Raw genomic sequence first — 57,671 nt, 5'->3', positions numbered from 1 at the left:
TGCACGCCCGCCTGCCCGGTACGGAGACCCTGACCTCGGGGGCCCCACTCTTCATCGAGTCGCAGCAGGACCTCTCCCAGGGATATCCGGGAATCCCCGCGGGCGGGTTGAGCTCCTGGGCGTATCTGCCGCTGATCGCCTCCAGCCGCCCCGTCGGCACCTGCGTTCTCGGCTTCGACGACGCCCATCCGTTCACGGCGAAGGACCGAGGTGTTCTCACCGCGCTCGCCGGGCTGATCGCCCAGGCCCTGGAACGGGCGCGGCTCTACGACTCGGAGTTCGCCCTCGCGCGCGGCCTGCAGCAGGCGCTTCTGCCGCACCGTCTGCCGGTGGTCCCCGGCGTCCACGCCGCCGCCCGCTACCTGCCCGGCACCAGCGGAATGGACATCGGCGGCGACTGGTACGACATCATCCCCACCGGCAGCGGAGTGTCTCTCGTCATCGGGGACGTCGAGGGACACAGCATCGCCGCTGCGGCCACCATGGCTCAGCTGCGCAGCGCCGTACGGGCCTTCGCGGCGGTGGGCCATTCGCCCGGCGACGTGGTGGCGGGCGCCAACCGGACCCTCATCGACCTCGACGCCGGACTGCTCGCCAGCTGCTGCTACATCCGCCTCGAGCCCTCCGGCCACCGCGCGTACGCGGTCAGCGCCGGCCATCTTCCGCCACTGCTCCGCCGTCCCGACGGGACGACCGACGTCCTTGCCCTGGACGCTGGCCCACTCCTCGGCGTGGATCGCGCGAGCACCTATGAAGGAACCTGGATCGACCTCCCGCCGGGCTCTGTCCTCGCCCTCTACACGGACGGCCTGGTCGAGGAGCGCGGCACCGATATCGACGTGGGTATCGACCGGCTACGGGCATCCCTGGCCCACGCCCGTGCGGACTCGGTCGACGAACTCGCCGACCGGCTCCTGCACGACGCACGCATCTCCACATACCGCGCCGACGACATCGCGCTGCTGCTCACCGAGTACGGCCCCGTCACGGCGCCACGATGACGTCCGGGGGTGCCGAGGCTGCGGGCAGTCAGGCGCAGAAGCAGGGGCGGCTGAGACCTGCCGGTCAGAGCCAGTCCTTGCGCTTGAAGACGAGATAGAGCAGCGCGGAGACGATCACGATGGCGGTGGTGGAGGTAATGAATCCCGTCTGCTCGGCGAAGCCCGGGTAAGGAAGGTTCTGACCGTAGAAGCCGGTGATGGCAGTGGGCACGGCGATGATCGCGGCCCAGCTGGTCACCTTCTTCATGATCAGATTCATTCGATTGGACTGGACCGACAGATTCGTCTCCATCGCCGAGGCCACCATGTCCCGCACGGACTCGGTCCATTCGATGGCGCGCAGCACGTGGTCGTAGACGTCCTGGAAGTAGGGCACAAGAGGGTCGGTGACCAGGCCGGGGCGCATGAGCGAGTTGACCACCTCGCGCATGGGAATCACCACGCGGCGCAACCGCACGAGGGATTTACGCAGGGCGTACAGGCGACGGTGCACGGTCCGGATCTGGTGACGCCCTTCGGTGAAGAGCAGGTCCTCCAACTCCTCGATCCGGTCGTCGAGTTGCTGTGCCGCGGCGAAGTGACCGTCGACCACCTGATCCAGCAAGCCGTGCAGCAGGAATCCGACCCCGTGCCCGGACAGGCCCGGGCTCCGGTCCCAGCGGGCGACGACCTCGTCGATGGGGAAGCCGTCGTCATGGCGGATGGTGATCATCGCCTGGCCGGTGAGGAACACAGAGATCTCGCTGGTGGACAGGTCGGCGCTGTCCGGGGCGATCGAGACCGCGTGGGCACTGAGGAACTCGTGGGTGGGGTAGCGGTCGAGTTTCGGCCGCTGCGCCTGGTGCGCGGCGTCTTCCAGGGCCAGTTCATGGATCCCGAACTCATCGCCGACCATGGCGAATTCGTCCTGCCCTGGCCGGTACAGGTCCAGCCACAGCACCGACGACGGATCGGCGAGGTGCTCGGAGATGTCGTCGGCGGGAAAGTTCTCCAGGACCAGGGTGCCGTTGCGGTACAGCCGGGTGCGCGCCATGCGGCGAGCGTAGCCAGCGGACCCCGGAATTCTCGGTACGGATGACGGCTCGGGAAGGCGGACTCCGTCGGCGGTCGTGCTTGGAGGATCTCGCACTGACTGCACCGGTGGGTTCGGCTGCCCGGCTCCGGTCGGGGCGCCGCCGCCGGGCGCCCTGGTCGGGATGGGGGTGCGGCACTGCCCGGAAGCGACCGAGACCGTCGGTCCGGGCCGCTTCCGGGCAGTGCCGCATGGCCCTGCGGGGCCGTGGGGTGTCTCAGGTGCCGGGCTTGCGGCCGTAGACGAAGACGTCGTCGCCGTTGCGGAGCAGGCTCCAGTACTTGGCGGCGTCGCCCTTGGTCATGTTCACGCACCCGTGCGAGCCGGGCGGCGCCCAGACACTGATGCCGACCGAGTGGAAGGCCTGGCCGCCGTCGAAGAACTGGCTGTACGGCATCGGTACGTTGTACAGGCTGGACACATGGTCGATGTCGCGCCAGTAGATCTTCTTCAGGCCGGTGCGGGTCTCGTGCCCGACACGACCGGTGCGGACCGCGACCGGTCCGTACACCAGCTTGCTGCCGTCCTGGATCCAGCTGAGCTGGAGCGTCAGGTCGACGCAGGCGATGCGGCCCTTGTTCGTCGGGCACTTGCCGGCCTTGTTCGGGTTCTTCCCGACGGCCTTCTGCTTGTTCATGAGATCCATGACGCCCCAGGTGACGGGGCCCGCCAGCCCGGCGTTCGGGCTGATCGAGTGCTTCGTCTGGAAGGCCTGGATCGCCTTGCAGTCGGCGGCCGACTGCTTTCCGTCCACCGGGCGGCCGAGGAACTTCTCGACCTGCTTCTGGTACGCCCCGGTCTGCGTGGTGCACGAGGCTGCCTGAGCGGCCGTGCTCCCCATGGCCAGAGTGAGCGGGACCACCAGCGCGGTGATCCCGAGTGCGACGACTCCTCGTCGGCGTATGTCCCCCACGGCTGTCGACTCCTTGTGCGCGGCGCGGCATGGTGCGAGTTCCGCCTGGTAGACGGCGCAGGGGGCGCAGTAGTTGCACGGGGAAAGAAGACAGTTCCGTAACAGCCGGCACGCAGCCGCCGCGGGCCTCGTGGTCCGTGGTCCGTGGTCCGTGTTTCACTGTCCGGTCGTGGACGATCAGGAACTGCTCAGGGCCGCTCACTCCCTGATCCTGGGGGACACAAAGGAGCGGTCCGTACCGCCGCCCGACGGGTGGCCGGAGGGCACCTCTTGGGTGGAGCGGGTCGTCGCCGTCACGGGATGGGCGGCGGACCGGGCGTGTGCGGTCGACTGGACGTCGGTCGAGGAACGGCTCGGGACCGCCTGCCAGGTGACTACAAGCAGCTGGTGGAGCGGTTCGGGTACGGCGCCTTCGACGGCTACCTCGACCTGTTGCTGCCCGACGGCACACGCGGCTGCCTCGACCTCGTCGAGTTCAATGAGTGGTGGGCTCGGTGGGCTGTGGTGAACGGCGACAGTTCATGGGAGCCGTACCGGCTGTACCCGTCCCCGGGCGGGCTGCTGCAGTGCCTTCAGCTCGATCCGTACTTCTGCAGACCGGCCTGGACATCGTCGAAGTTCATCACCGGCATGAAGGTCACCTTGGCACCGAGCTCCTGGAAGAACGGTTCGGCGATGGAGGGGATGTCGGCCGCCTCCTTCAGGTCGAAGACGATGAACCCGGTGCGCTTCCCGTCCTGTGCCCCGAAGTACGCAGCCTCCGGCTTGACGCGGTCCAGCACCGACTTCATGGTCTGGGGCAACGTGTTGCCCGTGATCGCCTTGTTCGCCTTCTCGGTGTCCATCTCGGCGATCAGCAACATCCTCATGGCTCTTCACCTCTCGTCGGAGTCTCAGCACACTCGTGCCCACCTGCCGATCGTCGCGGTGATCTGGGGCCTTCGCATCCGGAGCGGGCCGAGGCGCCGTGGCGCCGACGGGTGAATCCTGGGATTCACGCTGGTCCCGCAGCCCGGCGCTGCGCCCGCATGCTCAGTAGCCATTGCTGTTCGGCGGGGTCGTGTTCGTGGGCGCACTGCCGCCCACGGTGATCTCCGTCTTCATGCCCAGGTCCTTGTGATCGTCCACAGGGCAGTAGATCTCGTAGGTGCCGGACTTCAGGGTCACCTTGAGCGTTGCGGAGGCTCCGGGAGCGAGGGTCTGGGTGCGGTGCTCTCCGGCGGGGCCTTCGACCTCGAGGGCGTGGTTGTGCTGGCCGTTGTTCTTGGCGACGAAGCTGTACGCGCCCGGCTTGAATGTCTTCTGTGACAGCGCGATGTGGAAGTCCGTCAGGTTCGCGTTCACCTGTGTCACTCCCGTTGCGGCGCTCTTCGCCGGGGGCGTGGAAGTCGTCGAGCCACCACCCCCGTTTCCGCCCCCACAGCCCGCGAGCACGCCGCCCGCCAGTGCTCCGGCTGCCAGTCCCAGCACCACGCGCTTGCGAGTGGGTGTCCTTCTCATGGCTCAGCCCTCCGTGGAAGTTCCGTGCAGCAGTGCATACGGATGAACCGTGCCCAGGGATTGGCGGCACCGCATACGGGGTCGGCCCCGTGAGCGGAATCCGTCGACAGGCGCGAGAGTGGCATGTGGGGTACCCCCGCGGATCGGAGGTTCCATGAGCGGCCGGGACACGCGGAGCCTGCACTGTCTGGTGACCGGCGCGACGGGGTACATCGGAGGCCGGCTGGTGCCCGAATTGCTGGACGCCGGGCACCGCGTACGGTGCATGGCCCGGTCTCCGGACAAGCTGCGCGACCACCCCTGGGCGGGACGCGCCGAGGTAATACGCGGTGATGTGACCGATCCGGATTCGGTCGGCGACGCGCTGCGCGGTATCGATGTCGCCTATTACCTTGTGCATGCCCTGCGGGCCGGACACGACTTCGAGGAAACCGACCGGAAGGCCGCCCAGGTGTTCGCCGAGCGGGCCCGCGCCGCGGGCGTCCGGCGCATCGTCTACCTGGGCGGGCTGACCCCGGCCGATGTGCCGGAACGCGAACTGTCACCCCATCTGCGGTCCCGCGCCGAGGTGGGCGAGATTTTCCTCCGCTCGGCTGTGCCGGCGACCGTGCTCCGCGCCGCGGTCATCATCGGCTCCGGTTCGGCGTCCTTCGAGATGCTGCGCTACCTCACCGAGCGGCTGCCGGTGATGGTCACCCCGAGCTGGGTCGGCACGCGCATCCAGCCGATCGCCGTCCGGGACGTGCTGCGGTATCTGGTGGGCAGTGCCCGGATGCCCGCCGAGGTAAACCGTGCGTTCGACGTCGGCGGGCCCGACGTCGTGACCTACGAGCAGATGATGCGGCGGTACGCGGTGGTGACCCGCCTGCCCCGCCGCTTCATCGTGCGCGTACCGATGCTGACGCCCCGTCTCTCCGGCCTGTGGATCGGCCTGATCACTCCCGTACCCGCCTCCCTCGCCCGGCCACTGGCCGAGTCGCTGCGCCACGAGGTCGTCTGCCACGAGCACGAGATCGCCCAGTACGTACCCGATCCGCCTGGTGCACCGATCGGCTTCGACCAGGCACTCGTCCTGGCCCTGCAGCGCGTACGCGACGCTCGGGTCACCACCCGCTGGTCCTCCGCCGCGCTGCCCGGCGCTCCGAGCGACCCCCTGCCCTCGGACCCGGACTGGGCCGGGGGCAGCCTCTACGTCGACCGCCGCGCGCTCGCCGTCGACGCCTCACCGAAGGCACTGTGGCAGGTCATCGAGGGGATCGGCGGTGACAACGGCTGGTACTCCTTCCCCCTCGCCTGGGCGGTACGAGGCTGGCTCGACCGGCTGGTCGGAGGCGTCGGCCTCCGCCGTGGCCGCAGGGACCCCGCACGGCTACGGGTGGGGGACTCGCTGGACTTCTGGCGCGTGGAGGAGATCGAACCGGGCCGACTGCTGCGGTTGCGTGCCGAGATGCGCCTGCCGGGGCTGGCCTGGCTGGAGATGTACTCCGACCCGGACGAGCAGGGCCGGGCCCGCTACCGGCAGCGGGCGCTGTTCCACCCGCACGGTCTGCTCGGGCATGTCTACTGGTGGAGCGTGTGGCCGTGCCATGCGGTGGTGTTCGGAGGCATGGCCCGCAACATCGCGCGGGCGGCCCTGCGCGAGGGAAGCCGCGGACCCGATGTGAATAGTGGGTGATCAGCCGCCGGCGCACTTCGCCGACTGACCCAAGACGCATGCGGGCAAGCACCTTCCCATCGGTGTCACCCGAAGGTCTGCGGGCCGACGGCGCACAGAAGTGCCAAGGCCTGGTGGTCGGGTGTGCCCGGCGCGGCGGTGTAGACGACCAGGCGGAGTGCCGAGCCCGTGGCCTCCAGTACGTCGCAGTTGAGCGTCAGCCGCCCCACCTCGGGGTGCTCGACTCTCTTGAGCTGCGACGTGCTCGCGGCGACGTCGGTCCGCGCCCAGAGTTCCGTGAAGCGGGGGCTGACCGACTGCAGTTCGCCGACGAGCCCCAGCAGGCAGGGGTCGGCGGGAAATCGCCCGAGGCTTGCGCGCAGGTCGGCGACGGCGTACTCCTCGAAGTCCCCGGCTTCAGCGGGTGTACGGATCACCCGCGAGGGCCGCCCGGTGAAGTGCCGGCGCAGGACGTTGCGCTCGCCGTCCTCGCCCGTCGCGTCGTCGCCGAGGAGTGTGATCGCCAGCGGGTTGGCCAGGACGACGTTCCAGGCGCGGTCGACGGCCAGCACCGCGGCATCGTTCAGCCGGTCGATGATCCGCTGCAGCCCTGGCGTGACGTGCGCGGACGCGACCCCGGGCGCGGGCGACGAGTGTCCCGCCAGCCGGTAGAGGTGGTCGCGTTCCTCCTCGGTCAGCCGCAGGGCACGTGCCAGGGGCCGAAGGACCGAGGTCGACGGCCGTCCCGCGCGGCCCTGTTCGATCCGGGCCAGGTACTCGACCGAGAGTCCGGCCAGGGTGGCGAGTTCCTGGCGCCGCAGCCCGGGCGCGCGCCGCCGCGGGCCGGTCGGCAGGCCGACTTCGGCGGGTGCCAGACGGTCGCGCCAGGCGCGCAGGCAGCTGCCCAGTTCGGCGTCGCTCATGACCTCATTGTGGCGGGTCCGCGGTCGCGGAGGGTCGCCCTGCGAGTACCAGGATCTTCCGGCCGGCGACCCGTCCCGTACTGGACCGGAGAGGCGGAGGGATACGTCGACCACCTGGTCAGCAGCTGCCGGAAGCCGGGTTCGCAATGGATTCAGTTGAATATCGTCATTGCAATGACTGATTTCGCGGACTGATGGCGCTACTGCTGCGATATCGGTAGCCTGGAGTGGTCGAGGCCGACCGCCCTCCGGCATGCCCATGCGCGACTTGGAAGAGGTCACGTGAACCAGAGCCCACTGCCGCCCACGCTGCCCGCGACCGATCGCACGCGTCACCGCCGGCTGCGGGAGCAGGGAAGCCTCGACCGCGCAGCCCTCAACGCGATCCTGGATGCCGGCTTCATGTGCCACCTCGGTGTGGTCGTCGACGGGCATCCCATGGTCGTCCCGACCGTCTACGGAACCGACGGGCAAAGCCTGTACTTCCATGGCTCGGCCGCCAGCAGGAGCCTCGTCGCCTCGCCGAACGCCACGATGTGCGTCACGGTCACGCACGTGGACGGCCTTGTCCTCGCCCGGTCGGTGTTCGAGCACGGCGTCAACTACCGCAGCGCGATGATCTACGGCACGCCCCGCCTCGTCACCGACCGCGAGGAGAAGCTCGCCGGTCTGCGCTGTCTGACCCGGCACGCCACTCCTGGCCAGTGGGAGTACGCACGTCGGCCCAACCGCAAGGAACTGGCGGCCACCGCCCTTCTCGCCCTGTCGCTGGAGGAAGCCTCCGTCAAGATCCGCACCGGTGGCCCCGACGACGGTGACGGACCCGACGCCGAACTCGGGATATGGGCCGGCGTCCTGCCCATGGTGACCTCCTTCGGCCGGCCGGAACCCGATCCGGCGCTCAAGGAGGGCATCACCGCGCCGCCCCACATCACCGCCCGCAGCGGCACCCGGGTCGGGTGACCGCGCCCGCCGCCGCTGTCCGTGTGGGCTTCTGACGGAAACCGCCGTCGCACCCGCGTGTTAAGTCCACGTTGAGTGGTGGGCCAGCGTGCTCCGGACGCTTGTGTCACGCGACGCCGCACATCGACGGCGCCGATGTGTGCGTTGAGGAGCATGGATGGAGCGCATTCCCGTGTGCATCCGCGCGGATGACCCGATTTCGCAGGTCGGAGTCGCTGGAGCACTCAGACCGCGGCCAGAGGTGCAGGTCCTTGCCGACACGGACATGAACCAGGCGCAGGTCGCCCTGGTCGTCACGGGTGCGGTGACCGACCACAGTCTCCGAGTCCTTCGATCGGTTTCACAATCGAGCGGTGCCCGACTGGTGATGGTCACCACGGACATCGATGAGTCCGACCTGGTGTCTGTGGCGGAGAGCGGGGTGGTCGGGGTGGTCCGGCGCGGCGAGGCCACCCCCGAACGGCTGGTCACGGTGATCCGGTCGGCCGCGGCGGGGGAGGGGGCCGTACCACCGGATCTGTTGGGCCGGCTGCTCGACCAGGTCGGCCGCGTGCAGCGTCAGGTACTGGGGCCACGCGGGCTGACCTTCAGCAGCCTCACGGAGCGGGAGGCCGGGGTGCTGCGGCTGGTCGCCGAGGGGTTCGACACCGCCGAGATCGCGACCAGGCTCGCCTACTCGCCGCGTACGGTGAAGCAGGTCCTCCACGACATCCAGAATCGCTTTCAACTCCGCAACCGTTGTCATGCCGTCGCCTACGCCATGCGTCAGGGCCTGATCTGACGGCCGCGCGTACGAGGACCTGCCGCGCCGACCTGGGGAAAGCCGCGGTTGTGTTCGGGTTGGCTCCGCCGTCGTCCGGGAACCGCTGTGGACAGTCCATGGCGGCGATTCCCCGGACGTCAAAACGCCGCTGCGCGCAGTGGCTAGTGTTTCCCCAAGTGCCGGACAGTTGCTGAGGCCAGAGCGTGCGACGGGGTGAACGCGGGTGGCGGGGTTAGGGAGTTGGCGGCAATGACAGGGAATCCGAGCCCGGGGCCCGGGGACCCTGGTGAGTCGAGGGCCGGCGCACCGACGGAACAGCCCGACGCCCAACTCATCGTGCGTGCTCGGGGCGGGGACGATGCGTCCTTCGTCGTTCTCTACGAGCGGCACTTCGAGTCAGCCTGTCGGCTGGCGCGTCTCTACGCGAACAGCCAGGCGGATGCGGAGGACATAGCCTCCGAGGGTTTCACCCAGGTGCTTGGTGCGATCCGCGCAGGTGGCGGCCCACGGCAGGCGTTCCGGCCGTATGTGCTGACCGTGGTGCGCCGGATCGCCGCCAGCGACGCGGCGCGGGGAAAGCGGGCCACGCCCACGCCGGAGATGGAGATCTACGCGCCGCTGCTCCCCTTCGAGGACCCGGTGCTGGCCGAACTGGAGGCTTCGCTGGTCGGGCGCGCGTTCGCCGCCCTGCCCGAGCGCTGGCAGGCCGTGCTGTGGCACACCGAGGTGGAGGGGGAAAGCCCCGCACAGGTGGCGCCACGGCTGGGGCTGTCCGCCAATGCCGCCGCCGCACTGGCCCTCCGGGCCCGCGAAGGACTGCGTAAGGAGTACCTGCAGGCGCACCTGTCCGAGCAGGAGATGGAGCGGGAGTGCCGCAAGTACGCCTCGAAATTGGGGGCCTATGTGCGTGGCTCCCTGGGGGCGCGGGATCGACGCCGCGTCGAGGAGCACCTCAAGGGGTGCGACCGCTGTGCCCGACTGCTGCTGGAACTTCGGGAGGTCTCCAGCAGCCTGCGCGGCATCCTGGCACCCATGATCCTGGGACCGGCGTTTGCGGGGTACTTCACCTCGCTGGCCGCGGCACCGTCGGACGGAACGTCGGACGCAACGACGGACGGAACGTCGGACGGAACGGGGCAGCCGATCGATCAACACGTTGACGGCGGGCTCCAGTTGAGGCCGCGAGGCGGCGAAGGTGCTGGGCAGGGCGCCGTTGTCGCTGCCATCTCGGTCGCTGCCGGCCTTGCCCTTTTCGCGATGGCTTCCTCGCTGTTCCTGTCTGCGGGACCAGCCTCGCGCCCCAGCACGGACAGCAGAGAGCCAGTCGCCACGTCCGCGCCTGCATTACCGGAGCCGGTGCCGCCCGGCCCCACGTCTCCCTCGCCGGTGGAGTCCGCGCCGAACGATCATCCGGTGCGGCCGGGTCCGAGCGGGGCGCCGGACACCTCCGTGGGCAGCTCCAACCCGTCACGCCCCGACGTGACCGCCTCGACTTCCCCCACCAAGCACCCCAGTGCCCCGAGCAGCCGCCCCAGTCCGGTGCCGAGCCCGGTGCCGAGCCCGGCGCCGAGCCCGGTCCCGAGCCCGGCTCCCAGTACGTTGCTGGCCAACGGCAGCTTCGAGTCGCCGTCCGCAGGCGCCCCGCTGACCGTCTACCACGCCGGTGACTCCATCGGGCGATGGCGGGTCGCCCAGAGCTCCGTAAATCTGGTCCGGTCGAACTACTCGCAGGCAGCGGACGGCAGCCAGTCCATCGACCTGAACGGCGATCTGCCCGCTCCCACCAACGGGGCGATCGCTCAGACCTTTCACACCACCACCGGCCAGAAGTACGCGCTCAGCTTCCACCTCGCCGGCAACCCCACGTGCACACCGGTGGTCAAGACCATGACGCTCAAGGTCGGCGCGGTCACGCGGGACTTCTCGTTCGACACCACCGGGCATTCCAACTCCGCCATGGGGTGGCGGCTGGAGACCGTCCGGTTCACCGCGACCGGTGACCGGACCACGCTGCGCCTGGCCAGCACCACCGACCCGAACAGCCAGTGCGGGCCGCAGATCGACAGCGTCAAGGTCGTCAGGGCGTAGGGCGCCACGCCGAAGTCGCGGCGACACCCGGCAGCTGGGCAAGGCCGGCCGCGGCCGCATGCCGTCAACAGTCATCGGGAAGGGTGGGTTCGTCGGTGTCGATGCCGAGTGAGGCGAGCATGGCGGTGTAGCGGCGCCGGGCCCGCTCGGCGGCGGCGGGTGCGCCGATGCGCTGGTGGGCCCGCACCAGCAGTTGCCACCCTGTGTCGTGGAAGGCGTCGATGACGAGGCACTTCTCTGCTGCCACCACCGCTTCCCGAGGGTTGCCGGCGGCGAGTTCCGCGGCGGCCAGTTCTGCGGCGGCGTTGGCCGCCTGATGCCGGTACATTTCCCGGTCCTGCTGAAGCCACTCGGCGGGGCCGTCCTCGGGCAGCAGTTCGCCGCTGTACTCGGCGAGCGCGTCCCGCAGGCCCCCCACGGCCGTGGTGGTGTCCCCGACCGCCCTCGCCCGCCGGCTCTGGGTCAGTGCGGTCTGGAAGGCGAGGGTGTCGAGGTAGGCGTCGGCCGGCAGATTGAGCAGGTAGGCGTCGCCGGTGCGGACCACCAGTTGGGGTCTGCGGCGTATGCGGTCCGGTTCCAGGAGGCCACGGAGGCTGGATATGGCCACCTGCAGGTTGGCCGTGGCCGACTCGGTAGGCGCCTCCGGCCAGAGGGCCTCGATCAGGGCCTCCCTGTGTACCGGACGGCCCGCACGCATGGTGAGCAGACGCATTGCGGCGCGGGCTCGCGGGCGGATCTTCATACAGTCGACGATCCGGTCACCGATGGTCATCCGGAATCCGCCGAAGCACCAGATCGCCAAACGGGGCGTGCGCTCGGCGCGGCGCACGGACGCGAGTGCCGGCCGTCGCTGGCTGATCGAGCTGATGGAGCCGGTCGGTCCGGTCGGTCCGGTCGAGTTGATCGAGCCGGTCGGTTCGGCGGCTGGTGATGTGCCAGTGGGGCCCGGCGCGGCCGCGCGACGCGCGCTTTGGCGGCGATCCTCGTCGAGGTTGGGGACAGCGACCGGCACGCGGCTCGAAGACGCGGTGACGTTCGCCGCGCTCGCGCGGTGCCTGATCCGGCGGGCGCCGGGTTCGATGGTCGTCGGCTGCTCGTGGGCCTCGAGCAGCGCGAGGAACGCCCGGGCCCGCGAGTGGATTGTTTCGGCGTCCAGCGTGGGACACCCGCGGGCCGAAGCGGCCAGGTTCTCGCCGAGCATTCTGGTGTCCTCGTCGGCTTCGTCGGCATCCTGAATCAGGCGCAGCGCCATCCCCAGTAATCGCAGCCCGACGTCGGCTGCGGACCCTTCGGCCGGCTCCCGGCCGGTGGCGCGGTGGTCGGGCGCATCACCGACGAGGTGGCCTCCGGGACCGACCGCCTCAGGCCTGCGCGCGTCGGCATCCTTCTCTGCTCGCTGGAGTGCATGACGGTTCGTATCCACGCCTATACAGAGGGACCAAGGGCCGCACTATGACGGGAGAACGCCAAAATTCTTCCGGTGCCGAGCAACTCCCGCCGTAGGAACCCACCGAGGCCGGGCGACCCCGTCGTACGGCGACTGCGAAAGCAGGGCCCGGTCGCTGACAACGGACGGGCGGCCGCCCTTTCGTGCGGCTCTGTCCGCCCCAACGACCGTTCCGATGGCCGCTGTGGAGGAGTGGTCGGGTGGCTGAGGATATGACGCGACGCTCGGTCGATGTGGTCCGGCGACCGCGAAGCAGAGGTGACCGAGCGACGGCTTCGCTTCGCTGCCACAACCCCGCGGCTCGTGATCCGACGTACCAGGAGTGACCCCAGAGCGCCGTCCTACTCCCCCAGAGGACGGCACGGTCTGCCCGCGAATGGAGCGGGCAGACCGGTCAGGCCGCACCGCCCCTCTCAGGTTCCGCCCGAACGGAGAGGGGCGGGGCGGTCCACCGACACTGATTCCAGGGCCTTCCCGGCGTAGTGGTCGGCCTCCTGGCAACCCGGCCCGGCACCGACAACTTCGGCAACCCCTACCTCCAACTGGCCGAGGTCGCACCGCAGAACTGACAGCAGCAAGGGCGGGAGCAGGAGCCGACAGCTCCTGCTCCCGCCATACCGACCCTGCCGCCTCGGCGACGGCTCTTTCCTCAGCCGATGCACACGCCGATCAGACACACGTGCGTCGGTGCCGTCGGATCGCCCGCCGACGTTGTCGGCAGAAGGTTCAGAGCCGGTGTGCCGGCGCCGGGGTCTTCGGCGGCAGCGGGCGCGGTCGTTCCCGGGGCTGGGGCCGAGGCTGGGGCGTCCGCGTTGCCAACCTGCGTCGCCCTGGCCGGCTCCGTTGTGGTGTGCGGCGTTGCCCTCGGAGTCGCGGTGTCCGGGCCCGTGGCGGCGGACTTCGGCTGCCCGTTCGTCGTCGCGGTGACAGGCGTGGCGGCGGTGGTGCTCCGCTGCCGGCCGGCCGTCGTGGGCGGACGAGTGCTGGGATGCCGCGAAACCGGGGTGTCCGGTTGCTCCGCCGAGTCGGTGGTCGCTGTCCTGGGAGTGGCCGCGATCACCGGCTCCGGCGGTGAGGCCGCGTGTGTGTGGCTGGTGGAAGGCCTGGTGGTCGGCAGAGCAGCAACGGTCAGACCGCCACCGACGATGGCAACGGCCGTTGCGGCCACGGCCCGACGCTTGTTCTTCTTCCAACGCGCCAGCTGCCGCCGCCGAGCCGCCCGGCCCTGCCCGGTGGGGGCGGTGCCTTCGTGGCCGCTGGACGAACCGGTACCCGATACATCCGCCATCGCGTCTCCGGATGCACCGCTGCCGATCGGTGCGGTGTCGGTGTGACGAGTGCCGGGGTAGGACGCCGGAGCGGGGACCTCCTCCGCGCGCCATGCCTGCCTCGTCGTTGCGGTAGAGGCGACGTCGCTGTGGCGGCGCGCGGAAGTCGGGGCAATGTCGGGAGCGTATGCGCCGCACCCTGGACACACGAGCGCCCCATTGAGATTCCGGCGGCACGAGGAGCAGTAGTCCATCTGCGATCTTTCTGTGCTGACTGCGCCGCCAGGGACGCCGGCGACCTGTTTCAAGTTCGCACGCGGGATCGAGCGGCCAGTAACGCTACTGGCACCCGCCGAAGGTGATGCGCAGCCCCTGTGATGCTGCTGCAAAGATCTACTGCCGGTTGTCCCTCGTACTCCCGGACATGTCGTCACGAATGCCGGGATGAGGGGCCGGGCTGGATTTTGTGCGACGTCAAGCACGTAATCCCTCATATCCGCTGGTCGAGCGGCACACACGGGATCCGGACGGGGCGCAGCCGGAAACGGACTCGGTCCCGGAATCACGAAGTTCGGGCCCTCCGAACCGAAGGGCTTCACCGATTGGTGTTGGTCGCCCAGACCGCCGAATTGTCACGCCCGTACAGACACATATTGCCGTCGTCCTGCACTGTCAGATAGGTGGGCCTGCCCCAGGTTCCGGATGCCCAGATCGGCTGGTGATTCGCGTTGTGGAGAACGAAGTTCCCGTCCGTCTGCAAGACCGCGCAATCGCCTCGCCGCCAGGCTCCGGGGGCCGCCCATACGGCGCTGCCGTCTCGGTACAGGACAAGGTTCCGGTCTGCCTGCAGACGGAGAACGGTTCGTCCGTCGTACGAGGTCCAAGCCTGGTTGACGCAGAGTTTCGATCCGGCGAGGAAGGTGGCATCGCGCCCCGTGCCCATGGCCGGGACGCTCGCGTGCTTCTTCGAAGTCTCCGTTTTGGGCAGAGGCCGTTTCTTCTGAACCGCCTCGCGACCGGGTGACGCGATCTGACGCCGGGTCGGGGAGGTACTCCCGTGTGCCCCGGCGGTCGGCACGCCTGCCTGGGACTTCGCACGGGTCGCTGCCGGACTCTGCGTGGGCGCCGCAGGGGCCGGTACGAACTCACCGGGATTCTGCACCTCCGCACCGTCCTGGAGTACTGTGGCCGCGGCCTCCGCGGCAACGGCCGAACCATGCGAGGCCGGGTCGGATCTCCCGGCCACCAGCATTAAGGGGACGGCCACCAGCAGCGCTCCGGCTATCGCGGCTCCCGCGAGTATGGGCTTGCTCGGGCCGCCGCCGGAGGACGAGGTGCTCGTCACGGTGGGCGGGCTCACGCCGCCGGCAGCGGCGACTTCACCACTGCCGTCGGGCTCGGCGGCACGCGCAGCGGGGCTCGACTCCTCATCGGGAACCGCTGAGACCGCACCTGTTGCGGCGGGAGCCGTTTCGGCCTCGGCGCCGGCCGTCCGGGGCGCTGCGGCACGCTTCGCCGAAGGGGCAGACACCGACTGCGTCGGAGCCGGTTCCGCGGCGGCCGCCACTCCCTCCGGCGGCGCTTCGCTGGATGCCCGACGCTCACTGTGAGCCATCTGCTTCTCCTCACCATGCGTTCACACATTTGCCTCGCGAACGACATCTCACGCCGGTGCACGAATTGAATGGCAGTCACTTTCGCCAGTCAGCCTCGGCGGGCCCATTGCATCGACCCCGCCGCATTCATGTCAAGCAATCCCTTGGCCTTCTCCGCTGGGTCGTTTCACTTCGGGCGGGAAAGGCAACTGGCTCTGCGTCAAACGGACGGCCATAGGTGGCGGGATGCCCCTATTAAGCGATGTAAGTGACCTATTTCCGGGGGGTGGGAACGGGCAGCAACCGGGCAGGGAATCGCGCTGTCCGGGTCCCAAGTCCGACCCTCAAAAACCCGGTCGGCGAGTGTCTCCAACTACCTTCATATGACGGTGACATACGGCGAACAGTGGCCGGCCCGGGGGCCGGCGGGGTCGCCCGCCGCCCCGACCGGGCGAGGGCGTTGCTCGCTGGGACCCTCATCGCGTACCTCTACCGTCCCAGCTCCGTGCCGGCCACTTTCGCCTCGTCCAGGATGTCTCGCTCCAGCCGCTCGACCGGCGCAACAGGGGAGGGAGCGGGACGGAGACAGGAGCCTCGTCCCCGGCGGTGAAACCGGGAGCGCGCGCGGCGAGCGGAGCGAGGCGCCTCGATCAGCTCGTGCGGGCCGCCCGGCGGAAGGGCGCCGACCGGCCTTCTGGTGCGAATCTGGTGCGCGACGCCTGGAGGGGTCTGGCACAACAACAAAGCCCCGGGCTCTTGGCCTGGGGCTTTCGTATGGAGCGGGTGACGGGAATCGAACCCGCGCTCTGAGCTTGGGAAGCTCATGTTCTACCATTAAACTACACCCGCGTGGCGGACCGGTGATCGGCACCGCACCGTCGCACACTGTACCCCATTGCTGGCCCCCGGTGTATTTCGCCGCGGGGCCTTCGTGCTGTCCGGGGCGTCGATCCGGGCACCGATCCAGCCGATCCCGAGCGCTCCGATGTGGCTGCGGGGCGCGGGAGTTGAGGCGTACCTTTGAGTCACGGAGTGCCGTGTGCGGCCCCGCCCCATACATCCCCTAATGTGGTCCTTCGTCCGGATTTCTTTGGGGAAGGGACCCGATGGACTTGATGGAGCGCACCGTCGTCCGCTGTGCCGAGGGGCACGTCTTCACTACCGCTTCGTTCCCGATGCAGCAGCTCGGCGCCGATCGGATCGGGCCCGGGCGGCTCATCCGGTGTCCGCGCTGTGCGCGGCTGCGGAATGTGGTGCCCGTGGAGTCCGCCAAGCGGTAACCGAGCGGCACGGGGCAGGGTGCGTGGGGCTGTCCGATTGGGGCGGGCCCGCGCGCTCTGCGTATCCTCGGGGCGTGCTTCTCTCAGACAAGGACATCCGGGCCGAGATCGACGCCGGGCGGGTACGTATCGACCCGTACGAAGAATCCATGGTGCAGCCATCGAGCATCGATGTGCGGCTCGACCGCTACTTCCGGGTGTTCGAGAACCACCGCTATCCGCACATCGACCCCGCCGTCGAGCAGTCGGATCTGACGCGGCTCGTCGAGCCCGACGGCGATGAGCCCTTCATCCTGCACCCCGGGGAGTTCGTGCTCGCCTCGACGTACGAGGTCATCACGCTGCCCGATGATCTGGCGTCGAGGCTGGAGGGGAAGAGCTCGCTGGGGCGGCTCGGGCTCGTCACGCACTCGACCGCCGGGTTCATCGACCCGGGGTTCTCGGGGCACGTCACGCTCGAGCTGTCGAATCTCGCGACGCTGCCCATCAAGCTGTGGCCGGGCATGAAGATCGGTCAGCTGTGCATGTTCCGGCTGAGCTCCCCGGCCGAATTCCCGTACGGGAGTGAGCGCTACGGCTCCCGCTACCAGGGACAGCGCGGGCCCACGGCCTCGCGCTCGTTCCAGAACTTCCATCGGACGCAGGTATGAGCCATGCCTGAGGTGCGCGAGAACCTGACGTACGAGAAGTTCGGCGGCGCGATCCGCGAGCTCGCGCAGGCCATCGCCGACGACGGGTACGAGCCCGATGTCGTGCTGTCGATCGCGCGCGGTGGCGTGTTTGTCGCGGGTGGTCTGGCCTATGCACTCGACTGTAAAAACATTCACCTTGTAAATATTGAATTTTACACAGGGGTCGGTCAGACGCTTGAAATGCCCGTTATGTTGGCCCCCGTCCCGAACGCGATCGACTTCTCGAACAAGAAGGTCCTGATTGCCGACGACGTCGCCGACACGGGGAAGACGCTCAAGCTTGTGTACGACTTCTGCCTCGACCACGTGGCTGAAGTACGGTCCGCGGTGATCTACGAGAAGTCGCAAAGCCTCGTGAAGTGCGAATACGTGTGGAAGCGCACGGATGACTGGATCAACTTCCCGTGGAGCGTGTTGCCTCCAGTACGAAAGGCGGGCGAGCCGATCACGCCCTCCAAGGAGGCGCTGTAGGCCCGGACGCCTACGCGTCCCTCCGGGTGGCTTTCGGGATCGTCAGCAGCATGACTGTGAGTGCCTGACCTGCGTGTTCGACGCCTCACGCACACGCCAGGCGGCGCGCTGGTCCACCGGGGTCCAGATCTTCAGCAGCTATGTCGCCGGTGCCGCTGCACGGCAACGGGGCCTCACGTCCGTAGCTGCGATGGCGGGCAATTAATCCCAGCATTGTCGGATTCCTGTGCGATCATTGCCGCATCTTTGTCATGTGCCGCACCAGACCCACGAGCGCGGCCATGTCCTTACCGTCCCGGGGGGAACGGAATGTCACGCCATCCGCGTGCGACGACCGCGAGACCAGCGCCGCGCACCGCACTCATGCTCACGCTGCCCATCCTTTTGTCCGTCCTGCTGTCCACGCTGCTCCCGGTGGGAGCAGCGTGGGCGCGGGACATCATGCCCACCGCCGCGGACGCCGCCGGCGACAACTGCGCCACGCTGCCGCTCAGCCCTTTCGGGGACCCGGGCAGCGCGGCCGGCAAGGCGACGATTCCCGGCGGCAGCAGCGCCTGCTTCGGCTTCAACGCCGAGAAGGCCGGGCTGCACCGCGTCGTGCTCGGCAAGGTCCACGCCCAGACCTACACCCAGGTCTTCGACGGCGCCACCCAACTGAACTGCAACCAAACCGATCGGAGCGACGCGGGCTGGTGCGATCTGCCCCGCGCCGGCGCCTACACCCTGAAGGTGGTCAATCAGGGGTGGCAGAACCTGATCGACACTCCTGTCGCCGTTGTGCCGCTGAACACCGCCGACCACTGTGCCGCGGAGGCCGGGACGGCGTGGGACGCCCCCGTCGTGAAGGGCTCCGCCCCCGGCCCGGTGGCGATCATGTGCCAGCCCTTCACCGGTGCAGCCGGTGAGCGCATCACCGTCGACCTCCGCACCGACAAGCACTCCAGCGACAGCCAGTACTGGATCACCGACGGGTCCGGTGCCCGGATCTGCCCGCGCTCCAACGACGACGGCAGCGAAGGCTGCGTCCTGCCGGGCGGCGGCCCTTACCGGATCCTCGCCCGCATCGGCGATGTGGAGGGCGGCTTCCCCGCCGCGTACACCCTGAAGATCCGCCGCCTCTCCGATCCGGTCGGCTGCACGCACGTCCCGCTCAACGCGTACGGCTCGGCGCCCACCACCGTGGATCCGTCCTTTGGCTGCAAGGTCTTCACCGCGCCCGCCGGCGGGCGCTACGACGTGTACGGAGTCCACGACGGGAGCCGCTCCCCGCTGAAGGTGTACGACCACACGGGCCGGACCGTCTGCACGTCGGGCGGCATCTGCACCCTGCCCTCCGCCGGTGACTATTCCGTACTCACCGACGACGCCACCCTGATCCTCGACCGGTCCGCCACCACCGGCTGCCAAGCAGTCGAACTCGGCACCCACCAGGGCACCCTGACCCACAGCGGCGAGGTGGACTGCCTGACCCTGCCGCTGTCCAAGGGCTCCGGTATGGCCGCGCTGAAGAGCGTGAGCGGCCAGATCCCGCGGATCGACGTCACCGTCGCCGACGCCACCGGCGCCCAGCTGTGCGACGTGACCACCCTCAACTGGGGCACCTGTGGGCTGAACGGCACCGCTCCGTTCCGTGTCCTGGTCTCCGCAGCCGACCAGAAGACGCCGACCGGCTCCTACCGCCTCGCCCTGTACCGCACGAGCGCGCCGAACGACTGCCAGGTGCTCCCGGCGGGCGACTTCACCTCCGACAGCGCCCACGCACGCTTGAGCACGGGCGACGGGGTGTTCTCGCACTGCCTGACCATTCCCGCCGGTGACCACAGCACGATGGAGAGCCTCCAGCTCCAGCCCGCCCCCGGTACGACGGCCAGGACGTACCTCTCGGTCGTGGACAAGTACAGCAGGCAGGTCTGCCGGGGCCCCGGCATCCGGCTCACCTGCAACCTCGTGCCGGGCGTCGCGCACACCGTCCTGGTCAACGGAAGCGACACAACCGGCACTTACACCCTGACCCGCCGGGACGTCACCTCCACCGCAAAGGGCTGCACCGCCAATCCCGCGACCCCGGTCGGCGGACCATCCACGGGCGGCACCATCTCCGGGGCGAACACGCTGCTCTGCCGCCAGGTCACCACCTCCGACGCCGAGGACACCCTGCACCTCGACGTCCGCGACGCGCTCGGCACCGCGAGCCTCGTGGCTTTCGGCGAGGACGGCAAGGTCGCCTGCAGCACCTACCCCAACAAGGCCTGCGCGGTTACCGGTTCCACCCACTACCAGGTCCTCGTCACCGTGCCGACGAGCCAGAAGGACGAAGACTCCTACCGCTTCGACGCCCTGCGCATCGCCACCGCGGCCGGCCCGGCCCGGGAGTGCACGGCCGTCCCCAACATCAGCTATGGGTACGGTCCGATCACCGGCACCCTGGACGAGCAGCACACTGCCGTCTGCGCGACACTGCCGACCGCGTACAGCGACCGCTTCAACGTGGCGATCAGTGACACCACGGGGGCCACCGACACCGCCGTGCCCGCGCTGTACGGCAAGAGCCTCGTCAACGGCTGCACACTGATGCGGCCCACCGGCTACGAATGCTCCGTCAACGAGCCGGAGACCAGGGCCGTCACCCCCGGCATCATGGTTCTGAGCCTGCCCAAGAAGGCCTCCCACACCTCCTACCGGGCGGAACTCATCTGCTCCTCCGTCATCTGCGGAACGCAGCGGGTCAGCGTCGATTGGGTGACCCCGACCACCGCCGAGAGCGGCACGAAGGCCACCGTGAGCGTGATCGGTACCGCGCTGCACAAGGACGACAAGGTGGTGCTCAGCCGGGTCGGCAGCAAGGTGGAGTCGACCACCGTGTCGGTGTCGGCCAACCGCAGGACCCTTACGGCCCTGCTGGACCTGACCGGGGCCGCCCCGGGCGACTGGAACCTCAGCGTCATCACCCACAACGAGGGGGAGTACGCACAGGGCACCTTCGCCGTCACCCCGCCCACGCTGACCAACACCGCGGCTCCCGCCATCCAGGGCACGGCTCAGGTCGGCGCCACCCTCACCGCGAACGCGGGCAGTTGGACGCCCACCCCGGCGTCGTACGGCTACCAGTGGAAGGCGGACGGCGAGGCCATCTCCGGGGCGACGGCGTCCACATACACGGTGCCCGCCCTGCTGCTCGGCAAGAAGCTGACCGTCACCGTCACCGCCCGCCTCCTCGGTGGAGAAACCGACGTCACCTCGGCGGACGTCACGGTCGCCAAGGGCGCCGCCCCCACGGCCATCACGGCCCCGAACATCAGCGGCGCGGCGAAGGTCGGCGCCAAGCTCGGCCTCACGCAGGGCACTTGGACTCCGGCCGCCACGTCGTACGGCTACCAGTGGAGGGCGGACGGCAAGCTGATCTCCGGGGCGACGGCGTCCACGTACACGGTGCCCGCCTCATTGCTCGGCAAGAAGCTGACCGTCACCGTCACCGCCCACCGCACGGGCCATGCCGACGGCACCGCTGCGACCGCCGCGGTCACGGTCGCCAAGGGCAGCGCCCCGAAGGCCACCAAGGCGCCCACGATCTCGGGCACCGCCAGGGCCGGCTACACGCTCAAGGCCGCCCAGGGCACCTGGACGCCCACCCCGTCCTCGTACGCCTACCAGTGGTACGCGGACGGCAAGGCGATCAAGGGCGCCACCGGGTCCTCGCTGAAACTGGCCTCCGCCCAGCGCGGAAGGAACATCACGGTCAAGGTGACCGCCCGTCGAACTGGGCACAGCGACGGCACCGCCACCAGCAAACCGACGGCGAAGGTCGCTCGCTGAGCACGTCTCACGGGGTGGGCCCCGCCGGTGTGGAGGCCTGACCTGCGGACGGATGGACATGAAAGAGGGCCCCACCACCCGGTGGGGCCCTCTTCTGCGTCCGTACCGCGCTAGATCGTGCCCAGCTTGATGATCGACAGCAGCGCAATCAGCTGGATCGACGACGCCGCCAGCGCCTTCGGCCACGGCAGGTCGTGCGACTTGCTCACCATCGAGGTGAACAGCGCACCCGCCGCCAGCCATGTCGCCCAGCCCAGGACCTGGACCAGGGAGTTCTCGCCGCCCAGGAACAGGGCGAAGACCAGGCGCGGGGCGTCCGTGATCGACATGATCAGCATCGACAGGCCGACCGTCGGCTGCCAGGCGCCGTCGCCGCCCAGCTGGCGGGCCAGGGTGTGGGTCACCGCGCCCAGGATCAGGCCGCCGACGACGAATGCGACCGCCGTGGTCAGGACGTACGGGATGGCCGCCGAGATCGTCGCGTTGATCGTCTCCTCGCGGGCCTTGTCGAAGCCGAAGAGCGCGAGCAGGCCGTAGAGGAACGTGACGATCAGCGCCGGGCCCCACACGGGGTAGTCGCGCATCTGCCAGAACGTCGGGCCCGGGCGCAGCACGATGCCGCTCAGCAGTTGCTTCCAGTGCAGGCGGGGGCCCGCGGGTGCGGCCGGGGCCGTGCCCGCGCGGTAGGTCGCGCCGTCGCCGTACGGGTCCTCGTTGATGCCGAACGCCTGGGTGTGGCCAGGGTTGTTGGCATACGGATCGACGTGCGGGGCAGGTCCGCCCTGGGGCTGCTGGTACGGGTCGCCGAAGTACTCCGGTTCGCCGTACGGGCCCTGGGGGCCCTGCTGGTGGTGCTGACCGCCGCCGGCCTGGGGCCACTGCGGCGGCTGCTGCTGTTGCGCGTACGGCGGCCCCGCATGGCCTCCCCCGCCTCTGTAGGGCGGCGGTGCCTGCTGCGGTTGCTGCTGCTGCGTGCGGTTGTCCCGGCCGCGTCCGATCCTGAATCCAGCCACGTAATCGAACGTACCTGGTCCCGGAGAGTGAGGGTGCCGGGGCGGGGAAACGCGGCCGCCTTTGCTGCCGACCTGTGACATCCCCTAGGGGGCCTGCCCGGGGGACCCTGAGGGGACGTCAGCGCAGAAAGACCGAGCTGCTGAAGGTGAGCAGTGGGCGGCTTGGTGCGGTGGCCGGGTACAGCGCCAGCACATCCGCGCGCTCGCCCCTGTGCGTACGAGTGACCAGGTCGGGGCGTTTGTCGCCGTCGAAGTCCGCGTACATCAGTACGTCCGTGGTGGGCGTCGTCTCACCCGACGGGAGCGCGGGCGCCGTCGGCGCCTGTACGGCGTCGAAGACATAGCGGCCGCCCGCGCGGCCGGGGCCGTCCGGGCCGCCCAGCAGCAGCTTGCCCTTGGCCGATGCGCCCGGCTTCGGGGTGCGGGCGGAGACCACCAGGTCGTCGTAGCCGTCGCCGTTCGCGTCGGGCTTCGGGGACGGGGCGGACAGGGCCGGGCCGCCGCCCGGGACGGGGGCCGTGGCGGCGCGCGGGGCGCCGTTGCGGGTGAAGGGGCCGCGCAGGAAGCTGACCCGGCCCGCGGACGCGGTGACGGCGAGGTCTGTCGAGCCGTCGCCGTCGAAGTCGCCGCAGACGGGGTGGTCGGGCCAGTCGTTGCCGTAGCGGGCCTTCTCGGGGATGCGCAGGACGACCGCCTTGCCGCCCAGGCCGGACGGGGAGCCGAAGAGCAGCTGGAGCGGTACGGGGGGCCGGCCGATGCCGTTGTACGGCGGGTCGGTGGCCACGATCAGCTCGGAGAAGCCGTCCTTGTCGAGGTCGCAGGCGGCCGCCGCGTCGAAGGCGGCGGGGAGGGTGCCGTCGACCGGGGCGGCATTGGCTCGAGGGGTGAGGAGGCGGCGTACGGCCGGGTCGAGGGCGCGGGGGCCGGCGGTGCCGTAGACGACGCCGATGCCCGCGTCGTCGCCGTGGGTGTCGCCGGGGGCCTTGACCAGGTCGTTCACCACGAGGTCGCGGTGGCCGTCGCCGTTGAAGTCGGCGGGCACGCGGCTGCCCCTGCCGACGGGGACGGGCAGGGCGGTGGCCCGGCCGGACAGTGGGGCGGTGTCGCCGTTCTTGGCGGCGGCGGGCCGGTCGTCGGGCGCGGGGTGGCTCGTGCAGCCCGCGAGCAGCACCGCGCAGGCGCCGGCCGCGCCGATCGCCACCGCTGCCGTCGCCCTCATCCGTATCCGCCCTGTCCGCCGTGTCCGCACTACCCGTCCCGTCCGTCTCGCCTGCGCTCGGTCTGCTCAGTCGCCCCTTGATGCTCGTTCGGCCGTCCCGGCAGGGCAATGGATCCGGCATGATCGCTGGCCAATGGTTATTCGCTGGGTAGTTGAGTGGGTTCGTTATGTGGCGGATGAGGGAAATCAGGGGATTGCCCTTCCGCGCTCTGCCCTGCCGAGCAGTGCACCCGTAGCTTCGTGGATGTCTTCACGGCACCGAGCCACAGACACGACGGATCGGGCATCAGCTCACCGGGGGAGAGCACTCCATGCGCGCTCCCTCTCCACCGGCGACACAGGAAAGCGGCCGGACCTGCCCCCGAGGCAGATCCGGCCGCTTCCGCGCTGGGTACGGACTACTTCACCGGCTCCGGTTCCGGCGCGTCCGCCGGCTCCTCGTCGTCCGCCGGGTCGGCCGGAGTCTTCACCGAGTCGAGCAGCAGCTGCGCGACGTCGACGACCTGCAGCGACTCCTTGGCCTTGCCGTCGTTCTTCTTGCCGTTCACGGAGTCCGTGAGCATGACGAGGCAGAACGGGCAGGCCGTCGAGACGATGTCGGGGTTGAGCGACAGGGCTTCGTCGACCCGCTCGGTGTTGATGCGCTTGCCGATCCGCTCCTCCATCCACATGCGCGCGCCACCGGCGCCGCAGCAGAAGCCCCGCTCCTTGTGGCGGTGCATCTCCTGCTGACGCAGACCGGGGACGGCCGACATGATCTCGCGCGGCGGCGTGTAGACCTTGTTGTGGCGGCCCAGGTAGCAGGGGTCGTGATACGTGATCAGACCCTCGACCGGCGTGACCGGGATCAGCTTGCCCTCGTCGATGAGGTGCTGCAGCAGCTGCGTGTGGTGGATGACCTCGAACTCGCCGCCCAGCTGCGGGTATTCGTTCGCGATCGTGTTGAAGCAGTGCGGACAGGTCGCGACGATCTTCTTCGCCGACTTCGGCTTCTTCGTGGACTCGTCCTCGTCGTCCTCGCCGAAGGCCATGTTCAGCATGGCCACGTTCTCCTGGCCGAGCTGCTGGAACAGCGGCTCGTTGCCCAGGCGCCGCGGCGAGTCACCGGTGCACTTCTCCTCGCCGCCCATGATCGCGAACTTCACGCCCGCGATGTGCAGCAGCTCCGCGAAGGCCTTGGTGGTCTTCTTGGCCCGGTCCTCCAGCGCGCCCGCGCAGCCGACCCAGTACAGGTAGTCGACCTCGGACAGGTCCTCGACGTCCTTGCCGACGATCGGGACCTCGAAGTCGACCTCCTTGGTCCACTCCACGCGCTGCTTCTTGGCCAGACCCCAGGGGTTGCCCTTCTTCTCCAGGTTCTTGAGCATCGTGCCCGCCTCGGACGGGAACGCGGACTCGATCATCACCTGGTAGCGGCGCATGTCGACGATGTGGTCGATGTGCTCGATGTCGACCGGGCACTGCTCCACGCAGGCACCGCAGGTGGTGCAGGACCACAGCACGTCCGGGTCGATGACCCCGTTCTCCTCCAGCGTCCCGATCAGCGGGCGCTCGGCCTCCGCGAGGGCCGCCGCCGGCACACCGGCCAGCTGCTCCTCGGACGCCTTCTCCTCGCCCTCCATCGTCTTGCCGCCGCCGGCCAGCAGATACGGGGCCTTGGCGTGCGCGTGGTCGCGCAGCGACATGATCAGCAGCTTGGGGGAGAGGGGCTTTCCGGTGTTCCAGGCCGGGCACTGCGACTGGCAGCGACCGCACTCCGTACACGTGGAGAAGTCGAGGATGCCCTTCCAGGAGAACTGCTCGACCTGGGAGACGCCGAAGACATCGTCCTCGCCCGGGTCCTCGAAGTCGATCTCCTTGCCGCCGGACGTCATCGGCTGGAGGGCGCCGAGTGCGGTCGAGCCGTCGGCGTTCCGCTTGAACCAGATGTTCGGGAAGCCGAGGAAGCGGTGCCAGGCCACACCCATGTTGGTGTTGAGCGAGACCGTGATCATCCAGATCAGCGAGGTGCCGATCTTGATCATCGCGGTGAAGTAGATCAGGGTCTGGAGAGTGGCGACGCTCAGGCCCTTGAAGGCCAGCACCAGCGGATACGAGACGAAGTACGCCGCCTCGTAGTGGTCCACGTGGTGGATCGCGCCCTCGAGCCCGCGCAGGGCGAGGATCGCGAGGCCGATGGTGAGGATGACGTACTCGACGAAGTACGCCTGCCAGGCCTTGGAGCCCGCGAAGCGCGACTTGCGGCCGGCCCGCGAGGGCAGGTTGAGCAGCCGGATCGCCATCAGGATGACGATGCCCACCACGGTCATCAGGCCGATGAACTCGATGTACATCTCGAACGGCAGGAAGCCGCCGATGACCGGCAGGGTCCAGTCGGCCTGGAAGAGCTGGCCGTACGCCTGCGCCAGCGTCGGAGGCAGGGTGAGGAAGCCGATCGCGACGAACCAGTGGGCAAAGCCCACGATCCCCCATCGGTTCATGCGGGTGTGGCCAAGGAATTCCTTGACCAGGGTGATCGTGCGTGCCTTCGGGTTGTCGGTGCGGCTGCCCGCGGGCACCGGCTGACCGAGCTTCACGAACCGGTAGATCTGCGCGACGGCTCGGGCGATGAGCGCAACGCCGACCACGGTCAGCACCAGCGACACGATGATCGCGGCGAGTTGCATTTCGGGCTCCTCGGGCCTGCGAGGGTGGGCAATCTGTCCAGACTACTAAGCGGTAACTTAGGTAGTCCGTGCTGAGAGTACCCACTTATTCCGCCGCACTGTAGCCGCGCAGCCGGTGATCTGTGTCGCTCAGGCAAGCCTGACCGGGCGGGGCGCCCGGCGTCCGGCCGCGGCCGTCGGGAGGGTGCGGGCCAGGATAAGAAGGTCCAGTCCCAGCCAGTGTTGCTCCACATAGTGCAGATCGAGTACTGCCATCTCCTCCCAGGGCAGCTCCGAACGGCCGCTGGTCTGCCACAGGCCGGTCATTCCGGGGCGTACGCCGAGCCGGGCGCGGCCCGCGAAGCCGGCTTCCTCGGGGTCCTCGGGCGGCAGCGGGCGAGGCCCCACGAGCGACATCTCGCCACGCACCACATTGATCAGCTGCGGCAGCTGGTCCAGGAAGTGGCGGCGCAGCAGCCGGCCGACGGGCGAGACCGGTGTCGTACGGAAGGTCAGCATTGCAAACCTGGATCCGCCGAGGCCGGTCCGCTCCCGGCGGGTCAGGAGCGAGCCCCGGGTGGTGGCCCCGACGGCGGCGGTGAGGGCGAGCAGCAGCGGGGACAGGAGCAGCAGCAGGATCAGACTGCCCGTCAGATCGACGGCTCGCTTTGCAGGCATGGACGCACGCCCTTCGTCGCGACCTTCGTCACGGCTGTCATTCGGTGACCGTTTTTTGCGGCTATGACTCTCCCAGACGGACGCCGCCGCCGGCCGGTGCGCCACGCGCGCGTACACAGGTTCGGCCCTGGTCCGGGGCGGGTTCCGGGGTCGAGGTGCAGGTAAGCGATGGATAAAAGTTGAGTGGGGTCGACTCAGCTCCGTTGACGCCCAGGGCTCGGTCGTGCATCCTTGAGCCAGATCCACTCAAGTCAGTCAGCTGGAGGAATTGAAATGGCACGTGCGGTCGGCATCGACCTGGGCACGACTAACTCCGTCGTCAGCGTTCTGGAGGGCGGCGAGCCCACCGTCATCACCAACGCCGAGGGTGCCAGGACCACGCCGTCCGTCGTCGCCTTCGCGAAGAACGGTGAGGTGCTGGTCGGCGAGGTTGCGAAGCGTCAGGCGGTCACCAACGTCGACAGGACCATCCGGTCGGTCAAGCGCCACATGGGCACCGACTGGAAGATCGAGCTCGACGGGAAGACCTTCAACCCGCAGCAGATGAGCGCCTTCATCCTGCAGAAGCTGAAGCGCGACGCGGAGTCCTACCTCGGCGAGAAGGTCACCGACGCGGTGATCACCGTCCCGGCGTACTTCAACGACTCCGAGCGCCAGGCCACCAAGGAGGCCGGTGAGATCGCCGGTCTGAACGTCCTGCGCATCGTCAACGAGCCGACTGCGGCAGCCCTGGCCTACGGCCTCGACAAGGACGACCAGACGATCCTCGTCTTCGACCTCGGTGGCGGCACCTTCGACGTCTCGCTGCTGGAGATCGGCGACGGCGTCGTCGAGGTGAAGGCCACCAACGGTGACAACCACCTCGGTGGTGACGACTGGGACCAGCGCGTCGTCGACTACCTGGTGAAGCAGTTCGCCAACGGGCACGGCGTGGACCTGTCCAAGGACAAGATGGCTCTCCAGCGTCTTCGTGAGGCTGCGGAGAAGGCGAAGATCGAGCTGTCGTCCTCGACCGAGACCACGATCAACCTGCCGTACATCACGGCCTCCGCCGAGGGCCCGCTGCACCTGGACGAGAAGCTCACGCGCGCCCAGTTCCAGCAGCTCACCGCGGACCTCCTGGAGCGCTGCAAGACCCCGTTCCACAACGTCATCAAGGACGCCGGCATCCAGCTGTCCGAGATCGACCACGTGGTCCTGGTCGGCGGCTCCACCCGTATGCCCGCGGTCGCCGAGCTCGTCAAGGAGCTGACCGGCGGCAAGGACGCCAACAAGGGTGTGAACCCCGACGAGGTCGTCGCCATCGGCGCCGCCCTCCAGGCCGGTGTCCTCAAGGGTGAGGTCAAGGACGTCCTGCTCCTCGACGTGACCCCGCTGTCCCTCGGTATCGAGACCAAGGGCGGCATCATGACCAAGCTGATCGAGCGCAACACCACGATCCCGACCAAGCGGTCCGAGATCTTCACCACGGCCGAGGACAACCAGCCGTCCGTGCAGATCCAGGTCTACCAGGGCGAGCGCGAGATCGCGGCGTACAACAAGAAGCTCGGGATGTTCGAGCTGACCGGTCTGCCGCCGGCCCCCCGCGGGGTCCCGCAGATCGAGGTCGCCTTCGACATCGACGCCAACGGCATCATGCACGTGACCGCGAAGGACCTGGGCACGGGCAAGGAGCAGAAGATGACCGTCACCGGCGGCTCCTCGCTGCCGAAGGACGAGGTCGACCGGATGCGCCAGGAGGCCGAGCAGTACGCGGACGAGGACCACCGCCGCCGTGAGGCCGCGGAGTCCCGCAACCAGGGCGAGCAGCTCGTCTACCAGACCGAGAAGTTCCTCAAGGACAACGAGGACAAGGTTCCCGGCGAGGTGAAGACCGAGGTCGAGACCGCGGTCGCCGAGCTGAAGGAGAAGCTCAAGGGCGAGGACACCGCCGAGATCCGCACCGCCACCGAGAAGCTCGCGGCGGTCAGCCAGAAGCTCGGCCAGGCGATGTACGCCAACGCCACGCCCGACGGCGCCGAGGCCCCGGCCGGCGAGCAGGCCCAGTCCGCGGACAACGCCGAGGACGTCGTGGACGCCGAGATCGTGGACGACGAGAAGGACGCGAAGGGCGGTGCAGCGTGACGGAGGAGACCCCGGGCTTCGAGGAGAAGCCCGACGTCCCCTCCGGCGCCACCTCTGACGACGCCGCCGAGTCCGCCGAGTCCTCCAAGAAGGAGGGCCCGGCGGCCCCGGGAGGGGACGCAGCCAAGCTCGCCGGTCTGACGGCTCAGCTGGACCAGATCCGTACGGCGCTCAACGAGCGCACGGCGGACCTCCAGCGGCTCCAGGCCGAGTACCAGAACTACCGCCGTCGGGTGGAGCGCGACCGGATCACGGTCAAGGAGATCGCCACGGCGAATCTGCTGACCGAGCTCCTGCCCGTGCTCGACGACATCGGCCGCGCCCGTGACCACGGGGAGCTGGTGGGCGGGTTCAAGTCGGTGGCCGAGTCCCTGGAGACCGCGGCCGCCAAGATGGGCCTGCAGCAGTTCGGCAAGGAGGGCGAGCCCTTCGACCCGACGATCCACGAAGCCCTGATGCACTCGTACGCACCGGATGTCACCGAGACCACGTGCGTCGCGGTCCTGCAGCCGGGGTATCGCATCGGCGAGCGGACCATCCGCCCCGCGCGGGTCGCGGTGGCCGAGCCCCAGCCGGGCGCGGCCCCGAAGGACGAGACGGCGAACGACGAGGAGAGCGGTGGCCCGGAGGAGGGTGCGTGACCTGGTTCCGCGCGGATGAGGGAGCGGCGTCCGGCGCGTGCAGATGCAAGGCGGAAGAGGGAGCCGACGCGGAGCGTCGGCGACCGACGACAACGCAGCAGATGTGCGTGCCGGGAGTCGCGAGCCCGCGCGGAGCCGGGGCAGGCACCCTACGGGCTGACGCAAGGATTGTCCGAGAGGAGGGACGTCGATGAGCACGAAGGACTTCGTCGAGAAGGACTACTACAAGGTCCTCGGCGTCCCCAAGGACGCCACCGAGGCCGAGATCAAGAAGGCGTACCGGAAGCTCGCCCGCGAGTTCCACCCGGACGCCAACAAGGGCGACGCCAAGGCCGAAGAGCGGTTCAAGGAGATCTCCGAGGCGAACGACATCCTCGGTGACCCCAAGCGGCGCAAGGAGTACGACGAGGCCCGCGCCCTCTTCGGCAACGGCGGCTTCCGCGGAGGTCCCGGCGGCCCGGGCGGGAGCTTCAACTTCGACCTGGGCGACCTCTTCGGGGGCGGCCAGGGCGGTACGCAGGGTGGCGCAGGCGGTTTCGGCGGCGGAATCGGCGATGTGTTCGGCGGACTGTTCAACCGAGGCGCCGGCCCGGGTACGCGTACCCAGCCGCGTCGCGGCCAGGACATCGAGTCCGAGGTGACGCTCAGCTTCACCGAGGCGATCGAAGGCGCCACGGTCCCGCTGCGGATGTCCAGCTCCGCGGCGTGCAAGGCCTGTTCGGGCACCGGCGACAGAAACGGTACGCCTCGGGTGTGCCCGACCTGTCTCGGCACCGGCCAGGTCTCGCGCGGCGGCAGCGGCTCCTTCTCGCTCACCGACCCGTGCGTGGACTGCAAGGGCCGCGGTCTGATCGCGCAGGACCCCTGCGAGGTCTGCAAGGGCAGCGGGCGCGCCCGCTCGTCCAGGACCATGCAGGTCCGCATCCCCGCGGGTGTCTCCGACAGCCAGCGGATCCGGCTGCGCGGCAAGGGCGCCCCGGGCGAACGGGGCGGCCCGGCGGGCGACTTGTATGTCGTCGTGCATGTCGACGCCCACCCCGTCTTCGGCCGCAAGGGCGACAATCTCACCGTCACCGTGCCCGTCACCTACGCGGAGGCGGCGCTCGGCGGCGAGGTGAAGGTGCCGACCCTGGGCGGTCCGCCGGTCACGCTGAAACTGCCGGCCGGGACGCCGAACGGCCGTACGATGCGAGCCCGCGGCAAGGGCGCGGTCCGCAAGGACGGCACCCGCGGGGACCTGCTGGTCACCGTCGAGGTCGCCGTACCCACGGAGCTCAGTGAGCAGGCGAAGGAAGCGCTGGAGGCCTACCGCGAAGCCACCGCGGCCGAGGACCCGCGGGCCGAGCTGTTCCAGGCCGCGAAGGGAGCATGAGATGGATGGCCGAACCGGACGCAGCCGCAATCCCTACGAACTGACCGAAGAGTCACCGGTGTACGTCATCTCGGTGGCGGCCCAGCTCTCGGGCCTGCATCCGCAGACCCTTCGGCAGTACGACCGGCTGGGTCTGGTCTCCCCCGACCGCACCGCGGGACGGGGCCGGCGCTATTCCGCGCGCGACATCGAACTGCTGCGCACCGTCCAGCAGTTGTCGCAGGACGAGGGCATCAACCTGGCCGGCATCAAGCGCATCATCGAGCTGGAGAACCAGGTCGCGGCGCTGCAGCAGCGGGTGGCGGAGCTGTCCTCGGCAGTCGAGGGAGCGGCGGCCGCGATGCAGCAGCGCGAGGCCCAGGTGCACGCGTCCTACCGGCGCGATCTGGTGCCGTACCAGGATGTGCAGCAGGCGAGCGCGCTGGTGGTCTGGCGGCCCAAGCGGCCTGAATAGGACAGGGATTGTGCGGCTGAGGGGACCGGAGGTGTTCTGCTTCGGCCCCTGATGTCCGCGCCTTGCCCGTCCCTTGTCCGTCCCTTGCCTGTCCCTTGTGCCTGTCCCTTGCGGGGATCGGTCAGCCTTCGGAGAGGATGAGGGCGATGAAGACCCCGCAGGCGATGATGCTGATGAGCCAGCTGTGGGTGTTCATCCACTCACGCACCACGGGCATGGCGCGCTCTGCCCTCCTGCCGAACAGCAGGCGGGCCAGCAGCGGCAGTGCCGCGATGAGGACCGTCAGCCCGATGAAGGCCAGCGCCTCGCCCAGGTTGGCGTGGTGCTGCTGCAGATGAATCCCGACGGTCAGCAGGACCACGAGGTCCGACGGCATCAGCAGAATCAGCAGCACGCCGACGGTGAACGCCTTCCTCGGCCCGGCCGTCATCAAGGACTTCAGCCACTTGGGCGGCTCGGCCGTCTCGCGTCCCACCCAGTTCTTCGCCGCTGCGAACACCAGCAGGCCGATGAGTACGTACTGGATGATGTGGCCGGCCGAGCCCTTGTCGGACGGATGGCCCGTGTCGACGGCTTTGCCCAGGAGCGCGGCGACACCCCGCATGATGGCCACCCCGGCCGTGGTCGCGAGGGCGATACCCGCAAGGAACGCCAGTGACGCCCGGACCGCTCTCGGCGCGGTGACGAAGATGATCGCCGACATGATCTGTGGCCCCACCATCATGGTGAAGGCGAGCGGAAGAATCCTCAGGTCCATGCTCGACCGCCGGTGCCGGTGCCGGTGCCGGTGCCGGTGCCGGTGCCGGGCCGTACGCCGGGCCGAGCGCAGGGCCGTACGCCGCCGCAGTCGGCGCGGGATCCTCTCCTCGGCTCGCCGGCACTCCCGGCGCAGCACCTCACCGCCCGCCCCTGACGCCGAGAGCGTCGCCGGTTCGCCCACGCTGCTCCCGCGCCATCGCACTCCTCCTGCCCGTCGGTCGTCCGGTGCGTGCACACCGGACAGGACCTCGTCCCTCAAGGCTGCCCAAGGGGTGAGAGATGTGCCATTTGAGCAGGGAGTGAACGAATTTCGGGGCGTCGCGTCCTTCTGGGTGACATGGACCCGCGGCAGCAGCCGCTGCCCCGGCGTGTCGGCGGACGCCGGGGCGGTGGAATCAGGTCGTCTGCGCGGAGCTCAGGACTCGTGCTCCAGAACCCCCGACTGGGCGATCAGATAGCCCAGTTGGGTCCGGCTGCCACTGCCCAGCGACGAGCCCAGCTTGGCGATATGGGCCCGGCAGGTGCGCACATTCATCCCCAGCCGGCGGGCGATGGCCTCGTCCACATGGCCCTCGACCAGGAGCTTGGCGATGGAGCGCTGGATGCCGGTGATGCCGTCCAGGTCCGGGCCGTACGAGATCGGCTCCTCCCACGGGATGCCGTGCAGCCAGAACTGCTCGAAGACGCCGACGAGATACTCGACGATGCCCTTGTGCCGCAACTCCAGGGCGGACAAACGGTCACTGCTCGCCGGAATGAACGCCACTTTCCGGTCGATGATGATCAGCCGGTCGATGATCTCCTCCAGCGTGCGCACCTCCACGCCGGACGGGCCGACCTTCTCCATGTAGGCCAGCGTTGCCGGGTGGTGGCGGGCCGTGTGCTGATAGAGCGTGCGCATCCGGACGCCGCGGTCGATCAGCGGCTCCACGCGGCGCAGCGCCTTCTCCAGGATGTGCGGCTGCCGCCCGCTCCCGGGCTGCACCGTGAGAAGCTCCTCGGTGCAGTCTGCGGTGACCTGGTCGAGGGTTGTGTTGATGCGGTTGAGGCCCTCGAGGACGGTAATCCCTTGTGGGACGGTGGAGTTCTGAGCGGTGAAAGCCATGAATGGCTCAAGTGCATCGGTCAGAGCGACAGTTCGTCGTCGACGCTCTTGGATCTCCCGCTCGATGGGGTGTATCAGCTGTGTCAGCGCAGTGGTTGGCGGGACAGGCCGGAGCCACTGAGCGTCGTCGGGATCCGGAAGCAGCAGGGCGAGATCGAAGAGGCAGGGTGTGGATTCTGCCTCTGACCGGGCTATTCGCCCGGTGCGCAGTGCGGTGATGTAAAGAATTTTCCCCGCCTCGCACAGCTCACCGTCTGCGTGAGGGTGTCCCGTTTCGCCCTCATTAGATGGCATATGCACCCCCTCAGGCTCCTGCATTACAGGAACATGATGCCTGCCGTCGCTGGTGCAAGCGTTCGGAGTGAGACATCGTCTTATGCGCGGGGGAGGAGGAATGATCAAAAGAGGTGGAGATCACCCATGTCTAGGACGCTACGTGCTCTTTGTGCTCTTGCCATAGCGGCGGCCGCGCTAGGTGCGGTGGCCTCCGGTGAGCCCTCCTGGGGGAGCTCTCCCGCCAACTCGGTGACGGCGACCCCTGGTGAGCCTTCGTGGGGCCTCGTTTCCGCGGATGGTGTTGCGGGAACGCCCGGTGAGCCTTCATGGGGTGTCGCTCCGGCTGACGCCGCGGGCACGCCCGGTGAGCCCTCCTGGGGTGCCGCTCCGGCCCGCCCGAGCGCATGACCGTTCCACCGGACGACCGGGTCTTCCGGCGCGAGATGGCTACGGCTTATCGATCGGGGTGGCATTTCATCGACCTCGTCACGGCAATCCCCCACCGTGGCGACTCGTTGATGGTCACCCTCTTCGGAGAGCCGATCGTCGTGGCGCGCGAGGAGGACGAAGACGTCCGCGCGTATCGGTGCCTTCGCCGGCCCCGAGGAGCACCGCAGCCCGTCCGCTGTGCCATCCGGTACGGCATGATTTTTGTCAATCTTGACCAGCGGGACCACCAGTTGGTCGAGCCCGACACCACCGCCACCCCCCGCAGTGCCTGAGCGGTTCCCCCGTCGTTGTAAATCGCTCAGGTGCTTCCCCCACACAGCGGCGCCATCGTGGACCTGAAACACGATGGCGCCGCTGTGCTGCCCGGGTACACAAGCCGCTTACGGCCGACCCGGTGCGGCAGCCGAGTACGGCTGCCCTCGTACGGGAGCCGAGTACGGCCCCGCTCTACGCCCGGCCCATTGCGCGGGTCAGTGTGATCTCGATGAGCACCCGGTCCGGGTTGGGCGCCGGGGTGCGCCCGTAGCGCTCCGCGTAGCGCCCCACCGCGTCCGCGATGAGCTCCGGCTCCGTACGCACCCTCGCGCGCCCCTCCAGGGTCGCCCAGCGGCCCTTGTCCACCTGGCAGACCGCGACCGCCGCCCCGTCCGGGCCCGCGGCCAGGATGTTGGCGACCTTGTGGCTGTGCTTGTTGGTGATGACGCGAGCGAAACCGCCCTCCGGGTCGTATGTGACACCGACGGCCACCACGTGGGGTGTGCCGTCCGCGCGAGGAGTCGTGAGGGTGCACATGTGGTACTCGCGCCAGAAGGCGAGGTAGGACGCGTCCGGGTGTCGCGGGTCGATGGCCATGTTGTGGAACCTACCGGCGGCGGCTGTCCGTCACGAGCTTGAGTGAAATAGACTCAACTTTGTGTACGTTGGATGAGTCATAGCAGTGTGGGTACTGCGGACGAGGAGGAGGGACCGCACGTGGACGCCGAGCTGACCAACAAGAGCAGTGACGCCATCAACGCCGCCAGCACCCGGGCGGTGGCCGCAGGACATCCCGACCTGACCCCTGCGCATCTGCTGCTCGCGCTTCTCGAGGGCGCGGACAACGAGAACATCACCGATCTGCTGGCCGCCGTCGAGGCCGACCAGGCCGCCGTACGGTCCGGGGCCGAGCGGGTACTGGCCGCGCAGCCCAGCGTGACCGGGTCCACGGTCGCGCCGCCACAGCCCAACCGGGAGCTGCTCACCGTCATCGCGGACGCCACCCAGCGGGCCAAGGAGCTCGGCGACGACTACATCTCCACCGAGCACCTCCTCATCGGCATCGCCGCCAAGGGCGGCCGGGCCGGCGAGGTGCTGGCCCAGCAGGGGGCCACGGCGAAGAAGCTGCTGGACGCTTTCGAGACGGTAAGGGGAGGACGCCGGGTGACCACTGCCGACCCCGAGGGGCAGTACAAGGCGCTGGAGAAGTTCGGTACGGACTTCACCGCCGCGGCCCGTGAGGGCAGGCTCGACCCGGTCATCGGCCGGGACCAGGAGATCCGCCGGGTCGTCCAGGTGCTCTCCCGTCGTACGAAGAACAACCCCGTGCTCATCGGCGAGCCCGGCGTCGGCAAGACCGCCGTCGTCGAGGGCCTGGCCCAGCGCATCGTCAAGGGCGATGTGCCCGAGTCGCTGAAGAACAAGCGGCTCGTCGCGCTCGACCTGGGCGCGATGGTCGCAGGTGCGAAGTACCGCGGTGAATTCGAGGAGCGGCTGAAGACCGTCCTCTCCGAGATCAAGGCGAGCAACGGCCAGATCATCACCTTCATCGACGAGCTGCACACCGTCGTGGGCGCGGGCGCCGGCGGCGACTCCGCGATGGACGCGGGCAACATGCTCAAGCCGATGCTGGCGCGCGGCGAGCTGCGCATGGTCGGTGCGACGACGCTCGACGAGTACCGCGAGCGGATCGAGAAGGACGCGGCGCTCGAGCGCCGCTTCCAGCAGGTGCTGGTCTCCGAGCCGAGCGTCGAGGACACGATCGCGATCCTGCGCGGCCTCAAGGGACGGTACGAAGCCCATCACAAGGTCCAGATCGCCGACAACGCGCTGGTCGCCGCGGCGAGCCTGTCCGACCGGTACATCACATCGCGCTTCCTGCCCGACAAGGCGATCGACCTCGTGGACGAGGCCGCGTCCCGGCTGCGGATGGAGATCGACTCCTCGCCGGTCGAGATCGACGAACTGCAGCGCGCTGTCGACCGGCTGAAGATGGAGGAGCTCGCGCTCAAGAGCGAGTCCGACCCCGGCTCCAAGCAGCGGCTGGAGAAGCTGCGCCGCGACCTCGCCGACAAGGAGGAGGAGCTGCGGGGCCTGACCGCCCGCTGGGAGAAGGAGAAGGAAGGTCTCAACCGCGTCGGTGAGCTGAAGGAGAAGCTCGACGAGCTGCGCGGCCAGGCGGAGCGTGCGCAGCGGGACGGCGACTTCGACACCGCGTCCAAGCTGCTGTACGGCGAGATCCCCACGCTGGAACGGGAGTTGGAGGAGGCCTCCGAGGCCGAGCAGGAAGCGGCCAGGGACACGATGGTCAAGGAGGAGGTCGGCCCCGACGATATCGCGGACGTGGTCGCCTCCTGGACGGGGATTCCGGCCGGGCGGCTGCTCGAGGGCGAGACGCAGAAGCTGCTGCGGATGGAGTCCGAGCTCGGCAAGCGGCTGATCGGCCAGAGCGAGGCGGTCGGGGCGGTGTCCGACGCGGTGCGCCGCACACGTGCGGGCATCGCGGACCCGGACCGTCCGACGGGCTCGTTCCTCTTCCTCGGCCCGACCGGTGTCGGCAAGACCGAACTGGCCAAGGCGCTCGCGGACTTCCTCTTCGACGACGAGCGGGCGATGGTCCGCATCGACATGTCCGAGTACGGCGAGAAGCACTCGGTGGCCCGGCTGGTCGGTGCGCCTCCCGGGTACGTCGGCTACGAGGAGGGCGGCCAGCTGACCGAGGCGGTGCGCCGGCGTCCGTACTCCGTGGTCCTCCTGGACGAAGTCGAGAAGGCCCATCCCGAAGTCTTCGACATCCTGCTGCAGGTGCTGGACGACGGGCGGCTGACGGACGGCCAGGGCCGGACGGTGGACTTCCGCAACACCATCCTGGTGCTGACGTCGAACCTGGGCAGCCAGTATCTGGTCGAGCCGCTCACCTCGGAGGAGGAGAAGAAGCAGCAGGTCCTCGAAGTGGTGCGGGCCTCCTTCAAGCCGGAGTTCCTCAACCGACTGGACGACCTGGTGGTCTTCTCGGCGCTGTCGAAGGACGAGCTGGCGCATATCGCGAAGCTCCAGATCGACCGCCTGGCGAAGCGGCTGGCTGAGCGCCGCCTCACGCTGGACGTCACCCCCGCGGCGCTGGAATGGCTGGCGGACGAGGGCAACGACCCGGCGTACGGAGCACGCCCCCTGCGCCGCCTGGTGCAGACGGCGATCGGCGACCGCCTGGCGAAGGAAATCCTGGCGGGCGAGGTCACGGACGGCGACACGGTACGGGTGGACCGCTTCGGCGACGACTTGATCGTGGGCCGGGGGTAGGCCCCGGACCCGGGCGCGGCGGTCGGGGTGCGCCGGTGCCGCGGGGCGCGGGCGGTCACGGTACGGGCCCGCGGGGCGCGCCGGTGCCGCGGGGCGGGGGTTTCGGGGGGTTCGCCCGCAAAGCCCACCACCGGCAGGGCGGGGTGCGGGAACAAGCCCGCCCGCACCCCCTCCGTCCCCCCCAACGGCCGGATCATGTCAGCCCGCAGCGGATCGCCGCCGTCAGGGCTTGCCAGCCCCCGCCCGCAATGGGAGAGGATGGCAGGAACCGTACGAAGGGAAATCCACGGTGACCATCGATCCGTCCTCGATTCCGAATTTCGGGGGCCAGCCCCAGCCTCAGGCCGCAGGACCGGCGGGCCCCGTCGTTCCCGACCAGGACCTGGTCAAGCAGCTCCTCGACCAGATGGAGCTGAAGTACGTCGTCGACGACGAGGGCGACCTCGCGGCGCCGTGGGAGGAATTCCGCACGTACTTCATGTTCCGCGGCGAGGACGACCAGCAGGTCTTCTCGGTGCGGACGTTCTACGACCGGCCGCACGCCGTCGAGGACCGGCCCAGGCTCCTTGACGCGATCGACGACTGGAACCGCCGCACCCTGTGGCCGAAGGTCTACACGCACCTCCACGACGAGGAGGAGGACGGTCCCGCCACCATCCGCCTCATCGGCGAGGCGCAGATGCTGATCGGCACGGGCGTCAGCCTCGAGCACTTCGTGTCGTCGACCGTCAGCTGGGTCCGCGCCGCGATCGAGTTCGACAAGTGGCTCGCGGAGCAGCTCGGCCTGGAGACCGCGGACGAGAAGCCGGACGAGAAGCCCGCCGACGACGCCTGAGCACCACAGCTAGAGCGCGATCGGGGACAGCGTCAGCAGATACGTCCCGTAGCCGAACGAAAGCCCGGCCAGCGCGGCGGTCACCACGACCGCCGCCCTCGGCCGGGCTTTTGCCACCGCGCAGGCCAGCGGCAGCAGCAGCGGGAAGGCCGGCAGCAGAAAGCGCGGCTTGGACTCGAAGAAGCCGGAGCCGCCGAGCGTGATCAGCACCAGCACCGCCGTGTAGACGAGCAGCGCCGCCGGTGGCCGCTCCAGCGCGAACAGGGCGAACAGCAGCACCGCCGCAACGACGATCAGCAGCGCGATCATCAGCGGGAACAGCGAGGGCCGCAGTACCAGCGCCCGTACCACTTTCAGCGCCCCGATCCCGAAGTCGAACCGCGAGGTCCAGCCGCGCTGCACGGCGAAATAGCCGCCCAGCGGATCGCCCGTACGGAAGCCGACCTGGAGCACATAGCCGCACCAGCCGAGCGGGGCCAGCACCGCGCCGGTCCAGATCCGAAGGTTGGCGCGGGCGCTCTCGCGCCGCCGGTACGCCGTGAACAGCTCGCACGCCGCCACCGCCAGCACCGCTGCGGCCACCGCGATCCCATTGGGCCGCGACAGACCGGCGAGAAAGGCCAGCACGCCCGCCCACACCCAGCGCCGGGTCAGCAGCGCGTACAGCGACCAGGCGGCGAAGGCCGTGAGCACGGGCTCGGTGTACGCCATGGACAGCACGATCGAATGCGGCAGCAGGCCCCACAGCAGGACCAGCACGGTCGCGGTGCGCCGCCCGTGCAGCCGTTCCACGACCGCGTAGATGCCCCACGCGGCCGCGCCCGCCGCGGTCCACGAGATGACGAGCCCGGCCGTTCCGCTCGTCACCGGCAGCACCGTCGTGCCGACGCGCACCAGCGCCGGGTAGAGCGGGAAGAACGCCAGATCGCTCTGAACCGTGCCGTCGGGCCAGTGGAGCGTGCGGCCGTAGCCGTGCTCGGCGATCAGCATGTACCAGTCGGAGTCCCAGGCGCGGGCGATGATCGCCCGCGGGGAGCGCCCGATGTGCCACGACCAGCCCGCCATCACCAGCAGCCCGGTCAGCCGTGCCACCGCGAACAGCCCCAGCGCGGGGGCGGCCCGCAGCAGCGCGGCGCGCCAGCGGGGGACGGGCCGGGCACTGGCCGCCGCGGCACGGTCGACAGTCTCGGCGGTCAGGGGGCACCTCCGGGTGCGCACACAAGTCGGTCAATCCGACCATGAGCGGCCGACGGCCCGCACGCGAGCGGTGACGAGCCGACAGGGCCGGGTTCCTACCCGTTCGGCTGAAAGTCCGTGTGTTGCGTGTGACAGCAGGGGCCTCGGCCGCTGCGAGTCCGTTCGTGCGCTCTGACATCGGTCCAGGCACGCCTGCATGCGCTGGACGGGTGGAGCACGAGCGCCGGACAGCGTGTTAGCGGTCCTGGAACCGGTCGTGCCTCCACGATCCTCGCGGCTGCTCGACATTCTCCGCGAAGGGATTGGTGCAATGACCGCCAGATACCAGGCACATCTCAGACGACGCTGGCGCATCGGGCTGTTGGCCCTGGCCATGGTGCTGCCCGTTGCCTGGACCGGTTCCGCGGGGGCGCAGGCGACGCCGGGCAACGGGGATCACGTGGTGTACCAGGAGTCGGTGCCCACGTCGGCAACGCCGGTCCTGACGAAGGACTTCAGGGCAGCCCCTCCCGTGACGTCGCAACAGCATCACGCCATGCAGGACGCGCTGATCAAGAGGCGCGTGAAACTGGCTGCCCAGGTGCCGCAGACAGACGGCGAACGAGGGGTGCCGCCCGCCACAGCGCCCACATCCCAGGTGGAGAACGTTTCGCCCCGGGCGAAGGGGCCTACCGGTCCGAACGGTCTCGTCATTGCGCGGAACAACCGGAACCCCCTCGCGTCCACCGATGAATGCGGTGTGGCAGCTTCACTCGCCGAGCCGTCCGCTGCGAACGACGGGCCGAACGTCTACTACACGGGCAACTTCGACCACCAGGAATTCTCCACGGACCGTGGGGCTACGTTCTCCTGTGCGGACCCTTACCCGGCGGGGCCGGCGGAAGCGCCGTTCACCTGCTGTGACACCCAAGTCATCTATGACCACGCGCGGGATGTCACGTTCCACAGCATGTTGTACCTGGACGACCGCTTCGCCCCCACCAACGGCATCGTGCGCGTCTTCGTGAGGCGGAACATTCCCTCACCGGACAACTGCTACTACGACATCGATTTCGATCCGTCCGCGACCGACGTGCTTCCTGACTACCCGCATCTGGGCCTGAGCAAGAAGTTCTTGTACGTCAGCGCCAACCGAGTTTCGGGGCCAAACTTCGACTGGCTGGGCTCGGAGATGAGACGGCTCAATCTCGACCAGCTTGCCGCGTGCAAGGTTGCTTCGGGGAGAACCATCAACATCACCAACGCAGGCGACCAGCGGATTCTGGTCCCTGGCAGCGGCGCCCAGAATGTCATGTACTTCTCCTGGGTCAACACCCCCACCCAGTGGCGCGTGTTCAGCTGGCCCGACAACTCGACGGCCGTCGGTTCGACGCTGCACGATGTCGGTGCCATGACCTTCGGCGACGCGGACTGCCGGGGCGGGGTGAACAACACCGATTGGGCGGACGAGGTCGCGGCGAACATCGTGGGATTCAATGTGCAGACGGCCATCACCAGGAACTCGGTTAACGTCTGGGCGCCCACGGACTCCGATGCCGGATACCCGCAGGCCCACATCGTCGGCGCCCAGTTCCACCTGGGGAACCGCCCGAACGACCTGAGGCTCGTCCAGGAACCTGTCATCGCCTTCGCCGACCAGTGCGCGGGCCTGCCGGCCGTCGGCGTCAACGATTCCGGAGACCAGGGCCTGGCCATCGCCCTCGGCGGCAGGGCAGGAGGCGGCGGGCCCGCCGTCACCACAGCGGTGGGGATCAAGGACAAGTACAACAAGGGGCCCGGGGGCTTCGTCTTCCGGAAGGTTGCCGAGGCCACGTACAACCCCGACGACGCCCGCTTCGGTGACTACTTCACCGTCAGCAGGAACTCGCCGTGCGGCAGGTTCTTCGACGCCACGGGCTACGGCTTGCTCGGCGGCACCGATACGGCGAACGTCAACGCGCGGTACGTCGAGTTCGGGCGCGGCGAGGTCTGCCGCTAGATCCCTCCTCGCACACACGATGCGGCCCCCGCCTTCGGGCGGGGGCCGCACTCCGTCGAGTCAGTGGTTCCGCAGCTCGGAGAGCCGTTTGATGGCTTCTTCCAGCACGTCGATCCGCTTGCAGAAGGCGAACCGCACGAACGGCGCTCCCTGCTCGCGGTGGTCGTAGAAGACCGCGTTCGGGATCGCCACCACCCCGCACCGCTCCGGCAGCGCGCGGCAGAAAGCGAAGCCGTCGTCCTCGCCCAGGGAGCGGATGTCGGTGGTGACGAAGTACGTACCGGCCGGGCGGTAGACCTCGAAACCGGCGTCTGCGAGACCCGCGCTCAGCAGATCGCGCTTGGCGCGCAGATCGTCGCGAAGACCGTCGAAGTACGCCTGCGGCAGCCGCAGCGCTTCCGCGACCGCGTACTGGAAAGGCCCCGCCGACACATAGGTCAGGAACTGCTTCGCCGAGCGGACCGCCGTCACCAGCTCGGGGGACGCCGTCACCCGGGTCAATCCCTGCTGATACACATCAAAGATCCCTGGTCAGGGGCTCCGGTGAAGGCTTGAACATGCTCACCAATAGGCCAGTGCTCCCCGTGGTGCCTATCGTGAGGGCCGAATCTCCTGGTTGGTGGACTCGGGAAAGCGGGATCGCATGAACACGGCGGGGACGGCTGACGCACGCGGCGTAGGGGGCTCGGCAGGCTGGAGCCCTGCGGCTCGGGTGCACGGCATGGGCACCTCGATCTTCACGGAGATGACGGAGCTGGCACGGAGCACCGGGGCCGTGAACCTCGGGCAAGGGGTGCCGGAGCTGGCCAGTCCACCCGTGCTGCTCAAGGATGTGGCGGATGCCGTGCTCGCCGGCAGCAACCAGTACCCCCCGGCTCATGGGTTCCCGGCCCTGCGCGAGGCTGTCGCCGCTCATCAGCTGCGACGGTACGGCCTCGACTACCAGCCTCAGGGCGAGGTGCTGGTCACCACGGGCGCGACGGAAGCGCTCGCTGCGGCCCTCCTGGCGCTGTGCGACCCCGGGGACGAGGTCATTGCCTTCGACCCCTGCTACGACGCGTACGCGGCGGATACCCGGCTTGCCGGGGCCCGTTTGGTCGCCGTCCCCCTGGTCCTCGACGGCGACGGTTTCGCCCTCGACGCTGACGCTCTGCGCGAGGCTGTTTCCCCCCGTACCCGGGTGCTGATCCTGAACACGCCGCACAACCCCACGGGCATGGTCTTCAAGGCCGAAGAGTTGGAAGCCATTGCTGATGTGTGCCGTGAGCACTCGCTGACGGTCATCACGGATGAGGTCTACGAACACCTCGTCTACAACGATGGCGCGCGCCATCTCCCCTTCGCTGCCCTGCCGGAGATGCGGGAGCGGACGGTGGTCATCTCCTCGGCGGGCAAGACGTTCAACACCACGGGCTGGAAGGTTGGTTGGGTCTGCGGGCCCGCACCGCTCGTTGCCGCGGTGGGCGCGGCTAAGCAGTTCCTGACGTACGCCTCGGGAACGCCGTATCAGGAGGCGCTGGCGCGGGCACTTGGCTCGGTGGAGGAGTGGGCGGCGGGTCTGCGGGACACTCTGCGTTTGAACCGGGACCTGCTGAGCGGCGGCCTGGCGGAAGCTGGGCTGCGGCCCTTCCGCGCGGATGCCGGCTACTTCGTGCAGGCGGATGTGCGGCCGTGGGGCTACTCGGACGGAGTGCAGTTCTGCCGGGACTTGCCGGAGCGCGCGGGCGTGGTGGCCATTCCCACATCGGCGTTCTACCTCAGCGCGAACGCTTCAGCCTGGCTGGTCCGCTTCTCGTTCTGCAAGCACGAGGACTCAATCCGCAAGGCCGTCGACCAAATGATCAACGCGCGCTGATTGCAACCCGTCCGGCAGTGGTTGAGTGCGCTGGCACGTCCCCATCCAGTGCGATTGGATCGGCGGGGACGGATGCGGAGAACACCGTTGAGAGCTGACAACACCACCAACCGAGCACGGACGACGCAAGCCTGCCCGAGTAGCCGGAAAGCGTACGGCCCCCTGATCATGCACGACCCCAAACCGGGCAGGACACCGGCCAAAGCCCTCCGCCGACCTCTGCGCCTGGACTGGCCCTCTCTATCGCTGGCCGCTGTTGTAGAACCACCGTTGCTAGCAGCGGGGACTACGAGTCGTTGTTGAGGCGTTTCAAGATCTCGTCGCGGCGCTCGAAGATCTGGCCGAGCAGGTTGAAGAGCTCGAGAGACAAGCGGTTGAATTTAGTCGACAGCGTCCGGAGATCGGTCGCCGTCAGGGCTTCGGTTTGGGGTGCCCGCCTGTACCTGCGGCTCCTCATCGTTATCAGCGCCTGCTCCACCCCTCCATTCTGCCCCCAGGCACCGTGTACGTATTGATTGCGAGCCTGAAATGCCACTTTGCACTCGCTGATCACGGTGCCGAGCTGCTCACACTGCGACCTGCGTAACCAAGGGTGGCCGTCAGCGAGGTGCTTGCAAAGCTCCAGCATCCGAGATACGTCTTCGCCAGCCATGATCAGGTCGCCTTGGGGGCTCTGAGTCAGAGTGCTGGTAACCAACCGCAGCATCATCTCGACGTGCCCAGCCTCGCGAATCATCAGTCCCAGGTCGTACAGGATTTGCTCTTCCCCGGGGGCAAGCTCTGGTTCGGCCATTCCGCGATGGTCTCAGCTATCAGGCCAGAGTGGGCAAGCTTCTCGGAGTACATCAGCGCCGTACCGCAACCCCAGCAACCGGCCCACTCCGCTACCGCCCCTCCGGGCTTCGTAGCGGCCGGTATGACCGTCGCTGCCCGATCCGGCTATAGCTACGCATCAGATGTTCCGCGTGCGACAACCACGCCAGTTCGGACGGGGAGTCACGGGGAACTGCGGTAGCTGGCAGGAGCAGCAACCAACATCCGCCGAAGTCATCATGCCGCAGGTCACAGCCCAACCCGCCCCACATCGCTTGTAAAGCGGTGGTCAGCCGCCTGGGCGCCGCCTATAGCAATCTTGGAAGCTCCCCCAGTGACGCCAAGCTCACGGACCTGGCGCGTACTTGTTGGCAAGGTGTTCCATCAGGTACACCATACGCAATAGCTGTTCGGTGAATATCAGCGTTCCCAGGGCTCGTTCCTTATCCGTGGCAGGAATTTCGTGAACAGCAATGTTCCCGTTCTTGCGAATTACTTCCACCCACGGTTTCATTGGCGGCGTTACGTATCCCTGATCGCCTAGATATGTGAGATAGAAGGCAAAAGACTTGCCCGCTTCAGCACCCTTGTCCACGGCGACGTGCATCAAGATCTTGCGACACATCACCTCGGCTGCCGTGTAGGCAGCCACTGAGGCGCATGCCCTGGCCTCCTGATAGGCCTGGCTGACGTCGCCAGGCAGACCGTCCACGTCGCCGCCCACCTTCGGGCCCGGGTACTGGATCTCACCGGAAAAGACGGTACCGCCGTTGCATGACGGGCACGTCGTCCAAGAGGTCATTTGCCCGGGGTGCATGGCAATCACGGCAGCGACAACATCGCGGGAGCAGTGCCCGCAGTTCATGCTGCGGTATGAGTTCGCATCGCTGACTCCCTTGCTGGTGTTCTGCGGGCCGTTGAAATGAACAATGTCGCCGTGTCCAGCCATGTCGGCAGGTTAGGCGATCCATCAGGCGGGATCCCTGAGAATCCACATACTCGGACCGTTTGTTGCGTGCAGGTCAAGTCGCTCGGGCTGAGCAGTGCCGCCGAGACGACCGGGCCGTCTGCGTCAGAAGGCCGGACTCCCAAGGGGCGACTCGATGCCGGTTGGGCCGCCTCATGCTCGTCTCGTCATCCGTGCCCGATACGGCGGTAAACCACGGTCAACAGCGGGCAACGACGAGAGGTTGAGAGCGTTCCGACTGAGGTGTTCGCCCAGGTCAAGTACTTGATAGCTACTAAATGACCGTTGGTGCCCAAGCTCAGAGCACACCGCAGGCCTTGACGCCCTTGGTCCGTCTTGATCGGCTGTTCCTATGTCCATGGACCCGAGCGAGTACGACAAGGCGGTGCCGATTGTGGCGGCCCATCTGGCGAAGGTCGAGCGGGCAGTCAGCCGGACCCGTACCTCTCACGCCGGGCAGCCGCATGTGACAGTCCGGCAGGCTCTCGTCGAAGCGCTGCGGGATGAAGATGCCCAACCTGTCGTACCCCAGGTCGTAGACGAGTTCGCCCGTCGGATCTCTGAGGACCCAGACATGCTTCCTTTCTGACATCCACACCTGACATCAACGACGGTGGACAGCAGCAGCCCGAGCGGCCTACGGCGACCTCGCGTCTCGCGATTCCGAGTGCCCCGGGACCACGCTGATCGAACTCCTAAAGCGGTGCTCACCGCTCGTGCCCGATCCGTGCCCGACAGGTCCATAAACCACCGTCAACAGCGGGTGTCAGGAAGAGTCCTAGGGTTAGTCCTGGCACCCGTGCACGGTCGTCAGGCCGCAGCCGAGGCCCCAAAGCGCGGTGATTCCCAAGCTGAGGTCACGGCCGCGCCCACGGCTTCATCGTGTGATCGAGGGGCGTCTATCAGTTCATGGACCGGCGTTGGGCGGTGGCCCTTGGGGCTGTCGGAGGTGTGCCACCCCGAGGACCTTGCCCCCAGCTCGGCATGACGAAAGCGCCCCCGCCCAGGAAGGAGAGCGCGACGCGGCGATGTAATCTGCACCTGCGCGCCCTTGGGGGGATCATGCATATTCGTACCGCCGTAGCCGGACTCGCGTTCGCCGGAGCGCTGTTGGTCGGCTGTAGCTCCACCGGCTCCAGCGACACCTCATCGAGCACATCTCCGAAGAGCACGAGCTCCGTGGACGCAGCCTCGGCCGAGAAGCCAGACGCATTGACCGCACAGCAGGCCGTGGCAGCGCTGGGGAAGTCGATCCCGGAGTTGAAGCTCGTCCGGGTCTATACCGAGGCCAACGACCCGAACCACCTGCTGGGGCGACCGGGTGGCTACACCAGCAAGGCCGCCTTCTCCGACAGCCGTGTCTCCTCCGCGGACGCCGAGGGTCTGGACAAGGACGCAATTGAGCGCGGCGGCAGCGTCGAAGTGTTCAAGGCCGAGGATGAGGCGAAGTCTCGGGCGAAGTACATCGAGACGATCGCCAAGTCCATGCCCAGCGCGACCGAGTACCACTACATCGTCGGCGGCATCCTCATCCGTGTGTCAAACCTGCTGACACCCACTCAGGCAAAGGACTACGAGGCGGGCGCCAAGAGCCTCTGACTTGCGAGCTACGAAGGACTCAAAGTGTGCTGTCCGATTTCCCCGCCATCGATCGCAATTGGCGGCTCTCTCGACAGATGAGTCTCAGTGACGGAGTTCTTTCATAGAGCACCCCGGTCTAATGCCTGACGGTTGATGTAATTCTTGCGGCAGTAGATCCCAGCGAGATCCACGGTTGACAGTGCTCTATTAATTAACGTGTGAAAGAAGTGCCGTGGCCGTGGTTGCGATCGTCGGTATAGGGAACGGCAACGTCAGCACCGGCACGGGAAGTGGCCAGGCACCCAGGCCGCAGAAGACAGGTACGTACCCGATCACGTTCGCGGACAACGGCCGGGCGGTGAAGCCTCGCCCGCAGAGGTCGGTGACATACCCGATCCGTTTCCCCAAGGTGGAGCGGAAGTCCGTGCCACGGCGGTCCGTGTCGTACCCGATCCGGTTCGAAACCACGCCAGATGATCCGTACCGCCTGGGACCTCGGTCACCCGCCGGAATTCGCCGAACTCAAGCTCTGGAAGTGGGCCCACTGCTCGGCTTCCGCGGACACTTCTCCACCAAATCCCGCCACTACTCCACCACCCTCGGCGCACTGCGCGACGTGCGCCGCACATGGCGGAGTGAACAAGCCCGCGCCCGTACCGGCCTCGTCGCCCCCGACGCGGACGCCACCCTCGTCACCGAATCGTCCTGGGCCTACCTCGCCTCCGGCTACTGGCCAGGCGAGGAACTCCTGGCCAACCAAACCCGCCACGACATGGCCCATGCCCGCGACCGGGGCGAACGTGTCAAGAAAGAAGGGGAGCTCTGGCTGTGACAACCGCCGCGCCAGAGAGAGCAGCGACAGCTTCCGTCTCTGACACCTCGCTCCGCCGTACTCACACCCGGGAGGCTGACGAGAAGTGGATGGCGGCCGTGCGCCGGGAGGCTGCCAAGTTTCCGACGCAGATTGGGCCGAGGAGCGCGGCACGTCTGGCGCAGCTCCTCTGCCCGTGAGCGAGGTTGAACTCAGTCCGGCGGATCCTGCGCCTTGGGCATCACCGGACCCCTTGCCGCACGTCACGGTGACTGACGACGGCGGATCGGACGGGATGTCAGAGGATTCCGGTGTCGTCCACGACCGTAGAGGAGCCGGATATCTGGACGACGAGCGTGCCGCGCTCCGACGTCCAATACGGTCAGGACGGATCACGCCGGTTGACCACTGAAAGCGATGGGCCCGGTACCTCGGGGGAGGTACCGGGCCCGGTGAGTTATACGTCAGCCGAGGGCGCGCAGGGTGTCCCAGGACCTTTCACCCACGAGGTAACGAGAGCCGTGGGTGGCTCGCTGGCCCGGGTAGAAGTACAGCGCTCCGTCGCTTCCGACAGCCCAGAAGTCGGGGATGGTGTCCCCGTTCGCGTCGGGGGTGCCGAGCAGGGTGGGGTAGCTGGCCCTGGCCCAGCCACGGGTTCCGTAGACCACGTCGTGACCCGTCGCCGAGGCGGCCTCCGTCGCGAACGACGCCAGGTCGACGCCGCCGCCGGACGCGCTCTTGCCCTGCCGGAGAAGCAGTCCGCGGTCGGGGTCCGCGGTGCGGAAGAGGAGGTCTGCCACGTTGTCCCCAGTGATGTCCCGGACGTTGACGAGGTCGTACGTGGTCCACTGCGTTCCTGTGGCCAGTAGGCGGGCGTCGGCGAAACGGCCGCCTGTGTAGCCGGTGAAGGCCCACAGCTGCTGGCCGGCCAGGGCAAGGGCGTCGGGCCGGCCGTCGCCGGTGATGTCCCCGGTGGCCACGAGCTGGGTGAGCGTCGATGGTGCGGGGGCGCCTGTCGGGAGCAGCACGTCGAGTCGGTGACTGACGTCGAAGCTGCCGTAGCCGTCGCCGGGATAGAGGTAGAGCTTGCCGTCGGGCATCCGGGCGAGGAGATCAGTGATGCCGTCGCCGGGTAGCCAGTCGGTGGAGTGACTGATCAGGGCGGACTTCCCTGTGGCGGGGTCCGTCCAGTAGCCGTCCTCGAGAGCGACGCCGTTGTTGTGTGCGCCGGGTGTGCTGATGTGCGGGTCGCCTCGGTTGTCTGCCGAGTAGGAGAGCAGGTTGCCGGTGCTGCTGGTGGCGAGGAGGTCTGGGAAGCCGTCTCCGGTGATGTCTCCGGGAAGGTCGAGGCCGGCCTTCGGTGTGACGTTGAAGGAGTAGGTGGTGCCGGCGGAAGCGTTCCCGGCTGAGTCAACGGCGCGTACATAGAGCGTGTTCGGGCCCGCGTGGGTGGGTGACACGTTGACGGTGGCGATGCCGCCGGCGCCGGGCGTCACCGGATTGCTGAAGCTGACGGAGTTCACTCCGTACTCGTACTTCTTGATGTCTGTCGAACTGCCGCTGGGCTTGAAGGTGACCGCGCCCGGGCTGCCGAACTTCAGCGTGCTCCATATGTTCCCGTCGTCGCCGGGGTCCGGGAAGTCCGTGGACTCGACGGTGGGACTGTTGGGCGCGTTCTGGTCGACGGAGAACTGGCACAGGCTGTTCGTTCCGGCAGGGCCCAAGGCGGATACAGCGTCTTCGGTGTCGATGGACCAAGCGGTCCATGTGTAGGTCTTGCCGTGGGTGAAGCTTGTCCAGGGGACGGAAACGTTGATGGTGCCACTGCTGTTGGGGGTGTAGTCGCCGTTGCGCACGGGATGTGCCGCGTCGTCGTTCGGCCAGATCTTGAGGTGGACGTGCTCCAGGTTGAGGTCTTTGTCGGAACCTGTTGCGGTGAAGGTCAGGTCGGTCTTGCCGACGGAGGGAATGACCTCACCAGTGGCACACACGCTGCCTGGGATGAGCTTCATCGATGACAGCAGTGGCTCGTTGGGCGGATGGTTATAGATCACGTCGATGTAGGGGGAGCTCTCGCCATTGGCCAGGAACTTCTTCCAGGCGTTGGTGTCCGACTCGTTGGCGGCGCGCAGCCCCATGGTGAGCTTGCCCCATTGGTTCTTCGCCGCCAGTTGTGCCTCGGGCTTGATGTCGAGCTTGACCCATCGGTCCGGGCATGTACCGGCCCGGTACCCGTAGCCGTTCGTGGCGCTGTTGATGACGTGGTCCCAGCCGGGCTGGTTGTTCCAGGTGTTGGTGCCGGAGATGGAGTTGGTGATCCACAGGTCGTACTGGCGTGAGGAGCAGCCCCAGGAGTAGGTCTGGTTTACATAGAACCAGGCTTCCTTGACGGTTGATCCGTGAGCCTTGGCGTCGAAGTCGAAGGTGAAAACGGAGCGCGACAGTCCACCGCTATCGGCTTCATAGCCGACGCGTGCTTCGTTGGTGCCGTCGTTGAAGTTCTGGCCGTTGTAGAAACTAGAGCTGGGGTACTTGGAGTAGAGGAGGGTCCAGTTGCGCTTGTGGCCCTTGAAGGACGGGTCGATGAAGACTGGGTAGACGGTGTCGGCGTCGTTCAGCAGGCGCTTGTCGACCTTCAGGCTGAGGGTGTTGTCCGTGGCGAGTGTCGCCTCCAGGACGCGGTCGTGGGTGCCGGGCTGGGGACCGGCCAGTCCGGGAAGGGTCAGGGTGGGGTGCTCGGTGGACGGTGACGGTATAGGTGCCGATGCAGATGCTGTAGCTGCGGGCTCCTCGCCGATGGTGGCCTTGACCTCGCCCGCGGAGTCCCAGAGATAAGGAGTCGGCGCGGTGGCGAACTCCTCGCCGTCTGCGTCCACCGCGCTGACCACGTGCGAGTCCGCGTTCATGCGGAATTTCAGGTCTGGTGAGGACAGGCGGTAGTTGAGGTCGTCGAGCAGGGGGTCTGCCGCAGCCTGCAGGTTGTGGACGATCAGCAGATGGGAGTAGCCGCTGTCGCGGGCGGTGAGGAGCAGATCGATACCGGGACGGATGTTCTCGTACAGGGCACGGGAGCCGTTGACGACAGGCGCGGGAAGCGGACCGGGCCAGCTCACGACGACGTCATGTCCGTCGGTGTGCAGGCTCACGAGCTGGCTCCAGCTCTCGTCGGCTTCCGAGCCATTGGCGATCGTCCCCACGACGAGCGTGGTGCGTGGCGTGTCGCGTGAGGCGCGCTTCGCCGCGGTACCTGTGCCGGCGCTGAACAAAAGGGGGTCGTTGACCGCCTTGGGGGCGTAGCCGCCCTTCACTCGCTGGAGGGTTGTGTCGATCTTCTTCCAGTCGTTGCCGACCTTGGCGCGGATCGTGTCGCTGTAGGTACGCGTGCGCAGTAGTCCGTCAGGTTGCGCCCACGTGGTGGTGTTGGCGGTGCGCTTGGCCGTGATCTCGACGTCCTTGCCGGACTTCTTCGCCTGCCGCGCAGCTTCGGCAACATCCACGGGCCCGCTCGCGGGGGCGTGGCGCTGGACGCGTGGAGAGTGCCGGGGACCCGCGGCGAGGTGAACCGCCAACGGAGTGGCGATGGCGATGGTCAGCAGCACACTCAGTGCGGCGACCGCACGTCGCTTGCGCCGTCGCCTCAATTCCCCTTCACGCAGCGGGGTTTCAGTGGCTTCAGCGATCTCAGCGCTCTCATTCGGCCCTACGGATTCCGTGGTTTCCGCGGCTTTGGAGGCGTCCATGGTTTCCCTCTCCCCCTCGGGCGCCTGGATGCTGAGCTGCCCTCGGAAATACCGGCGACCGGTGTCCGTTGCGCGGCTCCCGGAGTTCTCCCAACTCAAGGCACCCGCGCAGATTTGTGCGAGCAGAGCATGGCTCATCTTCACGGTTCCGTCACCCATGGCGAGCGGTGAGGTCGGGGGAACCCGATGGCCGGGCTCCGCGTCGTAAGGAGTGAAGACAGCAGGTCAGTTGAGGTCGTGCCCGTGAACCCAACCGGTAAAAAGGGGCTTTGAGGCATGTAACGGACCCTCATATCCGTGCACTGATCCATCTCGGAGATGATCTGCCGGATTTCCGGGTGTTGATCACGGCATCAAGGCATATCCGCCGCAATGCATTCGCAATTCCGCTTAACGGTGGAGCCGTAGCCTATGCCCCTGTGATTGATGTCACTCCTACCTTGCGCTGTGGATTTCTTGTGGGGATTGCACGCACAATCTGCTGGCTATTCGTCAATTCCCTGCGGCCCCACCTCCCGGTGCTCGCAGCGGTTGTGGGGGGTCCACATGTCATCGTCGGATTCGGCGATTCAGTTCCGTCTGCCCGGACGCAGGATGCGCCGTAACACCAGGCGCCATCGTGCAGCGCAGGGTGTCGGAATCGTTGTGTCCGCCGTCATGGCCATCACGCTTGTGCCGGGCGAGGCATGGGCACTGCCGCCCGCGGACCCTCGCAACGTCATCGCTCTGCCTGACCTCCAGCAGGACGAGGCCGCGAAGCTGGACGAGACCAAGGCCGCCGAGCTCGAGGGCTGGTCGGGTGCCCCGCTGGAGCCGCCCGCCGAGTACAACCCGACTGATGTGACGCCACCGGCGGGCCCTCACCAGGACGTGCTCCTGGGCAGCGCAGGCGATCAGCTGGTGCAGGCAGGTGATCTGCCGGTGAGCATCGGACAGGCGTCACCGACCGCGTCGGAGCCCAACCCGCCAGCTCCCAGCGGTACATGGGGTGTGGATGTCGAGCCGCGCGCCGATACCGAGACCGCCGAGGTAGCTGGGGCGATCATCACGCTGACGCCTCCGTCGACCGGTTCCACGCCAGTCGACGTCGAGCTGGACTACAGCAAGTTCGAGGATCTGTACGGCACCGAATGGTCCAGCCGCCTGGAACTGGTCCAGTTGCCCCAGTGCTTTTTGACCAGCCCCGAGCTGGCGGAGTGCACCACCGCGGTTGATGTGCCGAGCGACAACGACCCCTCCGGGGAGACGGTCCGCGCCACCGTAGATCCCGCTGCGAGCCAGGCGCAGGGCCTGACCCCGCAGGCAGGCGGGGGCCCGGTTGTCCTTGCGGCCACCGACTCCGCGGCCGGGGCGGGCGGTACGTACAAGGCGACCTCGCTGTCCCCGACAGGCACTTGGACCGCGGGAGGCAGCGGCGGCGGTTTCTCGTGGTCGTACCCGCTTTCTGTCCCGGCGCTCCCGGCCGGTCCCGCGCCGAAGGTCTCGTTCTCGTACTCTTCACAGGCGGTGGACGGCAAGACGTCGGTGGCGAACGGCCAGGCGTCGTGGATCGGTGACGGCTGGGACTACACCCCAGGATTCATCGAGCGCCGCTACCGCTCCTGCTCCGAGGACCGCAAGCTCGGCAATGGAGGGCCGCCGAACAACGACAACGCCACGGACAAGAAGAAGTCCGACCTGTGCTGGGCGAGCGACAACGTCGTGATGTCGCTCGGCGGCTCGTCCACCGAACTCGTCCACGACGAAGCCTCGGGCAAGTGGATCCCGGCCAACGACGACGGGGCCAAGGTCGAGTACAAGGCCAAGGACGGCACGAGCAAGGACGTGCAGACCGACAAGTACGACAACGAGTATTGGGTGATCACCACCCGGGACGGAACGAAGTACTGGTTCGGCCGAAATGACGTCGACGGCGCCGGCTCCCGGCCCGTCACCAACTCGGTCTTCACCGCCCCGGTCTTCGGCAACCACGTGGACGAACCGTGCCACGCATCGACGTACGCCGGCTCCTCCTGCACTCAGGCCTGGCGCTGGAACCTCGACTACGTCGAGGATCTGCACGGCAATGCGATGATCATCGACTGGGCCAAGGAGACTAACTACTACGCGGAGAACCAGAAGTACAAGTCCAAGGTCTCCTACGTCCGCGGTGGTTACCCGACCCAGATCCTCTACGGCCTGCGCGCCGGGGCTCTGACCGGCCCACCGGCCGGCAGGGTGCAATTCACCGTCGGTGAACGCTGCATCAAGGAAGGCGTCACAGACTGCACGGACGCCGAGTTCGAGTCGAAGAACTACGAGGACAAGCAGCCCTGGTGGGACACCCCTTCCACGCTGAACTGCAAGCAGACGGCGACCAACTGCTTCGTCACCTCGCCGACGTTCTGGACCCGCAAACGGCTCACCGCGGTGACCACGTACGGCCAGCGCACGCCGGGCTCGACCACGCTGTCCCTGGTCGACCGCTGGAACCTGCAGCAGTCCTTTCCCAAGCAGCGCACCGCCACTCACCCGCCGTTGTGGCTGGAGTCAATCACCCGCACCGGCTTCGGCACCACCAAGGACAGCGCCGGAGCCCAGGACAGTACCCCGCTGCCCGCTGTCGCGTTCCTCCCCAACGTCGTTGACATGCCGAACCGGGTCTCGACGGGTGCCAGTGACCAGACCCCGGACTTCGACCGGCTTCGCGTGGAGACCATCCGCACGGAGACGGGCGGAGAGATCTACGTCGACTACTCCGACCCCTGCCCGGTCGGCAGCACCCACCCGGCTCCCGCACAGAACACCACCCGCTGTTTCCCGGCGCGCTGGTCCCCGGACCCGGACCTGGAAACGCCGCCACTGGAGTGGTTCAACAAGTACGTCGTCGACAGGATCATCGAGAAGGACCGCGTCGCCCGGCAGCCCGACGTTGTGACCTCCTACGTCTACGAAGGCGATGCCGCCTGGGCCAAGGACACGGACGAGTTCTCCAAGGCGGAGCTGCGCACATACAACCAGTGGCGCGGCTACGCGAGCGTGGTCGTGAAGCACGGCGTAACAGCAAACACCGGAGCGACCGACGCCACCGAGCAATCCCAGACCCGTACCCGCTACTTCCGCGGCATGTCGGGCGACGCCGGCCGCGCCGCGATCACGGTCAAGGACTCGACGGGCACGGAGGATCTGGGCGAGGATCTGCCCGCCCACCAAGGTCGCGCCGCCGAGACCATCACGTACAGCAAGGCAGGCGGCAGCCTGATCACGCGCCAGTTGACCTGGCCGTACGCGAAGAAGACCGCGTCACGGGCGCGCGCGGGGCTGCCGGCCCTGGAGGCGTGGCGCACGGGCACGACTCGCACGGACTCCATCCAGACGATCAGCGGCGACAAGGAGCGCACCAGCCGCACGGTCAACACCTTCGACACCACCTACGGCCTGCCCATCACGAGCCACACCCTCACCCTTGCGCCGGACGCGTCGGGAACGCAGGTCGTCGGTAACCAGTCCTGTACCACGACCAGTTACGTCCACAACACGAGCGTGCACCTGATCGGTCTGCCCGCGCGGGTCCGTACGACCGTCGGCGACTGCGACCAGGCGGCGACGGCAACGGGCGACAAGGTCGTCTCCGACACCCGGACTTCGTACGACGCGCTGGACGCCTTCGCCACCCCACCGGTCAAAGGCCTGCCCTACCAGGTGGACACTGTCAATGGCGCCGGGACGGGCTGGATCACGTCGGCACGCACGACGTATGACGCGCTGGGCCGCGCCACCAAGGTCACCGACGCAGCAGACAACGCCACCACCACCGCCTACACACCCGCCACCGGACCCGCCTTCCAAGTCACGGTGACCAACGCGGCCGGTCACACCTCCACCACTGCGAGCGACCCGGCACGCGGGACGGTCCTGTCCGTCACCGACCCCAACGGTCGCAAACTGACGAGCAGTTACGACGACCTTGGCCGTGTCACGGGCGTCTGGACGGCCTCCCGCACACAAGGCACGGACAAAGCGTCGGCACTCTTCGAGTATCAGACCGAGGCCAGCAAGGCCCCGGCCGTTACCACGCGGACCCTGCGCGACAACGGCACGTACGAGGATTCGGTCGCGATCTACGACGGTCTGCTTCGCCCGCGCCAGACCCAGACGGAAGCGCTCGGCGGCGGCCGGATCGTCACCGACACGCTGTACAGCGCGAACGGAACCGTCCGGCAGACAAACAACGGCTACTACGCGAAGGACGAGCCGGACAAGGAAATCTTCGTCCCGGAGACGGTCTTCCAAATCCCGAACTCGACGGAGACGGCGTACGACGGCCTGGGCCGTGCGGTGCGCACGACGACGCTGCACAAGGACGTACCGCAGCACTCCGCCACGGCCCGGTACGAGGGCGACTGGACACTGAGCCGAACAGGCATGTCGCCGGATGGCACCACCCCGCTGTCGGGCAGCCGCGCGGTCAAGACGTGGACAGACGCTCTCGGCCGCACCTCAAAGGTCCAGCACTTCACGGCCACCGATCTCACGACGAAGACCGACACCTCGTACACCTACGACCCGCGCGGCAAGCTCGACCAGGTCACGGACGCCAAGGGCAACAACTGGACCTACACGTACGACGCGCGGGGCCGTCTGACAACGTCGACAGACCCGGACATGGGCAAGGCGTCCGTCGGCTACAACACTCTCGACCAGAAGGTCTGGTCGAAAGACGAGGCAGAACGCACCCAGCACACGGTGTATGACGTACTGGGCCGCCAGATCGAACTGCACGACGATTCGGCCTCGGGTCCACTGGTGGCGAAGTGGACGTACGACTCCTTGCCGGGCGGGAAGGGACACCCGGTCTCCTCGACGCGCTATAACAACGGCGCGGCGTTCACGAGGGAGGTCACCGGTTACGACGCCGAGTACCGTCCGACAGGCTCGAAGGTCACGATCCCGATCACAACAGGCACGACGGGCCTCGCGGGCACGTATGCGTACGCCAGCACGTACACGGAGACGGGCAAGCCCCAGACCACCACGTTGCCTGCCACCCCCGGCGGGCTCGCTTCCGAGGTGATTGTCAACCGCTACAACGGCGAGGGCTCCCCGATCACGACGTCGGGCCTGTCCTGGTACACCGCCGACACCATCTACAGCTCGTTCGGCGACGTGCTGCGCACAACAAGTGGTGAAGCGCCGCGCCGCGTGTGGACGACGAACACGTACGACGAGAACACCGGCCGTATCAACCAGTCGATCACGGACCGGGAGACGGCTGCCCCGAACCGGATCTCCGCTCTGAAGTACGGCTACGACACGGTTGGCAACGTCACCTCGATCACCGACACCCAGTCGCCCACGCGCACCGACCGGCAGTGCTTCGCCTACGACCCCATGGGCCGCCTGGTTCATGCCTGGACGGGCGCGAGTGCCGGATGCCCCGCAGCCTCCGGCACCCAGGGCGCGGGCCCCAACCGCAGCGAGGTGACATCCGGCCCCGACGGTGACGGCTACTGGCAGTCGTACGAGTTCGACGCGATCGGCAACCGCACGCGGATGACGGTCCACGACCTCACCGACGCGAACCTGGACGACGTCGACGACTACACCTACGGCAAGACGGTCACCGGAAACGGCACGCAGCCACCGTCCACGGCCCAGCCGCACACCCTCACTAGGCTCGACTCGACCGAAAAGACCCTGGGCTCGACGGTCACCTCGCTGTCGACCTATGCGTACGACACTGCGGGCAACACCACTCAGCGAGTACTGGGCGGCGATCCCCAGGCCCTGACCTGGGACCGCCGCAACAAGCTGACCTCGGTCGACAACGACAACAACGGCACGGCCGACGTCACCTACCTCTACGACGCGGACGGCAACCGCCTCATCGAGGACAACGGCACAACCCGCACCCTCTTCCTCGGCGAAGCCGAGATCACGGTGAACACCGCCGGCCAGGCGATCGAGGCCCAGCGCTACTACACCCACCCCGGCGCCCCGACCACGGTCCGCTCCACCGGTGGCAAAACCACGGGCCACAAGCTCACGGTACTGCTCGCCGACCACCACAACACCGTCACGAGCGCGATCGAGCAGACGGCCAACCAGGCCATCAAGCGCCGCAAGTACGACCCGTACGGTAACCCTCGCGGGACGGAACCGGCCGACTGGCCGGGCCGCC

General features: G+C 68.1%; 40 protein-coding genes, 1 tRNA gene and 1 pseudogene (2 of these 42 only partly in view). 22 read left to right on the top strand and 20 right to left on the bottom strand.

Going from position 1 to position 57,671, the window contains the following annotated elements:
• On the top strand, positions 1-1,001 hold the 3' portion of the coding sequence (locus tag OG729_RS18720) for a SpoIIE family protein phosphatase (RefSeq protein WP_405807182.1). The gene continues 1,552 nt to the left of window position 1, outside the view; 1,001 of the gene's 2,553 nt are visible here — the last part of the coding sequence; the start codon falls outside the window, past its left edge; the stop codon is at positions 999-1,001.
• Positions 1,002-1,065: 64 nt separating this feature from the next.
• Here OG729_RS18720 and OG729_RS18715 read toward each other — a convergent pair whose 3' ends face one another.
• From OG729_RS18715 to OG729_RS18700, 4 genes are all read right to left on the bottom strand, one after another.
• A complete protein-coding gene (locus tag OG729_RS18715) occupies positions 1,066-2,034 on the bottom strand; it encodes a magnesium transporter CorA family protein (protein ID WP_360877311.1) in 969 nt (322 codons plus the stop codon).
• Positions 2,035-2,290: 256 nt separating this feature from the next.
• Positions 2,291-2,986, bottom strand: a complete 696-nt coding sequence (locus OG729_RS18710) for a L,D-transpeptidase (RefSeq protein WP_405807181.1) — start codon at positions 2,984-2,986, stop codon at positions 2,291-2,293.
• 572 nt (positions 2,987-3,558) lie between these two features.
• Positions 3,559-3,855: a DUF3303 family protein gene (locus tag OG729_RS18705; protein WP_360877304.1), complete on the bottom strand. Its 297-nt coding sequence runs from the start codon at positions 3,853-3,855 to the stop codon at positions 3,559-3,561.
• Positions 3,856-4,018: 163 nt separating this feature from the next.
• Positions 4,019-4,486 (bottom strand): plastocyanin/azurin family copper-binding protein, encoded by a 468-nt coding sequence (locus OG729_RS18700; RefSeq protein WP_360877300.1) that lies wholly within the window; start codon positions 4,484-4,486, stop codon positions 4,019-4,021.
• Between the two features lie 154 nt (positions 4,487-4,640).
• Between OG729_RS18700 and OG729_RS18695 the strand changes: the two genes are divergently transcribed.
• Positions 4,641-6,161 carry an SDR family oxidoreductase gene (locus OG729_RS18695; protein WP_405807178.1) on the top strand — a complete coding sequence of 507 codons (1,521 nt, stop codon included), beginning with the start codon at positions 4,641-4,643 and terminating at the stop codon, positions 6,159-6,161.
• A 65-nt stretch (positions 6,162-6,226) separates the two neighbouring features.
• On the opposite strand, the gene OG729_RS18690 is transcribed toward OG729_RS18695, so the two are convergent.
• A complete protein-coding gene (locus tag OG729_RS18690) occupies positions 6,227-7,063 on the bottom strand; it encodes a helix-turn-helix transcriptional regulator (RefSeq protein ID WP_405807177.1) in 837 nt (278 codons plus the stop codon).
• A gap of 282 nt (positions 7,064-7,345) precedes the next feature.
• On the opposite strand from OG729_RS18690, the gene OG729_RS18685 reads away from it, so the two are divergent.
• From OG729_RS18685 to OG729_RS18675, 3 genes are all read left to right on the top strand, one after another.
• The gene (locus OG729_RS18685; RefSeq protein WP_405807175.1) at positions 7,346-8,026 is read left to right on the top strand and encodes a pyridoxamine 5'-phosphate oxidase family protein; all 681 of its coding nucleotides are present in this window, start codon (positions 7,346-7,348) and stop codon (positions 8,024-8,026) included.
• Between the two features lie 157 nt (positions 8,027-8,183).
• On the top strand, positions 8,184-8,807 hold the full coding sequence (locus tag OG729_RS18680; protein WP_360877288.1) for a response regulator transcription factor: 624 nt from the start codon (positions 8,184-8,186) through the stop codon (positions 8,805-8,807).
• Positions 8,808-9,038: 231 nt separating this feature from the next.
• Positions 9,039-10,877: a choice-of-anchor C family protein gene (locus OG729_RS18675; protein WP_405807173.1), complete on the top strand. Its 1,839-nt coding sequence runs from the start codon at positions 9,039-9,041 to the stop codon at positions 10,875-10,877.
• A 64-nt stretch (positions 10,878-10,941) separates the two neighbouring features.
• Here OG729_RS18675 and OG729_RS18670 read toward each other — a convergent pair whose 3' ends face one another.
• The 3 genes from OG729_RS18670 to OG729_RS18660 all read right to left on the bottom strand — a co-directional run bounded on the left by OG729_RS18670 (position 10,942) and on the right by OG729_RS18660 (position 16,036).
• Complete coding sequence (locus tag OG729_RS18670) at positions 10,942-12,300, bottom strand: BTAD domain-containing putative transcriptional regulator (protein WP_405807172.1); 1,359 nt, start codon at positions 12,298-12,300, stop codon at positions 10,942-10,944.
• Positions 12,301-12,973: 673 nt separating this feature from the next.
• Complete coding sequence (locus OG729_RS18665; RefSeq protein WP_405807171.1) at positions 12,974-13,612, bottom strand: hypothetical protein; 639 nt, start codon at positions 13,610-13,612, stop codon at positions 12,974-12,976.
• 2,350 nt (positions 13,613-15,962) lie between these two features.
• Positions 15,963-16,036, bottom strand: a tRNA-Gly gene (locus tag OG729_RS18660).
• Between the two features lie 257 nt (positions 16,037-16,293).
• Here OG729_RS18660 and OG729_RS18655 point away from each other — a divergent pair.
• The 4 genes from OG729_RS18655 (at position 16,294) to OG729_RS18640 (ending at position 21,443) form a co-directional block, all read left to right on the top strand.
• Positions 16,294-16,467 (top strand): hypothetical protein, encoded by a 174-nt coding sequence (locus tag OG729_RS18655; protein WP_360877273.1) that lies wholly within the window; start codon positions 16,294-16,296, stop codon positions 16,465-16,467.
• A gap of 74 nt (positions 16,468-16,541) precedes the next feature.
• Positions 16,542-17,117, top strand: a complete 576-nt coding sequence (gene dcd, locus OG729_RS18650; protein ID WP_360877269.1) for a dCTP deaminase — start codon at positions 16,542-16,544, stop codon at positions 17,115-17,117.
• Between the two features lie 3 nt (positions 17,118-17,120).
• Positions 17,121-17,630 carry a phosphoribosyltransferase gene (locus OG729_RS18645; RefSeq protein ID WP_405807170.1) on the top strand — a complete coding sequence of 170 codons (510 nt, stop codon included), beginning with the start codon at positions 17,121-17,123 and terminating at the stop codon, positions 17,628-17,630.
• A gap of 363 nt (positions 17,631-17,993) precedes the next feature.
• Entirely contained in the window at positions 17,994-21,443 is a 3,450-nt protein-coding gene (locus tag OG729_RS18640; RefSeq protein ID WP_405807169.1) for a hypothetical protein, read from the top strand.
• Between the two features lie 110 nt (positions 21,444-21,553).
• Here the strand turns inward: OG729_RS18640 and OG729_RS18635 are convergent, their stop codons facing one another.
• The 4 genes from OG729_RS18635 to OG729_RS18620 form a co-directional block, all read right to left on the bottom strand.
• Complete coding sequence (locus tag OG729_RS18635) at positions 21,554-22,456, bottom strand: Yip1 family protein (protein ID WP_360877260.1); 903 nt, start codon at positions 22,454-22,456, stop codon at positions 21,554-21,556.
• A 118-nt stretch (positions 22,457-22,574) separates the two neighbouring features.
• On the bottom strand, positions 22,575-23,675 hold the full coding sequence (locus OG729_RS18630; protein WP_405807168.1) for an FG-GAP repeat domain-containing protein: 1,101 nt from the start codon (positions 23,673-23,675) through the stop codon (positions 22,575-22,577).
• 398 nt (positions 23,676-24,073) lie between these two features.
• Positions 24,074-26,341 (bottom strand): (Fe-S)-binding protein, encoded by a 2,268-nt coding sequence (locus OG729_RS18625; RefSeq protein ID WP_360877254.1) that lies wholly within the window; start codon positions 26,339-26,341, stop codon positions 24,074-24,076.
• A 129-nt stretch (positions 26,342-26,470) separates the two neighbouring features.
• On the bottom strand, positions 26,471-26,998 hold the full coding sequence (locus OG729_RS18620; RefSeq protein WP_405807167.1) for a sugar transferase: 528 nt from the start codon (positions 26,996-26,998) through the stop codon (positions 26,471-26,473).
• A gap of 273 nt (positions 26,999-27,271) precedes the next feature.
• On the opposite strand from OG729_RS18620, the gene dnaK reads away from it, so the two are divergent.
• From dnaK to OG729_RS18600, 4 genes are all read left to right on the top strand, one after another.
• Positions 27,272-29,122, top strand: a complete 1,851-nt coding sequence (gene dnaK / locus OG729_RS18615; RefSeq protein ID WP_360877248.1) for a molecular chaperone DnaK — start codon at positions 27,272-27,274, stop codon at positions 29,120-29,122.
• On the top strand, positions 29,119-29,763 hold the full coding sequence (grpE, locus tag OG729_RS18610) for a nucleotide exchange factor GrpE (protein WP_360877244.1): 645 nt from the start codon (positions 29,119-29,121) through the stop codon (positions 29,761-29,763). Before dnaK ends, grpE begins: the two co-directional genes overlap by 4 nt.
• 190 nt (positions 29,764-29,953) lie before the next feature.
• Entirely contained in the window at positions 29,954-31,135 is a 1,182-nt protein-coding gene (dnaJ, locus tag OG729_RS18605) for a molecular chaperone DnaJ (RefSeq protein ID WP_360877241.1), read from the top strand.
• Between the two features lies 1 nt (position 31,136).
• On the top strand, positions 31,137-31,589 hold the full coding sequence (locus OG729_RS18600; protein ID WP_360877238.1) for a heat shock protein transcriptional repressor HspR: 453 nt from the start codon (positions 31,137-31,139) through the stop codon (positions 31,587-31,589).
• 121 nt (positions 31,590-31,710) lie between these two features.
• Here OG729_RS18600 and OG729_RS18595 read toward each other — a convergent pair whose 3' ends face one another.
• Both OG729_RS18595 and OG729_RS18590 read right to left on the bottom strand, forming a co-directional pair.
• A complete protein-coding gene (locus tag OG729_RS18595) occupies positions 31,711-32,529 on the bottom strand; it encodes a GAP family protein (RefSeq protein WP_405807164.1) in 819 nt (272 codons plus the stop codon).
• A gap of 234 nt (positions 32,530-32,763) precedes the next feature.
• Entirely contained in the window at positions 32,764-33,747 is a 984-nt protein-coding gene (locus OG729_RS18590) for a helix-turn-helix transcriptional regulator (RefSeq protein ID WP_360877232.1), read from the bottom strand.
• Positions 33,748-34,133: 386 nt separating this feature from the next.
• Between OG729_RS18590 and OG729_RS18585 the strand changes: the two genes are divergently transcribed.
• Positions 34,134-34,451 carry a (2Fe-2S)-binding protein gene (locus OG729_RS18585; protein WP_327325022.1) on the top strand — a complete coding sequence of 106 codons (318 nt, stop codon included), beginning with the start codon at positions 34,134-34,136 and terminating at the stop codon, positions 34,449-34,451.
• 175 nt (positions 34,452-34,626) lie between these two features.
• Here OG729_RS18585 and OG729_RS18580 read toward each other — a convergent pair whose 3' ends face one another.
• Positions 34,627-35,031 carry a pyridoxamine 5'-phosphate oxidase family protein gene (locus OG729_RS18580; protein WP_405807162.1) on the bottom strand — a complete coding sequence of 135 codons (405 nt, stop codon included), beginning with the start codon at positions 35,029-35,031 and terminating at the stop codon, positions 34,627-34,629.
• A 120-nt stretch (positions 35,032-35,151) separates the two neighbouring features.
• Here OG729_RS18580 and clpB point away from each other — a divergent pair, with 120 nt between their 5' ends.
• A complete protein-coding gene (gene clpB / locus OG729_RS18575) occupies positions 35,152-37,734 on the top strand; it encodes an ATP-dependent chaperone ClpB (protein WP_405811184.1) in 2,583 nt (860 codons plus the stop codon).
• Positions 37,735-38,023: 289 nt separating this feature from the next.
• A complete protein-coding gene (locus tag OG729_RS18570) occupies positions 38,024-38,569 on the top strand; it encodes a YbjN domain-containing protein (protein ID WP_360877221.1) in 546 nt (181 codons plus the stop codon).
• 9 nt (positions 38,570-38,578) lie between these two features.
• Here OG729_RS18570 and OG729_RS18565 read toward each other — a convergent pair whose 3' ends face one another.
• The gene (locus OG729_RS18565) at positions 38,579-39,766 is read right to left on the bottom strand and encodes a mannosyltransferase family protein (protein WP_405811182.1); all 1,188 of its coding nucleotides are present in this window, start codon (positions 39,764-39,766) and stop codon (positions 38,579-38,581) included.
• A gap of 310 nt (positions 39,767-40,076) precedes the next feature.
• Between OG729_RS18565 and OG729_RS18560 the strand changes: the two genes are divergently transcribed.
• Complete coding sequence (locus OG729_RS18560) at positions 40,077-41,744, top strand: hypothetical protein (RefSeq protein WP_405807159.1); 1,668 nt, start codon at positions 40,077-40,079, stop codon at positions 41,742-41,744.
• Between the two features lie 60 nt (positions 41,745-41,804).
• On the opposite strand, the pseudogene OG729_RS18555 reads toward OG729_RS18560, so the two are convergent.
• Positions 41,805-42,236, bottom strand: a pseudogene (locus OG729_RS18555) (aminotransferase class I/II-fold pyridoxal phosphate-dependent enzyme); the annotation flags it as partial.
• 229 nt (positions 42,237-42,465) lie between these two features.
• Here OG729_RS18555 and OG729_RS18550 point away from each other — a divergent pair.
• On the top strand, positions 42,466-43,599 hold the full coding sequence (locus OG729_RS18550) for an aminotransferase class I/II-fold pyridoxal phosphate-dependent enzyme (protein ID WP_405807158.1): 1,134 nt from the start codon (positions 42,466-42,468) through the stop codon (positions 43,597-43,599).
• A 286-nt stretch (positions 43,600-43,885) separates the two neighbouring features.
• Here OG729_RS18550 and OG729_RS18545 read toward each other — a convergent pair whose 3' ends face one another.
• Both OG729_RS18545 and OG729_RS18540 read right to left on the bottom strand, forming a co-directional pair.
• Entirely contained in the window at positions 43,886-44,392 is a 507-nt protein-coding gene (locus tag OG729_RS18545; RefSeq protein WP_405807156.1) for a hypothetical protein, read from the bottom strand.
• Positions 44,393-44,758: 366 nt separating this feature from the next.
• Entirely contained in the window at positions 44,759-45,361 is a 603-nt protein-coding gene (locus OG729_RS18540; protein WP_405807154.1) for a DUF4145 domain-containing protein, read from the bottom strand.
• Positions 45,362-45,731: 370 nt separating this feature from the next.
• Between OG729_RS18540 and OG729_RS18535 the strand changes: the two genes are divergently transcribed.
• The 3 genes from OG729_RS18535 (at position 45,732) to OG729_RS18525 (ending at position 47,792) form a co-directional block, all read left to right on the top strand.
• Positions 45,732-45,968 carry a hypothetical protein gene (locus tag OG729_RS18535; protein WP_405807152.1) on the top strand — a complete coding sequence of 79 codons (237 nt, stop codon included), beginning with the start codon at positions 45,732-45,734 and terminating at the stop codon, positions 45,966-45,968.
• 473 nt (positions 45,969-46,441) lie between these two features.
• On the top strand, positions 46,442-46,978 hold the full coding sequence (locus OG729_RS18530) for a hypothetical protein (protein WP_405807151.1): 537 nt from the start codon (positions 46,442-46,444) through the stop codon (positions 46,976-46,978).
• 517 nt (positions 46,979-47,495) lie between these two features.
• Positions 47,496-47,792 carry a replication initiator gene (locus OG729_RS18525; protein ID WP_405807150.1) on the top strand — a complete coding sequence of 99 codons (297 nt, stop codon included), beginning with the start codon at positions 47,496-47,498 and terminating at the stop codon, positions 47,790-47,792.
• A 443-nt stretch (positions 47,793-48,235) separates the two neighbouring features.
• Here the strand turns inward: OG729_RS18525 and OG729_RS18520 are convergent, their stop codons facing one another.
• Positions 48,236-51,511 carry an FG-GAP-like repeat-containing protein gene (locus tag OG729_RS18520; RefSeq protein ID WP_405807148.1) on the bottom strand — a complete coding sequence of 1,092 codons (3,276 nt, stop codon included), beginning with the start codon at positions 51,509-51,511 and terminating at the stop codon, positions 48,236-48,238.
• 657 nt (positions 51,512-52,168) lie between these two features.
• Between OG729_RS18520 and OG729_RS18515 the strand changes: the two genes are divergently transcribed.
• Positions 52,169-57,671, top strand: partial view of a polymorphic toxin-type HINT domain-containing protein gene (locus tag OG729_RS18515; protein WP_405807147.1) — the 5' portion only. It continues 1,403 nt past the right edge of the window; 5,503 of the gene's 6,906 nt are visible here — the first part of the coding sequence; the start codon lies at positions 52,169-52,171; its stop codon lies off the right edge, out of view.

Origin of the sequence: Streptomyces sp. NBC_00210, assembly GCF_045160975.1 — a bacterium.
Classification (GTDB): domain Bacteria; phylum Actinomycetota; class Actinomycetes; order Streptomycetales; family Streptomycetaceae; genus Streptomyces.
Note: the sequence above shows the minus strand (reverse complement) of the source record. Positions and strands in the feature narration are given on the sequence as shown.

Excerpts from the sequence above, each read along its gene's own strand:
- OG729_RS18520 (WP_405807148.1), bottom strand. The coding sequence starts at position 51,511 with ATGGACGCCTCCAAAGCCGCGGAAACCACGGAATCCGTAGGGCCGAAT.
- OG729_RS18665 (WP_405807171.1), bottom strand. The coding sequence starts at position 13,612 with ATGGCGGATGTATCGGGTACCGGTTCGTCCAGCGGCCACGAAGGCACC.
- OG729_RS18535 (WP_405807152.1), top strand. The coding sequence starts at position 45,732 with ATGTCCATGGACCCGAGCGAGTACGACAAGGCGGTGCCGATTGTGGCG.
- OG729_RS18590 (WP_360877232.1), bottom strand. The coding sequence starts at position 33,747 with ATGCCATCTAATGAGGGCGAAACGGGACACCCTCACGCAGACGGTGAG.
- OG729_RS18705 (WP_360877304.1), bottom strand. The coding sequence starts at position 3,855 with ATGAGGATGTTGCTGATCGCCGAGATGGACACCGAGAAGGCGAACAAG.
- OG729_RS18550 (WP_405807158.1), top strand. The coding sequence starts at position 42,466 with ATGGGCACCTCGATCTTCACGGAGATGACGGAGCTGGCACGGAGCACC.
- OG729_RS18530 (WP_405807151.1), top strand. The coding sequence starts at position 46,442 with ATGCATATTCGTACCGCCGTAGCCGGACTCGCGTTCGCCGGAGCGCTG.
- OG729_RS18680 (WP_360877288.1), top strand. The coding sequence starts at position 8,184 with ATGGAGCGCATTCCCGTGTGCATCCGCGCGGATGACCCGATTTCGCAG.
- OG729_RS18640 (WP_405807169.1), top strand. The coding sequence starts at position 17,994 with ATGCTCACGCTGCCCATCCTTTTGTCCGTCCTGCTGTCCACGCTGCTC.
- OG729_RS18690 (WP_405807177.1), bottom strand. The coding sequence starts at position 7,063 with ATGAGCGACGCCGAACTGGGCAGCTGCCTGCGCGCCTGGCGCGACCGT.
- OG729_RS18540 (WP_405807154.1), bottom strand. The coding sequence starts at position 45,361 with ATGGCTGGACACGGCGACATTGTTCATTTCAACGGCCCGCAGAACACC.
- OG729_RS18645 (WP_405807170.1), top strand. The coding sequence starts at position 17,121 with ATGCCTGAGGTGCGCGAGAACCTGACGTACGAGAAGTTCGGCGGCGCG.
- OG729_RS18675 (WP_405807173.1), top strand. The coding sequence starts at position 9,039 with ATGACAGGGAATCCGAGCCCGGGGCCCGGGGACCCTGGTGAGTCGAGG.
- OG729_RS18580 (WP_405807162.1), bottom strand. The coding sequence starts at position 35,031 with ATGGCCATCGACCCGCGACACCCGGACGCGTCCTACCTCGCCTTCTGG.
- OG729_RS18600 (WP_360877238.1), top strand. The coding sequence starts at position 31,137 with ATGGATGGCCGAACCGGACGCAGCCGCAATCCCTACGAACTGACCGAA.
- dnaJ (WP_360877241.1), top strand. The coding sequence starts at position 29,954 with ATGAGCACGAAGGACTTCGTCGAGAAGGACTACTACAAGGTCCTCGGC.
- OG729_RS18715 (WP_360877311.1), bottom strand. The coding sequence starts at position 2,034 with ATGGCGCGCACCCGGCTGTACCGCAACGGCACCCTGGTCCTGGAGAAC.
- dnaK (WP_360877248.1), top strand. The coding sequence starts at position 27,272 with ATGGCACGTGCGGTCGGCATCGACCTGGGCACGACTAACTCCGTCGTC.
- OG729_RS18620 (WP_405807167.1), bottom strand. The coding sequence starts at position 26,998 with ATGCCTGCAAAGCGAGCCGTCGATCTGACGGGCAGTCTGATCCTGCTG.
- OG729_RS18625 (WP_360877254.1), bottom strand. The coding sequence starts at position 26,341 with ATGCAACTCGCCGCGATCATCGTGTCGCTGGTGCTGACCGTGGTCGGC.
- OG729_RS18545 (WP_405807156.1), bottom strand. The coding sequence starts at position 44,392 with ATGGCCGAACCAGAGCTTGCCCCCGGGGAAGAGCAAATCCTGTACGAC.
- OG729_RS18655 (WP_360877273.1), top strand. The coding sequence starts at position 16,294 with ATGGACTTGATGGAGCGCACCGTCGTCCGCTGTGCCGAGGGGCACGTC.
- OG729_RS18560 (WP_405807159.1), top strand. The coding sequence starts at position 40,077 with ATGACCGCCAGATACCAGGCACATCTCAGACGACGCTGGCGCATCGGG.
- OG729_RS18695 (WP_405807178.1), top strand. The coding sequence starts at position 4,641 with ATGAGCGGCCGGGACACGCGGAGCCTGCACTGTCTGGTGACCGGCGCG.
- OG729_RS18700 (WP_360877300.1), bottom strand. The coding sequence starts at position 4,486 with ATGAGAAGGACACCCACTCGCAAGCGCGTGGTGCTGGGACTGGCAGCC.
- OG729_RS18585 (WP_327325022.1), top strand. The coding sequence starts at position 34,134 with ATGACCGTTCCACCGGACGACCGGGTCTTCCGGCGCGAGATGGCTACG.
- OG729_RS18630 (WP_405807168.1), bottom strand. The coding sequence starts at position 23,675 with ATGAGGGCGACGGCAGCGGTGGCGATCGGCGCGGCCGGCGCCTGCGCG.